Annotated in this window: 23 protein-coding genes and 2 pseudogenes; 8 read left to right on the top strand and 17 right to left on the bottom strand. The window is 64.7% G+C overall.

Annotated elements, in window-relative coordinates:
• From AC1D34_RS01735 to AC1D34_RS01755, 5 genes and pseudogenes are all read right to left on the bottom strand, one after another.
• Positions 1 to 529, bottom strand: a pseudogene (locus AC1D34_RS01735) (preprotein translocase subunit SecA); the annotation flags it as partial.
• A gap of 145 nt (positions 530 to 674) precedes the next feature.
• Complete coding sequence (locus tag AC1D34_RS01740) at positions 675 to 2,822, bottom strand: site-2 protease family protein (protein WP_476823337.1); 2,148 nt, start codon at positions 2,820 to 2,822, stop codon at positions 675 to 677.
• A 19-nt stretch (positions 2,823 to 2,841) separates the two neighbouring features.
• Positions 2,842 to 4,707, bottom strand: coding sequence for a GAF domain-containing protein (locus AC1D34_RS01745; RefSeq protein WP_476823338.1), 1,866 nt, complete (start codon positions 4,705 to 4,707; stop codon positions 2,842 to 2,844).
• Between the two features lie 40 nt (positions 4,708 to 4,747).
• Positions 4,748 to 5,581 (bottom strand): SapC family protein, encoded by an 834-nt coding sequence (locus AC1D34_RS01750; protein WP_476823339.1) that lies wholly within the window; start codon positions 5,579 to 5,581, stop codon positions 4,748 to 4,750.
• Positions 5,582 to 5,620: 39 nt separating this feature from the next.
• Positions 5,621 to 28,972 carry a hypothetical protein gene (locus AC1D34_RS01755; protein ID WP_476823340.1) on the bottom strand — a complete coding sequence of 7,784 codons (23,352 nt, stop codon included), beginning with the start codon at positions 28,970 to 28,972 and terminating at the stop codon, positions 5,621 to 5,623.
• 776 nt (positions 28,973 to 29,748) lie between these two features.
• On the opposite strand from AC1D34_RS01755, the gene AC1D34_RS01760 reads away from it, so the two are divergent.
• Positions 29,749 to 30,609, top strand: coding sequence for an efflux RND transporter periplasmic adaptor subunit (locus AC1D34_RS01760; RefSeq protein WP_476823341.1), 861 nt, complete (start codon positions 29,749 to 29,751; stop codon positions 30,607 to 30,609).
• A 417-nt stretch (positions 30,610 to 31,026) separates the two neighbouring features.
• Here the strand turns inward: AC1D34_RS01760 and AC1D34_RS01765 are convergent, their stop codons facing one another.
• Positions 31,027 to 31,401, bottom strand: a complete 375-nt coding sequence (locus AC1D34_RS01765; protein WP_476823342.1) for a phasin family protein — start codon at positions 31,399 to 31,401, stop codon at positions 31,027 to 31,029.
• Between the two features lie 239 nt (positions 31,402 to 31,640).
• On the opposite strand from AC1D34_RS01765, the pseudogene groEL reads away from it, so the two are divergent.
• The 4 genes and pseudogenes from groEL to AC1D34_RS01785 all read left to right on the top strand — a co-directional run.
• A pseudogene (gene groEL / locus AC1D34_RS01770) lies at positions 31,641 to 31,868 on the top strand (chaperonin GroEL); the annotation flags it as partial.
• 189 nt (positions 31,869 to 32,057) lie between these two features.
• Complete coding sequence (gene phnD / locus AC1D34_RS01775) at positions 32,058 to 32,972, top strand: phosphate/phosphite/phosphonate ABC transporter substrate-binding protein (protein WP_441489047.1); 915 nt, start codon at positions 32,058 to 32,060, stop codon at positions 32,970 to 32,972.
• Between the two features lie 183 nt (positions 32,973 to 33,155).
• Positions 33,156 to 33,542 carry a DoxX family protein gene (locus tag AC1D34_RS01780; RefSeq protein ID WP_476823343.1) on the top strand — a complete coding sequence of 129 codons (387 nt, stop codon included), beginning with the start codon at positions 33,156 to 33,158 and terminating at the stop codon, positions 33,540 to 33,542.
• Positions 33,543 to 33,672: 130 nt separating this feature from the next.
• On the top strand, positions 33,673 to 35,772 hold the full coding sequence (locus AC1D34_RS01785) for an ABC transporter ATP-binding protein/permease (RefSeq protein WP_476823344.1): 2,100 nt from the start codon (positions 33,673 to 33,675) through the stop codon (positions 35,770 to 35,772).
• 105 nt (positions 35,773 to 35,877) lie between these two features.
• Here the strand turns inward: AC1D34_RS01785 and AC1D34_RS01790 are convergent, their stop codons facing one another.
• The 8 genes from AC1D34_RS01790 to AC1D34_RS01825 all read right to left on the bottom strand — a co-directional run bounded on the left by AC1D34_RS01790 (position 35,878) and on the right by AC1D34_RS01825 (position 45,147).
• Positions 35,878 to 36,360, bottom strand: a complete 483-nt coding sequence (locus AC1D34_RS01790) for an META domain-containing protein (protein ID WP_441489044.1) — start codon at positions 36,358 to 36,360, stop codon at positions 35,878 to 35,880.
• Positions 36,361 to 36,555: 195 nt separating this feature from the next.
• Positions 36,556 to 37,530: an ATP phosphoribosyltransferase gene (gene hisG / locus AC1D34_RS01795; protein WP_476823345.1), complete on the bottom strand. Its 975-nt coding sequence runs from the start codon at positions 37,528 to 37,530 to the stop codon at positions 36,556 to 36,558.
• Positions 37,527 to 38,639, bottom strand: a complete 1,113-nt coding sequence (locus AC1D34_RS01800) for an ATP phosphoribosyltransferase regulatory subunit (protein WP_441489042.1) — start codon at positions 38,637 to 38,639, stop codon at positions 37,527 to 37,529. Before AC1D34_RS01800 ends, hisG begins: the two co-directional genes overlap by 4 nt.
• Before the next feature lie 205 nt (positions 38,640 to 38,844).
• Positions 38,845 to 40,368, bottom strand: a complete 1,524-nt coding sequence (gene hisS / locus AC1D34_RS01805) for a histidine--tRNA ligase (RefSeq protein ID WP_476823346.1) — start codon at positions 40,366 to 40,368, stop codon at positions 38,845 to 38,847.
• A gap of 119 nt (positions 40,369 to 40,487) precedes the next feature.
• Positions 40,488 to 41,876, bottom strand: a complete 1,389-nt coding sequence (glcF, locus tag AC1D34_RS01810) for a glycolate oxidase subunit GlcF (RefSeq protein ID WP_476768517.1) — start codon at positions 41,874 to 41,876, stop codon at positions 40,488 to 40,490.
• A 3-nt stretch (positions 41,877 to 41,879) separates the two neighbouring features.
• The gene (locus AC1D34_RS01815; RefSeq protein WP_476823352.1) at positions 41,880 to 42,434 is read right to left on the bottom strand and encodes a DUF2585 domain-containing protein; all 555 of its coding nucleotides are present in this window, start codon (positions 42,432 to 42,434) and stop codon (positions 41,880 to 41,882) included.
• A gap of 92 nt (positions 42,435 to 42,526) precedes the next feature.
• Positions 42,527 to 43,714: a glycolate oxidase subunit GlcE gene (gene glcE / locus AC1D34_RS01820; protein WP_476823347.1), complete on the bottom strand. Its 1,188-nt coding sequence runs from the start codon at positions 43,712 to 43,714 to the stop codon at positions 42,527 to 42,529.
• Entirely contained in the window at positions 43,711 to 45,147 is a 1,437-nt protein-coding gene (locus tag AC1D34_RS01825; protein WP_476823348.1) for an FAD-linked oxidase C-terminal domain-containing protein, read from the bottom strand. Before AC1D34_RS01825 ends, glcE begins: the two co-directional genes overlap by 4 nt.
• Positions 45,148 to 45,283: 136 nt before the next feature.
• Here AC1D34_RS01825 and AC1D34_RS01830 point away from each other — a divergent pair, with 136 nt between their 5' ends.
• Positions 45,284 to 46,189 (top strand): LysR family transcriptional regulator, encoded by a 906-nt coding sequence (locus AC1D34_RS01830; protein WP_441506546.1) that lies wholly within the window; start codon positions 45,284 to 45,286, stop codon positions 46,187 to 46,189.
• A 100-nt stretch (positions 46,190 to 46,289) separates the two neighbouring features.
• Positions 46,290 to 47,225, top strand: a complete 936-nt coding sequence (locus tag AC1D34_RS01835) for an SMP-30/gluconolactonase/LRE family protein (RefSeq protein WP_441489036.1) — start codon at positions 46,290 to 46,292, stop codon at positions 47,223 to 47,225.
• A 7-nt stretch (positions 47,226 to 47,232) separates the two neighbouring features.
• Here AC1D34_RS01835 and AC1D34_RS01840 read toward each other — a convergent pair whose 3' ends face one another.
• The 3 genes from AC1D34_RS01840 to mscL form a co-directional block, all read right to left on the bottom strand.
• Positions 47,233 to 48,297: an AbrB family transcriptional regulator gene (locus AC1D34_RS01840; protein WP_441489035.1), complete on the bottom strand. Its 1,065-nt coding sequence runs from the start codon at positions 48,295 to 48,297 to the stop codon at positions 47,233 to 47,235.
• 119 nt (positions 48,298 to 48,416) lie between these two features.
• Positions 48,417 to 49,607 (bottom strand): pyridoxal phosphate-dependent aminotransferase, encoded by a 1,191-nt coding sequence (locus tag AC1D34_RS01845; protein WP_476823349.1) that lies wholly within the window; start codon positions 49,605 to 49,607, stop codon positions 48,417 to 48,419.
• 121 nt (positions 49,608 to 49,728) lie between these two features.
• Positions 49,729 to 50,148, bottom strand: a complete 420-nt coding sequence (gene mscL, locus AC1D34_RS01850) for a large conductance mechanosensitive channel protein MscL (RefSeq protein WP_476823350.1) — start codon at positions 50,146 to 50,148, stop codon at positions 49,729 to 49,731.
• Between the two features lie 328 nt (positions 50,149 to 50,476).
• On the opposite strand from mscL, the gene AC1D34_RS01855 reads away from it, so the two are divergent.
• Positions 50,477 to 53,400 (top strand): sensor histidine kinase (locus AC1D34_RS01855; RefSeq protein WP_476823351.1); only part of this gene is annotated, 2,924 nt, incomplete at its 3' end.

Below are 53,400 nucleotides of genomic sequence, written 5' to 3' on the forward strand. Positions count from 1 at the left end.
CGCTTAGCCCGAGGAAACTGTAGAGCGGAGCCATTTCGTCAGCATCCCGCTGGGCGAGATAGTCATTGACCGTGATCACGTGCACCGGCACGCCCGCGAGCGCCATTGTGCTGGCCGCCAATGTCGCAGACAGCGTCTTGCCCTCGCCAGTCGCCATTTCGACCAGCTTGCCTTGGATCAGTCCCCACCCCGCGAGCAGCTGGGTATCATAGTGGCGGATGCCCAGCGTGCGCGTCGCCGCTTCACGCACCAGCGCAAAGCACTCGCCAACCATCGGAGCTTCCAACCCATTGCGCCGCAGCCGTCGGCGAAGTCCTGCTGCAAGCGTTCGAAGCTGCGCATCCGAAAGCTGCCGCATCGCCATATCGTGCTTCTCGACTTCCAGCAGGATGGCCCGTAAGGCCGTGCTCGGGCTGCGAACGGCATGCGCCACCGATCTTGTCGAGGTCGTAATGAACTGCCCAATCCGGTCATGCCAGGTGCTCGGCAGCTCTCGCCGTTCCGAGTACGGTGTGCCGGTCGCGAGCACACCCGCATCCGCGAGCAGCTCATTGAGAGTTAGCCTCCCGTTCAAGATCGCCCCCATGATACCGCGACCGCAAGTGCCCTTTCCGTTCGCCCGAAATCGGTCGACAGAGAAGAATTCGCGCTCATTTAAAAGATTGGAGTATGCGCTAGACTCCGAAGCGAGACAAAAACAGCAGCCGTCCGGCGCGGTACCAACGGAAGGCGAGTGGCTCAGGCCGATGCTCGAAGCGCACGAAGGCGCGCTGCCCGAAGTATTGAACCAGGCCTGGATCCTTGAGCTCGATATCGAATTGGAACATGCGCTCGAAAGCCTTGATGTTCTTCTGGTCGCGCGCATCGACCGCAATCTGGCCGCCGCCCTCGGTGGTCAGTGCACGACTGGGGAGAAACTCCTCACCAGCCGGCACCTCGCGCACGATCCGGCCCTCGAGCGTTTTGTCGAGCTGGCCCGCTAGCTTGAGTACCACCCGCTGCGTGTCAAGCCTGGCCTTGTCGACCGCATCCTGTGCGATGATCACACGGATCAGCGGGACTGTTTCACCGATGACGTAGCCGAGCAGTTCGCCGCGTTGATAGAATCGACCGACCATATCTTCGATCTGCGGCCCGATGAACCGGCCCGTGCTCTGGGCGCGGATCGTGAGTTCTGACTCCCGTTCGCGCAAACGCGCGAGAGCGGCCCGCTCCTGCAGCAGCCGTTCCATCGTGATCTGCGCCTTGTTGTGGTCGCTGGCGAGTTCCATCGCATAGGTCGCTACGAGYTCCACGACACGCGCCTCGCCAACGCGCACTTGCGTGGTCAAGGCCGGATCGCGCGAGACCATGACGACATCGCCCGGTTTGACCGTCGTTCCCGGCGACACCAACACGTTTTCCAGAAAGCTGTTGGCGCCGGTCCGCAACAAGAACTCTTCGGGCAGCCAGATCACACCCTCGGTGGATGTGTGGCCCGGGGCCGGCCACAGGAAGATCGAGACGACGGCAAGTCCAAGGATTGCAGTCGTTGCCGCGATGGCGCGTAGGCGCCTGCGTCGTAAACGCGGGTGGCCGACCAGATGCCGGGCGCCTTTGATCGCCGGCAGCAGCACCATGGCACCGAGCGACCACAAAGCGAGCAGAACGCCGACTATGAAGAAATGACTGGCGATGTAGATCGCGATCACGATCGTGACGCCGATCCGGTAGAGCGTCGAGGCGCAACCGTAAAACAGCAGCCAGCATCGTTCGGCCCAATCGGCAGCTGGTGAAGTCGCCTCCTCGACGCCGAACACATAGCGTTCGAACAAGTAGGACCAGTATCTGAGCGAGCGCGACGCCAGATTGGGAATTTCGATGAGGTCGGCCAAGATGTAATATGCATCGTACCGCAACAGCGGATTGCCGTTGAAGACTAGGGTCGAAACCCCGGCGATCACCGTGACATTGAACAGCACGGCACGGACGACCCCCGGTTCCACCATCGTCCACAGCAGAAATGCGATGGCCGCGAAGCAGAGTTCGACCAGCATGCCGGCGGCGCCGACCAATGCGCGCTGATATTTCGATTTGAAGGTGGCTGACGCACTTGCATCGACATAGGGCACGGGAAGAAACACGAGAAACAGCACGCCGAGATCGTGGACCTCACCGCCTCCCGCCTTTGTCGCCGTCGCGTGCCCCATCTCGTGCAGGATTTTCAGCACCGGGAACACCAAGAACGCCACGAACAGATTGTCGACCGACAGCGCCTGATCGCGGAAGCTGTGGCTGAGGTCGGGCCAATGCTGCGGCAGGAGCACCAGCGCCGGTAGCACCACTGCAAGCCACAGAAACGCGCCCCAGACGGTCCACAGCGGCCGGACCAGGCCGTGAATTCGATTGAGGAAGGCATCCGGATCCCAGAGATGCAAGCGAATTGCCATCGGATTGCCGAAGGAATGCCGGTAGCGCATCCGCTCTTCACGCTCGCCGCGCGCCAGCAGCTCGGTCACCCGGGGCGACATGTCACTTTGCAGCAGGTCACGCGCGTGGAGCTGGCCGAGCAACTGTATGACCTGGTCCTGGGTCGGTGCATCTTCGCCCAGTTGGCGATTGGCGATCTCCCAAATGTCCTCGACGGTTCGCCGCCCGTCCATCAGCGCCATAAGTAGCCGCGCCGCCGGGGTGAAGCGATGGGACCTTCCCGAGGCAGCGTCCTGCAAGACGAACCAGACTTCACCGCGATATTGGTGCCGAAAGAGGCGCGCATGCGATCGGAGCCGCGGCCGCAGGGCCGAGACGCGGTACCACAAACTGCTGAGTGTCGGCGTAGTCACGCTCCGGTCCCAAGCTCCTTCACGGCATGAATTTCCAGATCAGCGTCCGCGTCCAATCGATCAAACCGCGCGTATAGATCCAGATCAGGCTACTCTCGACCGTCGAAATCTTGCCGACGCCTTCCATTCCTGGTCGGATCCGATCCGACGCCGAGTCAAGCCGCGCCTCGACGCGGAAGAAATTGCGTCCGTCCTGCCCCTTCGCCACCGGCGTTATCTGCTGCACGGTGAAGTCGAGGCGATCGTCAGGCAGGCCTGTGACGGTCAACTGCCCCTTCTGGCTGATCCGGACCAACGCGATATCGCGCTCGTCGACGTCCAGTACGATGCGGTACGCATCCATCGGCGCGATCTGGAACAGCAACTTGCCCTGCTCGACCGGTGTGCCGAGCAGTTGGCTAAGATCGCCCGTTACCACTACGCCGTCGATCGGCGCCGTCAGTGTGGCCCGTCTCAGCTTGTCGTTCGCCAAGGCCATCTGCGCTTCGGCTTGGGCGATCTGGGCCGACAGCACCACCAAGCTGCCGCGATCCTGTGCCGCGAGCGCTTGCCGCTGCTTGCGCACGAGCTGTTCGCGTTCCGAGGCGAACTTCGCCAGTTCCAGTTTGATTTCGCGATCATCCAGCCGGCTAAGCAGCTGCCCTGCCTTCACCGTATCGCCCGCCCGCGCCTTGCTCTCGGCGATGTGCCCTTCGAACGGCGCGACGACCGCGCGTTGCACAAGCCCCTCAACGACGGTCTTCGCCGGGACTCGATAGGTGTCCTTGACAAAAGCCATGGCCGCAGCCACCGCAAGAAATGCAGCAAGCACAGCCTTGAGGCCGAGGTACCGCGGCCCGAGCACGACCTCCCCGACAGAGCTGAACGAGCGCGCCGTCCGCCGCAGGGTTCCGAGTTCGTTCTCTTGTTTGAGCGCGAAGATCGGGCCGAGAAGGCGGCCGAGCGTTGAACACAGCTCAACAGTCTGAGGCTCGAACGGCATGGAGTTGCTGCGCTCGAGCGTCATCACGCCGACAATATGCCCATCGTCCAATAGCGGGGCGGAGCAGATGCCGGTGTCGTTGAAGGAACTCGCCAGCTCGGCGTGCGCGATCGTCGCCAGATCGCCTGCCTCCGCCGGCGGGTAGATCACCGTGTCGTCGAGATCGAGCGTCTCATCCATCGCCTCATTGATGAAGCGCACAAGGTTCATCCGCGCATCGAAGGTCGCGGTGTTTGAGATGACCGAGACCTCGATGGCACCGCGCTTGAGGAAGCCGATGCTGACGCGCTGGCAATCCAGGCGGGCTGCGAGCTCGTTGCAAACGGCGAGTGCGGCTGCTGTCAGCGTCCGCTCGTGAACTGCCACCGCGAGTACATCCATCGCTTGTGCAGTGCGGCCGAACTGGCTTTCTCGGACGGTGAGGCTTTGTTGCCGGAATCGGTCGACCAACCAGGCACTGGCCCAGTGGACGCGGCGGAGCATGCCTTGCAGCGCAAGTCCCGTGCTCGAAGTGACGTCGAGGATCACGGCGCCGTACAGAACGCCCGACACCTCGATCGGGTACCCGATGAAAGCCGTCTTGCGCAGCTCGGCGACGCTACGATCATCGGAAACGACGATGCCACGGCGCTCCTTGAGCACCTGCTCCGCGACCGGGGCAAGGTACTGCAGGTTCTTCGCCTGCGAGGGCCAGACGGCGGCGGGCGTGTAGGCGCCCTTCTCGTCCGGCCCCAGAACCAGGAATGCCGCTTTGACGCGCTCCAATTGCAGGCACAGTATCGCAAGCCAACTGGCACAGAACTCGCCGCTATCCTTTGCGCTCGAGAATCTCGACCAGTTGAAGGCCTCTTCGCGGGCGAGTTCATCGGCCTCGGTTGAGTAGATCGACGTTGCAGCGTCCATGAGATGCTCTACGCGACCCAGAGGGGTTTACGCCTCACCGCTAGACCGGTGCATCAGCGGGATGGTGCGATGCCTCGTTGGCTTCGACTTTCTCAGGCTCGCCTGCGTCGGGCTCCTCGCCATCGTCGCGCGAAGCAGCAGCCACGGTACCCTGCAATTGCTGGCGCCCCAGGCGATCCTTCAACCGATCGAAGATGCGCATCGAGTTGAGATGCAGATACATCAACTCCAATTCGTCAGTCTTTGCCAAAGCCGAAAGCGTCTCGCCGCTCAGCGCCTTGAGCTTGGCGCGGTCGATCGCCATGAAGCCGCTTAGTGAGAACTGGCTCCCCGGCCCGAACGAGACTTGCGCCTGCATCGGCTCGAACAGGTCGAGTTCCTTGAGCTTGGCGCAGAAAGCCTGAGTCCGCTGGAAGTGTGCCTGGTAATCCTGCAGAAATTTCAGGACGCTCTCTACGTATTGTGTTGGCTTGCCGTCTTGGTCAAACAGCCGCTCGCCGCGGCCCTCGCGGTTGAACCCCTCGAACCGCTCATCGATGCACAGCAAGAACCGGTCTTCATCCTTGGAGAACACGAACGGGTAGCGGCGCACGAAGGCCGGCACATATTTGGCGTCCCAGGCGCCATCCTCGGTGAGGTAAAGATTTTGCTTGTCGCGCAGCCCGAGGATAACGGCGGGCAGCACATCGTTTTCCGACGCCACGAAAACGATCGGGTATTCGCTCGCCGCAAACGGAAACTCGACCGCCATCAGCGGGACCGAATTCACCTCGCCGCTGAAGGCATAGTCCTGCCGCGCCTCGACCGAGCAGTCGAAGTGGCGCGCTCCGGTGACCGGGACGGCGCTGCGATAAATCAACAATTGGGTATTCATGTTTCCCCTCAGTTTCAGCTTTCCGAATTACGTCTTAGCCTATTTCCTCAGCGACGAGCCGGTGATCGGTGGCACGAACACGCGGATCCGCTTGTTGGGATCGTACTTGTCGTCACCACCGTTGACACCGAGGAAGTCGTTCAGCCAATCCTGATCGTTGATATCCGAGACGACCGCTCCTCGCCGCGGCGTGTTCGGCAACGTGTCCCAAATGATCAGCGGGGCATGCTCGCTGCTCTGGCCGCCGATCTCTGCAGAGGCGCTACTGCTATTGGCCGCCGCAAGAGTCTCGGGCGTCATCGCCAGGAACCGGGCGCCGTCGAGTCGCAGGCGGTTCTCCGCCGGCAGCACGCGCACGCCAGCCGTCAGGGATTCAGTCGTGACTGAAAGGTCAGCTTCTCCCGTCGCATGCTCCATGCCCATCGCATGGCTCATCTCGTGCAGCAGCGTCGAGAGCAGGTCCATCCGCCCGTATGCCCCGCTGCCCGGCGTCGCCGCAAAGGCGACGTCCGACAGTGTGCTTGCGAACTCGCCATTGTCGAACGGCGAGGTGTCGACGAACCACCCCCAACCGGCGGCAACCGCATCGACGATGATGGTGTTCGCCGCCGTTTGCCCGAGCACGCCATTGCCCAGATCGCCGAGCTGGACGTTGACGGTCGCCAGGGCGTTGAGCCGTGCGTCGCCGGCGCCGAGCGCAGCCGTCCAGATCTGCTTGGCCGCTGCCGTCGCCCCCGCCAGCTGTTCGCTGGTGATCGGCATGACTGTGCCGCTCGGCGCGGATGCGGCTTCGACCTGCAGCTCCGCCAGCGGCAGATAGGCGCTGTCGTCGGTCTTGATCTGCACGGCATCGAACGATGTCTGGCCGGACCGCAGGCCCTTGAAGCTGATTAGCCCGTAGCCACCGTCCGTGATGACGCTGTTATAAAGCTTGCTCGCCACCACCGCGCCATTGAGCGAGACGTTGATCAGGCCGCCCTTCAGCGTGAAGCTGACCTGATAATCAGTCCCCGAGCCGATGTTGGTGTTGTAGACCGAATCGACCACCCAGGCCGCACCGGTATGATGGCCGATGATGATCTGGCGGCCATCTGCCGACAGCGTCGCATACTTGAATTCCTGCGGCCCATAGTAGTCGAACACGATGCCACCCTGGCCAAACGTCTTCATCGTCGTCTGGATGCTGAGCATCGAGCCCGGTGTCACCGGATAACCGATCAGATTGACAGCCGGGTTAATAGCGTCGGCGGCGGTCGCCAGATAGCGGCCGTCGGCCGTCGTTTGCCAGGTGCCGCTGAGCGGCTGCTGGGTGAAGAGGAGGCTCGCCGGCTTGGTGGCGCCGAAATCCGCCGTCATGTCGAGCGTGATCGCACCGGGCGGCGCCTGGACGACGACATCGTCGATCTGCGACGAGGCGCCGCCGGTGGAGCCGATGCCGACCAAACCGTAGTTGAGCGTGTGCTTTATACCCAGCGAATCGATCCGCACACCGAAGGTGTGGCTCAACGTGGTCTTGCCCTGGACCAGGGTTGCCTTGCTGCCCTCGATCTTGAGCATCACCACAAAGTCGTTGCCGGCCTTGAGTTGCGATGGTGTGGCGACGTCGACGACCCAACCGCTCGCAGTGCGGTGTCCGATCTCCAGCTTGTTCGTCGAGATGTTGATTCCCGCGAACTTAAAGTCTGTCGGGCTCAGGTAGTCGAAGATCAGATAGGCATTAGCCTTGGCCCCGCCGATCGGCTTCACCGGGTTGATTGTTGCCTGCACCTCGAAATAGTCCGGCAGCACGGTGTCGCTTTGGTCGAAGACGCTTACGGCGTCGCCACCGGCGACCGAGGCCGAAATCTGATAGTGGCCATTGACCAATGACGGCGACCCGACCACGGCATTGAAGCCCTGCGTGGTGCCGTTGCTGAAGTCCGCCGAACGCAGGATGTCGCGCTTGCCTCCCGGGATATTGCCGGCTTGCGGATCGGACGGTCCGCCCTGCTGGTCATGCCAGGCCGCATCCTTCTGCAAGACGAGGCCGAGTTCGCCGAACGGCTCGCCGTTGCGCACCGGATCGGCGCCGACGATGTCGGTCGCCCGCGTTGCATCCGCTCCGTCGCTGCGGGACAGCGCGTAGAGGAATTCGTGCAATTGCGGCTGCAGTGTGCGGCTGACGGTCGCCATGCCGAACGGCGCGAACGGAACCAGATAGCTGTTGAACTCGCCGTTCCAATCGATCAGGCGATCGCCACCCGTATTGCCGATCAGCACATCGCGACCGCCGCCGCCAAAGGCACGATCCTCATAGAATGGATGTGTATCCGGCACATTGTTGGCGAGCGCATCCGACGTATTTGCCGTGCTGCCATGATTGTCGTCGGCGTTCATCAGGTCGTTGCCCAGGCCGCCGTAGAGGTCGTCCTTGCCCGTGCCGCCGACGAGCCAATCATTGCCGAGGTCGCCGAAGATGCGGTCCTGCCCATCGTCCCAGGCATTCGGGTAGCTCGAAACCTGCTGCCCAACGGCGCTGGGGATCGTCCCGGACGGGCGCAGGACACCCTCGGTCGGATCGAAGTTGAGCAGGAACTGGTAGGTCTGTGTCGAACCCGACGCCGCGAGCACGATCCGACGCAGCGGGTTGTACTCGTCGTAGAGCGCGAACTCGCCGACGCGCGTGCGGTGCTCACTGTGTTGCCCGTCGGCATCGACCGGCTCGAAGCCGAGAATGTTACCCGGATTGTAGGGCCGGTCGAAGCCCGAGATCACCAGATCCGTCACCGCGACGACGCCCGGGATACCGGCAACGCTCGCTGGCTGGACGGCGTCCGGAATACCAGCCGCCGCGATCGGGAGGGCCTCCGCCCCCGAAATGGCGTCATCGCCGGAGCCGCCATGCAGCCAGTCGCTGCCGAGACCGCCGAAGATGATGTCGTCATAGTGATGCGTCGAGACGCCCACCCCGCGCCCGCCCGCGATGCCGAACTCATCGGTCGAGCCGTCCCATGTCGGGTCGGAGCTGAACGGCGTGATGTCGACCGTCTTCTTCAGCGCGCCGCTGAGATTGATCGTCGCGGTTTGGATATTGCCGGGAGTATAGATGAACTCGTTCAGCACATCCCCGTTGATGTTCTTCAGGTCGGTATCGACCTGGCGCAGCGGCACGATGCCGTAAAGCGACTCGCCGAGGCTGACGAGGTAGCCCGGGTTGGCCGGATCGGCGCTGAGGCTGTTGCGGCTGGTGAAAATGCGGCCGTCGTCGCCGATCACACCATCATCGCCGGCGCCGCCGGAGATCCAGTCATTGCCATAGCCGCCGATGATGTCGTCGTCCTGCCCGTCGCCGTACAAGGCATCGTCACCCACCATGCCGTAGATGAAATCGTCGCCGGACTCGCCGTGCACCTCATCCCGCGCTCCGATGTCGGTGGCAAAGCCGACTGGATTATAGTCGACGCCGCCTGGCGTGTAGTCGATGAGGCGCGCAGCCCGCACGACGATGTGCGTCTGCTGCGCCGCCGGCAGAGCGCTTGTATAGTCGTCGTAGTTGAACGTCAGGAACGTCGGCGTGGCGTGCGGCGTATTGTTGACGCCGACCAGGCGGAAGATGTCGCCGTTGTCGCCGAGGATCATGTCGGAATCGTTGGCGTGGCCGGCCGGCGTCGGCGTGATGAGATTGGTGTTCGCCGCGATTGCCGCGTCGCCGATATCCGAGCGCAGGATGTGGGTTCCCGAGCCGCCGAACAGCAGGTCTGACCCATCCGGGCGCTTGTCCCGATTGGTGTCGCGCACGAGCGTCACGCCGTCCGTCATGCCATAGAGGTTCGAGCTGCCGCCGATGATGTCGTCCTGGCCTTGGTTGCCGAAGACGACGTCGTTGCCGCCGCCCGCTTCGATATAATCGTGACCGTCGCTGGCGCGATCGACCGAGGCAAACCAGGTGAGCGGCCCGACCGGATCGCTGGCGCTCGGCGTCCGGAACGCACCGACGCGACCCAGCGTCGAGACGAAGCCGGTGAGGTCCGAGGCATCGCGCTGGCTGCGCGAGATGTAGTCGATGGAGCCGTCACCCTGCACCACGTCGCTGCCAAGCGCACCGAAGATGGTGTCGTCGTCGGCGCCGCCCGCGATGTAGTCGTTGCCGCGATAGGCCGTGATGTTCGCCTCTGCGCTGGCGCTGTGGCCGACCAGCGTGACGACGTAGTCTCCCCAGACCGGCCCCCACACCGCCTTGACACGCGGCTCCAGATTGCCGCGCGGATCGAGCTGCGCGACGCCGTTGGTCAGATCGCTGCCCGTATTGGCGCCGGTCGTCGCATAGATCTGCGTGCCGCTCAGCGCCTGGAAGCGCGGGCTCGCGAAGTTGTCGAGGTGGCCCCAGCGATCGAGCGAGGCATGATCGCCGAAGATCAAGTCGACGCCGCTGCCGCCGTCGATCGCGTCATCGCCGGTGCCGCCGATCAGGATGTCCTGACCGCCATTGCCGTAGATAATGTCGCTGGCGCCGTTCTGGGTCTCCAGCGATTGCACCAGTCGCGCGGAGAGCGTCGTCTGAATGCCTTGCAGCTTCGCCGGAATCGGCTTCGTCGTATCCCGCGCGCCGCTCACATCCTGATCGATTCGGCCATGATCGCCGAAGATCGCATCGTCGAAATTGCCGTAGATGTCAGTCTGCACCGAACCGCGGGCATCGCCATAGAGCTCATCGGTCGAAGCCGCGAGGTTGTCACGGTTCGGCGTCACGCTCGCATTGATGCTCGGGATCGACAGCAGGCGGGTAATCACGTCGACATTGACGCCGGAGTCGCCATAGATGTGATCGACGCCGCGGTTGCCGATGATCGTGTCGCGACCGGAGCCGCCCGCCAGGTGATCGCCMGTCTGGCTGCCGATGATGAGATCATCGCCGGCGCCGCCATAGGCCGTGAGCCCGACCGACGGCAGGTTGCCGACCGGCGTGCCGGCAAACAGGGCCGACGCGTCGATGATGTCGTTGCCCGACAGCTTGAACGGGTTGGCGAGCGGGAAGATGAAATGATCAGTGCCGTTGCCGATGCGGTTCTTCGCCGCGACGTCGTGCGCGCCATTGGTCATCGCCGTGAAGTCGGCGGTGAGATCGATCAGCGTCAGCGTCGTCGCGGTGACGTTGCGGACCAGGCCGACCAGCTTGCCGTCGACGAGAATCTGCGCGCCGACCGTAAAGCCGGAGCCGACCCAGGAGCCGGAGGTCCGCACGATCTGGCCGATCGTCTGCAGCGTCACGGGATCAATGCTCGCCGCCATCTTGCTGACAGCGATCCCGTCCTCGTGAGGCGTCGGCTTCGGACCGAAGTCGCGCAGCGCGAGCGCATGCGGATTGCCCGCATACCAGACGCCATCCTGCGAGGTGTCGCCATAGACGACCAGCGGAGAGGTCGGACCGGCGCCGCCGGTGACGATGATGGTGTCGCCGCCGACGCGCACGTGATCGATCGCATAGCGATCCGTGACCGCCACCGTGCCGGCGAGGTTGGCGGCCGGCGCCAGTGCCGGCCCGCCGAGCAGCAGTGCGGTGCCGTCACCGAAGGCGGAATTGTCGAAGCCGAGAATGACTCGGGTGCCGGTGACGCCAGTGATCGACACCGATTGTCCGATGGCGAAGCCCGGGCTCTGCCACGACAGGCCATCCTTGCGGATGATCCGGTCGGCCAACAGCTGGAAGTCGCCGGTGGTGCTGAGCCAATCGCGGACCGCGACCGTGAGATTCGCGTTGGTCGCGGCCGTCAAGGCCACGCTACTCGCCGGGCCGCTGAGGAGCAGCGTGCTTCCGGGTCCGTTAGCCGAGTCGGCAAAGCCCGTCACCGTGTAGGAGCCAGCAAAATCGCCTGTCAGGGTGATTTGCTGACCGACCGCGAAACCGGCCTTGATCCAGGACAGGCCATCGACGCGGGTGATCGCGCCCGGCGCGACGTCGAAGGCGCCGCTGCGGGAGATCAGCGCATTGCCGCCGCCATGGACCGTCGTGATGCCGCCATGCGCCGCGACCGAGCCAAGGCTGCCGTCAGCGTTGTGATCCGGTCCCGGCACCAGCGTGCTGAGGATATCGAGCCGGTCATTGCCCTGGCCGAGCAGGACATTGACGACTTCGACGGTGCTCTCGGTATTGCCCTGATTGATTTGCCCCGTCACCGGATCGACGACGATCGAGCCGTAGCTGATGCCGCCCGGGAAGGTCGAGGGCTCGCCGAAGGGCAGGCCGCCCGGAGGAACCGGGAACACGAGGTCCGGTCCCATATTGAAACCGGTCAATGCCGTCGACGTCAGCGTTCCAGACAGATTCTCGGCGCTGCCATCGTTGTAGATGTTCAGCGTGTCGATCTGGAACTTCTCAGGCGGCTGCAGCGCGATCTGGAAAAACGGCGCATTGCCTTCTCMCGGCAACAGCACGGCCGCCTTCAGCGAGCGATCGGCCGCGGTGGTGCCGCCCTCGATCGCCAGTGGGCCGCGAATGCCGCTCAGAAGATGATCGGGCTTGGAGAAGATCTTCAGGTTCTCGCGCCCCGGCGCCAGATCGAAGAACGGATCAGCGACGACATTCACTGTCAGCTGGTCGTCCCAGTTTACAGTGCTGAAATGGGCGACGGCGGCCCATTGCGTGAATGTCGTCACGCCGGCAAGCGCAGCCGGCTTGTCCCTGGCAGTGAGCGTCATGACGTTCAGTACGCCGCCATTGGCGCTGGAGAACGACTCGATCTTATAGAGATCGGGGTCCGCCCCGATCTTGATCAGCTGACCTTCGAAGAAGCCGTTGTCCAACCAGCTGCCGCCATCCGTGCGGGTGACGTTGCCGCTCGCAAAGTCATAGCTGACGTCGCCGGTGAAGATGCCATGCGAGATCAGTCGGCTGATCGAGACGCCGGACAGCGGACCGCTTATGCCGATCGGGCTCGTCAGCGTGATCGTGCTGGCGGTCACCGATCCGGCGCCGGCCGCGATCGTGTAGTCGCCATTGAGCGCGCCGGCACCGCTGATATGGATCAACTGACCCGGCGCGAAGCCCATGGTCAGGAAGTTCATCAGCTCCGAGCCCGGCGCCAGCTGAACCGTGGCACCGTTGATCGAGACGAAGCCGTTGAACAGCTCGGACGGCGTGACGCGGCCGATAGCCTCGTAGGAGATCTGCCCGCCGACCTGGATGTTGGTCTGCCCGTCCGTCAGCAGCGCGATCTTGACCTCGTCGGTCGGCTGCTTGGTCAGGCGGATTGTGTAGGAATCGCCCGGCCCTGGACCGTTGACGGTATCGCCGGCCACGACGAGCGTCTTGCCGGCGCTTTCCTGGAGGAACACGCCCGGATTCTCGTCGTCATAGACGCGGACGTCGATCCGCTTGTCCGACAGCGGGCCGGCGGCCGCGTCGTAGCTTGCATCCGTCGTCGCAACCACGTCGATCGTGTGGATGATCGCAGTGTTGTGCGTATCTTCCGGCTCAGCGTCATAGCGCGCATGCGCCTCGACGATGATCGGCTGGTTCCAGTTGGTGTCGTTGAACGTGGCGGTGTAGATGCCCGGCCCGAAGCCGTTGGCTTCCTGCACGATCTGGAACCGGCTGTCGGAGCTCGACAGGCGAACCTGGCTGTCCGACAGGTTGATCCGGATGGTGACCGTCTCACCGGCCGCCGGCGCGGTCGCAAGCTGGATCGCATAGAGATCGATGACCTCTTGCGCCGCCGTCGCGCCCTCGAGGACCTGGCTATTGAGGTCCGTCGCATAGCCGTAGACCGTGCCCGCCGGCGTCGTCAGATCGAGCTCGGTGACGACGATGTCTGGCTGGTCGTTGTCGTGCACCGTGACTTCCACATTGCGCACGACCGCATGGTCGAAGTTCGCATCGGCACTCAGCACCGAGGTGCTGGCGACGATGACGCGATCGCCTTCGGCGCGATCGTCGTCCAGCGCCGAGACGCTGACCGTCTGCGCGTGGTTCTTGTCCCAGGCGGCTGGGGTGAACACCATCACGATCGAGTGCTTCGGCACATCGATGGGGACGCCATTGAGGATGATGTGCCGATCGTAATCGACCGCCGGGATGATGGGCGGCACTTCGGAAAGAACCACGGTCTCGCCGCTGGTCAGCGGCCGCGACCGACGCGGATCGCCATCCGGGAGCGAGGCCACCTGCTCGTCCTGCGGCGAATCCGTGACCGAGATGGTGACGTAGACGTTCGAGGTCGGCGCCTGCGCGAGATAGACGCGGTAGCTGTCGGCAACGCCGCCTTCGCGGACATCGGTAAAGCCGTCGCTGATGCCGCCGCTCTCGTCGATGATGACCTGGCCTTGATTGCCGCGCGCGACCGTGACGTCGATGCCGGGCACGGACTTGCCGTCATAGTCGCCACCGAGCGAGCGCACGTCATGATTGATGGTGCCGCTGGTTCCCTCGATATCGCGGGAGAACACGTCGCCCGTCACGTCGCCTGCAACGCTGAACGAATCGCTGCCGAGGCCGCCAATGACACGGGTCGCCATGCCAGGGGCGGTGCTGAGGATATCGATCGTGTCGTCGCCCTCGAGCGTATCGATCTCGAGCACTTCGACATTGGCGTAGCTGACCGTCAGACCACCGCCAAAGACGCCCTTTTCTGTCACCACGATATGGTCGGCGAATTCGGTGCCGAGAACGACGACCTTGTCGAAGCCGTTGCCGCCGTCGATCGAGACCGGCGCGTTGATGTTGTACTGGACCTGGTTGTTGCCGGAGCCGGTCCGGATGTCGGTTTCAGCTGCGGTCGAGAAGCCGCTGGTCAGTTTCGGCCGAGCGATCTGCGCAACCGGATCGATCCAGTCGATCTCGCCCGCCGGCGTGGTTTCGGCGAGCGCAAAGGCGCGGACGACGAACAGGTCGTTGCCATCATTGCCCTCCAGGCGCGTCGCCGCCTGGTTGCTGTAGACCGTGAAGGTATCATCGCCCGAGCCGCCGACGGCGACCAGCGCTTCGCTGTTGCCGCGGCTGAGCCAGCCGCGCGTCGTCGCGACGGTGCCGAATACATCGTTCGGCGACAGTGAGCCGCCGAAGGTGTTGCCGACAGGCGCCGAGAGATGCTCGCTCGCATCGCGTTGCAAGCCGTAGAGCTGGCCGATCTGGAACGTGTCGTCGCCCAGGCCGCCGTCGAGCGTGGTGATGGCGGCGTTGTCGTCCGAGGCGAAGTAGTCGTTGCCGCCCAAGCCGAAGACTTGCAGGCGCCCGTTGATGGCCGCGTCGTAGTTGACACGCTGGACGCTTTGCGGCCGCAGGCTCGCATCGCCGGAGGGGTCGCTGGTCTGCGTCTGCGTCAGCGAGCCGTGCAGGAGCGCGACGAACGCCGAGCTGTCCTGATACAGGGCGTTGCGGGCCGCGGTCTCGCTGCCGGGCAGCGCCGTCGTCCGCCGCAGCAAGAAGATGTCGTCCGTCGGATAGGGTGCATTCGGTCCGGACTTGCCGTTGAGCGTGCTATCGGCGCCGTAGACGGAGAGGATGTCGACGCCGTCGTCGGCTGCGCCTGAGTCGAGCACATTGATCACATAGTCGCGCTGGGCGCCCTGTGATCCGGTCGTCCTGATGAAGTAGAAATCGGTCGCCGACTGGCCATCGAGCGTCAGCGTGTCGCCACCGGCGACATTCATCGTCTGCAGCTGGTTGACGTTGAACAGATCCTCGTCGTCGCCGAGCGGCGCGAAGCCACCCGCCGGCGTCGGCGTGTTGCTGCCGAAGGCGCGTGTCAGGCCGCCGAGATAGGTCTGGTCGAAATTGATCGTGTCGGCATCGGCATTGCCGAAGATCCRTGTCAGATAGGTGCTGTTCGGGCCCGAGGTGATCTCGCCGGCAAGATGCATGATCGTGCCGTAGCCCGGATCGCCGAGATCGAAGACCGGCCCGGTCGTGCGCGCGAAGTCGCCATAGATATCGACGTTCCGCCCCGCGGCGATGCGCGCATTCGCATCCGTATTCACATTGTCGCCGACCCGCAGCAGGATCGAACCGTTCTGCGCGTTGATGAAGCCCTGCGATACGGCCTCCGGCTGGTCCTGCAGGAACAGCACCGAGCCGGAATGCAGCAGGTTCAGATCCTCGCCGAGCACGGCCGTTTCGCGGACCGTGACGCGGATATTGCCGCCGCTCGACTGAAGCAGCACGATATCGGCCGCTTCGTCGACCTCCGTGACGTAGATGTCGCCCCTCGCACGCGCGCCGATGGTGCCCGGCGCGTAGAATTGCGTGTCGATCTCGAGGTCGTTGTTGCCGTTCGCCTGCGGATTGTCGATCGGTGCGCCGGCCGAGCTGCCGATGCCGCCGCCCTGCGCGAACAGGTTGATCGTATTGCCGAAGACATCGGCCGCATCGTCGCCGGCGCCATTGTTGCGTGCATCGACGATCGAGCCGTTCTGCGTCGCCAGCGTGACGTCGCCCTTGGTGTCGACCGTATGCACCTTCAGGTCGCCGGCGGTCTCAGTGCCGAGAACCGCCGCGACATCGCCCGCGCGCAGCACCTCGGTCAGGAAGATGCCCTCGGTATTGAAGCCCGACGCCGTGTCGAATGCGCGCAGCACGCCGAAATCTGACCCGGCGCCGTTCAGCACATCGACGTTGATTTCGAGGAAGTTGCTGGGCGTGCCGATGCCGCCCTGGCCTTCCACGTCGCCGATCCCGTTGTCGCCGGCCGTCATCGTGATGTTGCGGCCGGTGACGTCGGCGTCGACGCCAATGCCCTGATCGCCGGTGTTCTGCGTGCCGCTGAGCGCATCGAGAATGCGCCGCGGCGAATGGAGATTGACGTCGCGGCCGATCGAGGCGATGCGCCCGACGCGCAGGTCGCCGGTCACTTCGGTCAGCGTGATGTCGCCATTGGTGATGACGTCGATATTGCCGAGCGCCAGGATGTTGCTGAAGGCGGTGAAATGGGTCAGCGCCCCGCTGGTCGGACCGAGCACATCGATGTCGTTGCCCGCGATGATCCGCTTGGCAGTGTCAGAGGCCTGACCGACCAGGTAGGTGACGTTGGTATCGGCGTTGCCGGTGCCGAACACACCGAGCGGGAACGCTTGCGTCACCGCGCCTGGCTCGTTGGTCGAGCGGAAATGCGTGTGCACGGTATCGATCGCCGACGGGGTCGGAGCGATCACCACGGCGCTCTGGTCGACCTCGATCTGATAGTCGACTGTCGTCAGAGTCGTTTGATCCTTGCCGTGCTGGATGCGGATATTGACGTCGCCGCCAGCCTGCAGCCGGTCGATATCGGTGGTGAAGCCGCTGTCGGCGGTCTCAGCCCCGGCAAGCGCGCGGCGTTGCAGGCCGCGAACGTCGAGATAGATATTTTGCGCGGCATCGACCCGGCGATAGCGGTCATCGCCGGTCGGCCCGTCATTGCTCTCGACGATTTCCAGGCGCAGGCGATGAGCATCGTCGGTGCCGACGCTGCCCGTCGCGGCGAAGATCGCAAAGGTATCGGTGCGGACCACGCCGCCATCGACCGAATAGATATTGCCGAGCTGGTTGGTGATCAGCGTGATGCCGATCGGATTGTCGACTTCGCCGGCGAACTGGATATCCGGCGCGCCGCCCGAGAGCCGCGTATTCTCGACGGTGACGACAGTCGGCTTGAAATCATGCGTGACGTCGAATTCGAAGCCGATATCGGTCGGGATGCGGATGAAGACCTCATGCGCCGGCGTCGTCGCGGTCCGGTTGATGACGTCGATATCATTGACGATCATCGTCCGGTCGGACTCGTTCGTCAGCGTCACGTCGCGATAGGTGTCGAGGAAGGTAAACAGCGGGAATGCGCCGGCCGTCTCGCTAATCGCGCCGCCGCTCGACTTGAACATCGCCTGACCGCGGTCGTCGTTGATGATGTCGTCAACGCTGAAGGAACCCGCATTGGTCTGATAATCGACGCCATGACCGCCGTCGACGGTGACGTTCACAGCCTTGACGATCTTGCCGGCACTGTCGACGACAAGGGTTGGGCTCGGGCCGCTCTGCAGCACCACATCGGCGTTCCAGGTCGTGACCATGCCGCCGCGCGGGCTGTTGATCTCCGACACCAGCGCCAGCGAAGGCAGCGCGCCGAGATCGGTGATGTCGAGCGCCGTGTCGCCCGGAATGCGCGGCGCCGCGATGATCAGCGCGTTGTCGTCGGTGACGATGTTGCTGGCGAGCGTGCCGTCTTCATGGTCGTCATCGACCGGGATGCTGAGGCCATAGAACGAGGCGCTGGCGTCGACCGCCCCGCCCTTGTCGTAGATGTTGAAGTTGAGAACGCGCAGGTCGACGCCCTCGCGCCCGTCCACCTTCGCACCCCCGCCGATGCGGACGGTGGCCGCCAGGCCGCTATTGTCATAGGCATCGGCGACCGAGGTGCCGGTAAAGCCGCCGGCCTCGCTGCGCGCCGTCACGCTCAGGCGCGCCGCGTCATAGCCTGCATTGACCGCGATGCCGCGTCCTTCGACGTTGGCATTGTTGCCGATCACCGCCGCCGCGCCTGCGGCGCCTTGATCGATCGCGCCATGCGAGTCGGAATCCGCAAATGCCAGGAAGCCGCCGCCGACCGAACGTGCGCGCGAGGCGACATCGGCGTCGGTCCGCGCCGTGACGAACACGTCGCCTTGGGCCACGATGTCGACGCCGGTGCCGTCCATGCCGGAATCATTGCCGATGAAGGCGTTGTTCTCGGCATTGTATTTCGCGGTCGCATCGGTGGTGCCGATCTGGATGAAGCCGCCGCCGGCGTTTTCAGTATAGGCCGTGACCTTGCCCTGCGCGTAGCTCGTCACCTCGACATCGTCGCCGGCGATCACGAGATCGGCCCCGATATTCGCGGTGATGCTCGGAGTCGCCACGATCGACGAACTCGGGAAGCCGATCGCCAGGCCGCCGCCGCCGCCGCCCTTAGCGGAGACCGAGGAGGTGCCGTCGCCGGCCGGCGGCGCRATCACGCGCAGCGAGATGTCGCCCGCCCCGTAGAGGATCTGGCTACCCGAGCCGCCGGTCATGTCGATGACCAGCTCATGCGGATTRCTGCCCGAGGCGGCTGCGATGTTGAGGCCGGCCTTCGACAGGCTGAACAAGCCGCTCCTGCCGATATCCGAGAGGTCGAGTGGGGTCGCCGAACCCGGCGCCGACAGTTGGAAGCCGCCCGCTCCCGAATTGATCACCACATAGGTGGTGCCGTCCACCAGTTCGCCGAGGCCGGGCCGCGTCAGCCAATGCTTGACCTTGTTGGCATTGCTTTCGGCGGTGGTGTTGCTGCCCGAGATGGCGATCGGCGTGATCGGAACATCGTCGTCGCCGTCGTCCGGATCGGTCGCATCGAGCGTCAGCGCCAGCTTGATCCGCTGCGGGTCGGCATTGTCCTTGATGATGTAGTAGACGCCATTGTTCGCCAGCCCCGAAATCGGCGCGCCATCGGTACGATAGATGATCTTCTCGCCGTTGTTGAAGCTATTGGGGCCGATGAAGATCGTATTGCCGTCGGCCGTATAGCTGCCGTTCGGCAGGTTGTTCGTGAGATCGGCGTCGACGCCGCTGGCGCGGAACGTCACCGGCTCGGGATCGCGATAGGTGACGCGATCGCCATCCGCGAAGCCGCCGATATCGATGCGGTTGGACGCCACAGATCCCACGCCGAACTGGGCCGGCGCGGCTTGCGCCTCCGCCTTGGTGGCGAAGAGCTGCACCGCATAGTCGTCGACGACGCGGACGTAATACGTCCCCTCGGCGATGCCGATCGTGGTCAGCCCAAGCCCGGTGTCGTAGCGCACCGCGTCGCCGGTGACGAATTTATGTGGCGTCGAGAAGCGGATCATGTCGCGATCGCTGTCGACACCCTCCTGCACATCTCCGCTCAGGTAGAACAGCTGCAGCGCTTCGACCTCGTCGCCGTCGAACTGATTGCCGAGCGTCAGGGTGTTATCGTCGCGCACGAGGACCGTGTATTCGCGGCCATCGGTYAGCGTTCCGCCGCCGGCCGTCGTGATCGCCGGGTTGCCATTCCTGCGGTAGACGACGGAGTCGCCCGTCGCCAGGCCGTGGCTTTTGAAGAAGATGACGTCGTTGCCGTACTCGGTCGGATTGGTACCCGACGTGCCGGCGTTGAACGTGTCGCCGAAAGCCGCGCTGTTGTCGGTCCGGCGCGACGCCGCCGAGACGATGACGCTGCCGCCCGCATCGATATGCGCATTCTTTCCGATCGAAGCGGCCACCGTCGGGTCGATCGTCCCGTTGGCGCTCGAGCCGCCGATCTGAGCCAGGCCGCCGCCATAGACCGCGGCGGTGGCATCGCCCTCGCTTTGCGACAGATCGGCCTTCACCCGCACGAAGCCGCCGACGCCGGTGATCGAGACATTCTCGCCGACCAGCGCGTTAACGGTCGGCTTGACATCGACGCGCGCCTTCGCGCCGCCGGCCGAAACCGCACCGCCGGTCGCGGTCGTCGTCGTCGCAGCGCCCGTGCTCGAGCCATTGCCCTCGACCTTGACGTTGGCCGCTCCCAGCACCTCGGCGCCGGTCACGATGGAAGCCTCGGACTTGCCGCCGACCTCGGCATGGGATTCCAGCAGCGCGCCGCCGATGAAACCGCCCGCCCCGCCTTCGACCTTGGCCTTGGCAAAATCGGTCGTCGCCGTGATCACCGACAGGTCGCCGCYGATGTCGATGCTGGCATTGGCGCCGAGCGTGGCGAGCGTATTGCCGCCGGCAAGCGCTTCGCCGAGCGCTGCAGCGCCGCCAAAGACGCCGCCGAGCGAGATGACGAAGTCGCTGGCCACCGCGCTGCGCTGCGCATTGGCGCTGATCGCCAGCGAATTCTGCCCGTTGCTGTCGCCCGCCGTGCCGTCGAACGAAGCCGTGCTCGCGCCCTGCGCCTTGGCGGTCGAGCTCATGAAGGCGATCGAGCCGCCGAGCGAGCCGGAACCGCCGGAGGCCCGGCCCTCAGCGGAGCCGATGTTAATGGAGAGGAAGCCGCTCGCCCCCACCGCAACGACGTGGGAACCGGTTGCTCCGGTCGCGCTGACCGTCGCCGAATTGATCGCCTCGGCGCGGCCGCCCGCGCCGGCACCGATGCCGATACCGCCGCCGGCCGCGATCGCCGAGGCGTAGGCCTTCTTCTCGCTGTCGTTCTGCGAGGCGTTGTGGCGCGCGCGGAAGTTCACGCCAGCGTTGTTCGAGCGCGCCACCGCGTTGAGGCCGAGCGCGCTCGTCACCGTCGGATCGATGGTGACGCTCGTCCAGCTCAGCGCGACACCGACGCCACCGGCGACCGAAGCGCCGGTCACCGTCGCCGAAGCGTCATGATGCGTATCCGCATCGACATTGATGGCACCCGATGTCGTCACCGCGGCGCCGTCGTCGATCTTCGCCGTCACAACCGGATGAACCTCGACGAAGCCGAAATTGGCGCCCACGGCAATGCCCGCGCCGCCACTGACGCCGACCACCGTGGCTTCGACATCGACGGTCGAATCCGCGGTGATCTGCAGGCTGCCGACCGTGCCCGTCTGCCCGACCTCTGCGTCGACGCCGACTTTCGCGGTGGTGGAGCCGGCGAAGGTGGCATCGACCCACACGGCACCGATGCCGGCGGCGCCGCCGGTGAACTGGCCGCCGAACAGATGCGTTGCCGTCTGCACCGTCGTCGCACTGATCTCGACAGAAGCGGCCTTTACGATGATGCCGCCATCGCTCAGCATGGCGGTGTTGGTGCTCGAATTATTGATCACCGCGACGCCGGCTCCGAGGCCGACGGCGCCCGCACCGACCGCGAAGGCGTCGACCTCGATCGTCTCGCGCATCTCGCTGTGAATGACGATGGTGCCGCCGGCCGACATGATGCCGCCGCCCGCGGCCGTGACGTTCGTCGCCAGGTTGAGGACGCTGATGCCGGCCGCCGCGCCAACCGCGCCGCCGCCGATGCCGCCTGTCGTCGTATCGACGTCGACGGTTTCAGCGGCGCGCACGCCGATATCGCCATCTGCCGTCGTCGCGCTGCCATTGGCGATGATCGCCGAGGTGCCGATGACCGGCGGGGCCGCGCTGATCTGGCTCGAGAAGTCGGTCGTCGCCGCCTTGCTCGTATTGACGAAACCGCTGGCGCTGGTCGTGCCGCCCTGGATGCGCTCGCCGGTCTTGCCGCCCTGCACGTTCTTCAGGGCCGAGACATGGCTCATGCTGCTGTTGCGCGTCTCGGTCGCCTGGGTGTCCGCCTCGTCGCTGACATTGTCCGACCCGCCGGCAAGCGAGTCTTGCGACGGGCTCGACGAGCCATCGTTCTTCTTGTCCTTGTACTCGCTGTCGAGCTGCGTGCCGATCGACCACACCGAGATCGAGCCGGCAACGCCGACGAAGCCGCCGCCGGCGCTGATGACAATGCCGTCGAGGGCCTTATAGGCGACCGAATTGACATTGATGTCGTCGCGCGCGTGGACATCGGCGCCGTTATCGATCAGCGCACTGGTATTGTTGTTCAGCGTGCCGACATCGACCGAACCGCCGATGCCGACGAAGCCGCCGGCGACGCCCAGCGTATAGGTCTCGATCGTCGCCCGATTGGCCGCATTGACGAACACATCCTGAGCCGACGAGGCGAGAGCGTTGTCGTTCTTGTTGATATCGGCATTGCCGATGCGCGCCTTGGTCTGCGAACTGATCAGATCGACGGTGATCGAGCCYGCAKCGCCGRCGAAGCCGCCGCCGCCCGCGATCGCCATATGGAACAGGTCTTCGCTCGAGGCCGCATCGACGATGACGCCATGCGCCTCGGCCGTGTTGAAGGTCGAGCCGCTGATGGTTCCGTTGACGACGCTCTCACCCGTCCCTTGGCCGAGGGCCGTGACATCCGCGCCGTCCGCGATGATCGCCGATGTGTGCTTGTCAACGACCACGACGCCGACACCGAAGCCGACGCCGACATAGCCGACACCGAGACCGCCATCGATCAGCATCAGGCTGGTGTCGTCCTGCGCATGCACGACGACGTCGCCGTCGGCCCGCACCGTACCGCCGACGGTGGCAGCCGTTTCGGCGTTCRAGGACAGAACGTTGACGCCGCCGCCGACGCCCACCGTTCCACCGCCGATGCCGACGCCGACGAGCAGGATGTCTTCAGCCGCTTTCGCGCTGACCCGGACATCATTGCCGGCCGTGACGCTGGCGCCGCGGATTTCGGCTTTGGTATGGTTGTCGCTGGTCGTGACATCGACGCCGGGCGCGATCGCCGCCGTGCCTGCCACCGCCACGGCGGCGGCTGCCGCCGTATGACGGAAATCGTTGCCGGAGACCACGATCACGTCGCTGTTCGCCGAGGAGACCACCGCGCCGTCGTCGATATAGGCTGTCGTCGTCGCGTTGATGACGTTGACCGACGCCGCCACTGCGACCGCGAAGGTTCCGCCTCCGGCGACGCCGAAGGAATAGCTCTCGATGTCGTCATTGCTGGTCGCRGCGACGATGACGCCCTGCGCCGTGCCCTTCGTCGGCGTCAGGCGCACGTTCTGCCCGAGATTCGGGTTGCTGATGCTGCCCGGTGCCCCGTTCACCGAAGTCGTGCCATCGCCGCTGCCGACCGGCGTCGGCGGCGAAACTTCGCCAGCGCTCGCAAGATCCCCGGCGCTCGCATTCGCCGAGCCCTGCGCCTCGATGCCGGCGGCGCCGCTGTTGTCGGCCGCGTCGGGATCGTAGGCTTGCTCGGGGCCTGCGACGGTCGCGTTGAGATCGAAGGCCCCGGTCGGTGTCGCAACGGCCGAATTGCCGTCGCCGGAAACCTTGGCGCCCTTGCCGATATAGGCCTCGGTCGTCTTGTTCGAGACGGTGACGCCGGCCGCGGCGGTGATGCCGCCGGTCCCGGCGAAGGCCGCCGAGGCGATGACCTTGTCGACCTCGGTGGAATCATTCGCGATGATGGCGATCGAGCCGCTCGCGTGCACGTCACCGGCGCCGAGGCTGCCGATGCCGTCCTCATCGCCGATGAAGGCGCGGGTCGTATTGCTGAACACCTGGACGCTGCCATCGGCCGAGACGCCGATATTGCCGGTCGCCGAGACGCCGAAGGCCACCGAGGTCACATCCTCGACGGCATTCGCATCGACGATGATATCGCCGTCGATCGAGGTGACGACGCCGGAATCGATATAAGCCTTGGTGGTCTTGCCGAAGGTCGCGACGTCGACGCCAACGCCGACCGCGACGGAACCCGACGCTGCGAGCGAGCCCGCAACCGAAACCAGCGTCGTGACGTCCTCCGCCTTCACCGTAAGATCCGGTGAACCCGACGGGTTGGAGGTCGTGATATGCGCGCCCCTGCCGACGCGCGCGGTCGTCGTCTCATCGAACAGATTGACGGTCGCCGACCCCGAGACGGCAACGTTCGACGCTGCTCCGCCAGCCGCCGAGATTCCGATGACGGTCTCGTTGGAATCGGCCGAGACCTCGACGCCGGTCGTGGCGCCGCTGCCGGAGGAGCTCACGCGCGCATAATCGCCGATCGCCGCCTCGACAGTGTCCGTGTGGACGAAGGTCTGGTTCGACCCGCCGATGCCGGCCGAGCTGCCGACAGCGATCGAACCGCCAATGCCCTTCAAGGTCAGGTCGCCCTGGGCGTGGATGGTGACGTTGCCGCCGGCCGTCAGTGCGGCATAGTCGCCCGACGTTCCGTCGTTCACGCCGGCGAAGGTCTTGGTGTCCACCACCACGACGGTCGCCGACACTGCCATGCCGACCGAGCTCGCGCTGACGCCGCCATTGGCGGCGACCGAGGTGATGGTCTCGGTCGAATTCGCCGTGATCGAAAGATCGCCGTCGCTGTGGAGATCGGCTCCAGCGCCGATATAGGCGCGCGTGTTCTTGTTGATGACCGCGAGATCGAGCCCCGCGCCGATGCCGACGCCGTCGGCGCTGATGCTAACCGAGCCGGCCAGCGAAAACAGGTTCAGGGTGTCGACAGCCGCGACCGAAATCGAGCCGGAATCCGGCACCGACACATCGTCATCGATATAGGCGCGCGTGTTCGACGTGATGACGTTGATCGAGGCCGAGCCTGCCACCGCCGCATTGCCGGAGCTGGCGCCCGCGGCAACGGCCAGTGAAGTCAGCCCGAAGCCGGGATCATCAACGCCGTTGTCGTTGATCGCCGTCGGCAGATCGAGCACGTCGAGATGGGTGATCGTCGTGGTCGCCGAAACGGAGATGGCGCCGATTGCCTGTGCCGAAGCTCCGGACACGGCGGTCTCGCCATTGCCGATGCTCGCGAAGGTGCCGGTGTCGAAGGCATTGTTGCTGTCGTCGCCGACATTGATCAGATTCATCGCGGCGGYGGCGCCGAAGGCGACGCCGTCGAGCGAGACGCCGCCCGAAGCCGCGACCGCGCCGACGGCCATGCTGTGGCGCGCCGTGACGCTGATGTCGCCGCCCGTCGCGTTGAGGTCGGTATTGTCGTCGCTGCGCGCAACCGTTGTCGCCGTGACGACGTTCAGCGCCAGCACGGCCGAGCCTGCGACGCTGCCGCTCTTGTTGCCGCCGGCCGCATAGGCGCTGGCGCTGTAGTCGTTGCGCTGGCCGAGCGGCGTGACCGCCTCGATCGTGATGCCGCTGCCGGTGACGGCCGAGCCCGCGCCGATCAGGGCGCGGTTGTTCAAGGTCGCGATATTGAGGCCGACCGCGGCGCCGATATTGACGTTGCCCTTGGAGAAGTCGACCGCGGTGGCGACCGCCTGCGCATTTTCGTCGACGCTCGCCAGCGAACGCACCACCACCGGACCGGACGCGGTGACATCCGCGCCATTGCTGATCTGCGCCGTCACATTCACCGTCGCGGCATTGACCGCTGCGGCAGCCGCAATCCCGACGCCGCTGGCGCCGGTCCCGGATTGCCCTTGCGCCTGGCTGTTGCCAGAACTCTGGCTGTCGGCCCCCTTGGGAACCGTTCGATCCTGGCCCTTATTGGCGTTCTGATTGACCGCGTCGTCGCTCTTCTTGTCGGAATCCTCGCCGTCGTTCTTGCCGCCGCCGGCCGAGGCCGTGGCCTCGGCCTTGCCGGCCACCGTCGCATGGGCCGCCACCGTCGCCGAGCCGGCGGTCGTCGTGAGCGAGCGGCCGAGCTTCGCCTCGACGGTCTCGTTGACCACGTTCACGGTGACTGCGATGCCGATGCCGACGCTGTCGGATTCGACGTCGGCCTTGACGAGCGAATTGGTCGTGCTGGTGTGGTTGGCGTCGATCAAGATCGAGCCGGTCAGCGCGCCATACGCCCCGCCGCTCTCGATGCGCGCCGTTGTGCTGTTGGTGACGATGGCGACCGCCACCGCGCCGCCAATCGCGAGGTTGTCGCCGGCCGCGCCGTGGGTCGCGTTGGTCTCGTTGAGATGGCTCGCCGTCGCCGTGACCGTCAGGTCATTGGCCTGGCCGACCATCGAGCCGCCGCTCATGATTTCGGCGAGCGTGGTGGTGTCGATCACCTGGAACGCCACCGACGCGCCGATGCCGGCGTCGGAGCCGGACGCCTTGGCTTCCGGCAGAACGTCGGCCTTGTTCTTGGTGGTCGAGACGGCCTGAACCACGACATCCCCGTTATGCGGGGTCAGCGTCGCGTTGGCGCCGATCCGCGCCGTGGTGTCGACATCGACCAGATTGATGCCGACGCCGCCGGCAACACCGACTTTCTTGGCGCCTGCGCCCGATTTGGCCTCGACCAGCGAGGTATGGGTGTCGGTCGCTTCCGCCGGCAGGTCCAGCATCTCGGCCTTCACCGAGATGCCGGTCGTGTCGATGCTGGCGCCAACCTGAATCTCGGCGATGTTGTCGATGTCGACGGTGTTGAGCGCCACTGCGACCCCAACGCCCGCGCTGCCGGCCTTCGTCGCTTCGCCGGTCGCCTTGGCCTCGGTGTCGGTGTTGTTCTGCGAGAACAGGGCCAGTCCGGCCCCGGTGCTCGTGATCTGACGGCCGGCGCCGATCGTTGCGCCGCTATCAGAATCGACGACGTTGACCGTAACCGCCGCCGCTACGGCGACAGGCCCCTCCGACGTGCTGGCCTTGCCATTGCTGCCCGCCCCGGAAGTTCCGCTGCCGCCGCGAGACGTGCCTTGCGAATCGCCGCTGCTGCGCTGAGTGGACGCCTGGCTGTCGACATTGCCGCCGCCCTTGTCCTCGGAGCCAGAGGCTGAGGCACTTGACGAGGTCTTGGTATTGGCGCGATTGCGCCCGGTCAGCGACACCGCGCCGCCGGCAATCACATTGCGATCGACCGAGGCGAGGCCGGCCGAGGTGTTGACCGCCAATCCGAAGGACGCGCCAATCGCCGCGCTGCCGGAGCTCTCGGTCGAACCGGTCGCCGTCGTCTGCACGTCGGTCGTATTCGACGCCGTCAACGACAAGGCGCCGTCCAGCAGCAGCGGGCCGCCGGCGTCCGATTCGATTTTGGCCTCGGTCCTGTAAGTTGCAAACGACAGGGCGGCCACCGGCGTGATCGCGGTGCCGCCCTCGGCGCCGCCGGTCGCGGCCGTCGTCATTTTATGCGTCGCCGTCGCATCCAGCGTGAGGGTGTTGACGTTATCGAGCTGTGCGTTTGTCGCGACGACCGCGTTGGTGCCGTTCTCCGCATAATTGATGGCAATCGATGCGCCGATGCCGGTGCTCCCGCCGCCGCCCACATTCGCGGTCGCGGTCGCGGCCGTGTGGGTTTCCGATGTCGCAGTCAGTGTCAGATTGCCGCCATGCAGATCGATCGTCGCACCCGGAGCAATGCGCGCCGACGCGTCGACTATCGTCACGTTGATCGCAAGCCCGCCTGCAGCGGCGAGGCCGGAGCTTCCCCCGCTCGCGCCGGATTTTGCCGTGACGTCGAAATGGCTCTCCGGCACGGTGGCCGAAACGGCCAGTCCGCCCGGAGCGGTAATCGAATTGGATCCCAGGATCTCCGCCTTGGCATCGGCGATATGCACACCGACGGCCACGCCGACGCCGACGCCAGGCGCCGAATCCTCGGTGAAGGAGCCGTCTGCCGTGGTCGAAACCATTGCCTTGGCGCTGCTCGAAACCATGACCACCGTGTCGGACGTCAAGGTCGCCGCGTTGATGGTCGCCGTCGTGTCGCCGGTCAGCACGCTGACCGCGACGGTCGCCGCGAAGTCGACACTGCTGCCGTCGCCGGTCTTGGCGCTATCTGAGGTGTTGCCGTCCTTGTTTGGATCCTTGAGCCGCGCCTCGGATTCGTTGTTGTTTCCGGCGCCGCCCTTGGTCGAGCCGTCTGCCGCCGCTTTCGCCAGCGTAGTGGCTCGGCGATCGCTCGTCGCGCTCACCGCGATGGAGGCGCCGTCAAGCGTGCTGTGGTCGACCAAAGCTCCAGTCGAGCCGCTGATCGTCGTGACCGCGACCATCGCCCCAGCCGAACTCGCAAGCGTGCCGTCCGCCGTCGTCGTCGCATTGACCGTATTGGAGGCCGAGACGCTGACGTCGCCCTGCGCCGTGACCGAGGTATTGTTTGTGATCTCGACACTGACGTCACTGAGGATAACGGCCACCGCGACACCGGCATCCGTGCTGGTATCGGGATCGCTATCGCCGCCGCGCGTCAGTACGGTCGTCACGGCGGAGTTCGCACGCAGTTGCACATCACCCTTGGCGGGGTCTGCGTCGGGGTCGGTCGCATTCAGCGTCGCCCCGTCCAGCTTCACGGCGCTGTTTAGGATGGGAAGCACCTCGCTGAAACTCAGCGAGTCACCGAAAGCCGAGGCCGCGCTGATCGTAACGTCTAGATCGATGTGAGCGTAAAGATCGATCGTGCCCGCCGTGATGGCAGCATCCGTGACGCTGATCTGAGCCGAATGAATCTGCAGGAAATCAAACGAGTCGGCGTCGCCCGTCACTGTCTTGATCAGGGACGCGTCGAGCGTAACATGCCCGCCGACATCCGCCGTGATCGCCGCACCAGAGAGGACTGCAATGGAGGCGCCGTCTTTCGCATTGACTTCGRGACCCGTGTGCGTCGCGATCTGCCCCGAAATACTGACGGCGTCGGCATTGGTTAAATCGACCCGGAGCAGATCGGGAGTGTAGACACTCGTGCTCGATGGCGCGATCGCAACCGTATTGTCGAACAGCAACGGCACCGTCTCGTCGAAACCGTCGAACAGCACCGTGATGTTCTGCGCACCGGGACTGACGCCGGCCGGCAGAGACAGATCGATCGTGAGCTTGTCGTCGAGTTCGCCGCCTGTGAGATTAACCGTAACAGCACCATCGAGAACGCTCGATCCGACGACACTACTCGACTCATTGTTATAAAGTTCCAGTTTGGCCTGGCCGCCATCGTTGACGACGCGCAACGTCAAGTCGAAACCATCGACCGCATCGGCGGCATTGCCAACATCGAGTGGATTGAACATATAGCTGATGTCGGATGACATCAGAACACGAGGTTCAACTGCCTCTATATTGAAATTCTGACTTCGCGGCGCTGTAATACGACCTTTATGAGCGGCGCGAGAAGGCTGTCTTGCCACCCTCCACTTGCGTCCTTGCGATGCGATCGCGCCGAATACTGTAGCCAACGCAGAACTATTGAATAGATTTTTCTCGAAAAAAGGCCTCTTTGTCATAGTGAGCGCTCCAGCCCCGGACAATTCTTTTAACCGTAGAACGTCTCTCGGAAATGCGAAAGCCGATTCGTAGAGGACTTCGCATTTATTTTCGGGCGATCTTCCAGGCATGACGGTCATAAGATTAGCCAGCATACCACCAGATCTATTACCTAGACATGCTCAACCGCTTATCATTGAGTTAGCGCAAACGCTTGTCATTGATTTAGCGCAAACGCTTGTCACTCGGCCGGTTCCGGTCGATCGGAAAGCGCGCGGATGGCCGCGCGGTATCGGAACAGCGATGGGAGGGAGGGGCCGCCAGCGCCGCTTGATCAAGCAATTGCGAATACCTGTGAACCGCTGGCCCCGCCGCCCACCTCACCAAATTCGATGAATGTGYTACCGAAGAGGATATCGGCCGTGCTGCTTGCTGACGGCAAAAAAAGTGATCAGTGTTGGATTCTTGTGGTTGGTTCCCTAAGCGATAGGATGCTTGTCAAAGATCGTCGGCATAACGATCGCTCCGAACCCCTTATTCGGTTCGCGTGCGATCAAGAGACCAGGCGCTTGCGGCAGCCACGCGCGGACGGCATGGGGGAGTGATGCGACGTCATTTGATATTAGCCTTCGGCTGCTTGGGTGCGGCGTGCGGATCGTTGGCATCGCTTAGTCAGAGCGCCATTGCTTCAGATGAATCGAGTGCGTGCCTTCTCAGACCAAAGAAAACGATTCAACTCGGCAGCTCGGTGTTTGGCGTCATCGACGCCATGTTTATTGACCGCGGCACTTTGGTTAGGACGGGCGACGTCGTTGCCAAGTTAAACACCAGGGTGGAGGAGGCTCAGGTCGAACTTGACCGGCACCGCGCACAGAACGCGATGCCGATCGAGTCCGCGCAGATCAACTTGGCATGGAATGAACGTGAGCTTGCTCGAAAGAAAAAGCTTCGCGAAAACATGTGGTCCAAAATAAACGATGTCGACGAATTCGAGACAAAGATCGCGCAGGACCTCCTGTCCATACGCAAGGGCACGTTCGATCAAAAAAGCGCTCAACTGGAGTTACTGCGCTCGGAAGCTCAGCTGCAATTAAAGATGATCAAGAGCCMGGTCGACGGCGTTGTGACTGACATAAAACTCAATCCCGGAGAATTCGTCCGCGATACGACGCCCATAATGACAATTGCCGAAATTGGCATCTTACATGCCGACATCTTCGTTCCTGCTGAATACTATACGCGCCTCAAATCCGGAATGTCGCTGGATCTCTCGCTCGATGCCCCGCTGAATCAGACCGTCGCAGCGGAAATCGACGTAGTCGACCCAGTGATCGACGCTGCGAGCGACACCTTCCGCATTAGGCTCGTTGTCGACAATTCTGCCAATCGCCTACTTGCCGGCGTTCGCTGCAACGTCAGACTGCCGAATCGCGACGAGGCCGCCAAGGGATCGATCATCCGCTAGACTGATCCGCCGCCGGCGGAACCTTCCTGGAACGACGGCGTATCGAAGCCGCTTTGCGGGCTGCCTGCCCTACCCGCGCGCGATCCCTGTTCGCTGTGTGCCCGTCGACGTGACGCTGTTATATTATAGCATCGGACGATTAATTGGACGCATATCCGGCGTAGCTGAAGAGGTTTCGGCATTCTGCAGGGATGACGAGATCGCAGATGTTGCCGACGGCGCGCCAGAGTGCGTCGAATGTTCTTGCTGCGGCCTTTCGCAGATCGTGACCCGACCTCAAGTGGTACCGCAAAATGAAAAGAGGCTCCGGTCAAACCGAAGAGCCTCCAATCGGTTTCCATAGAGCCTGCCGCAGCCGGGCTTCCTACGTAACTCTACTCACTGGGAGCGCGGCCGCCTTGCGGCGGCTGGCCGAAATCAGGCGGCCTGCTTCGTAGCGGCAGCGACCGCAGCGGCGGCGGCCGGAGCGGCCTTCGCGACGATGCCTTCGACCGGCTTGTAGGCGTCCTTAGCGAGAGCGGCGTAGAGCTCGCCCATCTTTGTAAGTTGAGCGACCGCGCCCTCAAATGAGGTCTTGACGTACTCGGCCTGGATCTCGAGAGCCTTGTCGAAGGTCTTCACGCCAGCGAGCTTCTCGATCACGGCGGTGCCGGCCTCGAAGGACTTCTTGGCATAGTCGGTGGCCTCGACGGTAATGGTCTGCACGCCCTTGGAGGTGGCGACGAAAGCCTTCAAAGCTGCGTCGACGTTATCTTTGGAAGCCTTCTGAAGGGTCTCGAACTTCTGGATCATGGTCTTCTCCCGTGCACCTTATATTAGGTGGCGCTTTAGTGATGGGCCGGAACGGCCGGACGTGTCGCCCCAAGATCGTGTGAAAGAGACCACCACCGGGGACTGGTCGCCGTATTTTGCATCGCAACATTAATGTCAAGAGTATGTTGCATTGCGGCAAACGTCGGCCGTCCCGATCGCGACAGGCCGGCCGACACTATTGGGGTCAGAACAAGAATTATTCTCACCGACACGCTAGAGAGTCGAAGGACTACGTCTACGGCTACAATGCCCAGACCGGCGAGTATGGCGATCTGGTCAAGGCCGGCATCATCGACTCGACCAAGGTCGTGCGCACGGCGATTCAGGACGCGCTTTCGGTCGCCGGCCTGCTGATCACCACCGAGGCGATGATCGCCGGGCTGCCCAAGAAGGACGCCATGCCGGCTATGCCGGGCGGCGGCGGCATGGGCGGTATGGACTACTGATCGAAGTCYATCGCTTCAYGCGAATACGACGGAGGCCCGGCGCAAGCCGGGCCTTTTTCATGTCTGCCAGCCCCTGGCTCGGCCTCGGTGCGCGACAGCGGCCCGACGCGTCACGCAACCGCCATCCCGCCGTAATCGCGCCGTCGCGTCCCGCTGAGCAAATGACGCTCACTGTTTCAGGGGCCAGATATGCTCACACGTCGCACCATGATTGCCGGCCTTGGCGCCCTCACCTGCCTTCCCGCGCTGGCCCAGAGCGACTGGCGCCAGAGCATCAAGGAAATCCGCTTCGGCGTCTCGTCGGCAGAACATGAGGCGGGCGCGATCGCCCGCAACCAGCCAGTGATCGACTATCTCACAGGCAAGCTCGGCGTTCCCGTGAAACTCTATCGGGTCAGCGACTATGCCGGCCTCGTCGAGGCACTGCGGGCCGACCAGCTCGAGTTCGCCCGCTTCGGGCCCGCGGTCTACTCGCTTGGCCGGCGTGTCCTCGGCGACAAGCTGCAGCCTCTGTTCCGCGACATCGATAACAACGGCCAGGAAGGCTATTACTCGGTCATCGTCGTTCGTGCCGACAGCCCCTACAAGTCGGTTGCGGATCTGAAGGGCAAGAACTTCGCCTTCGCCGATCCGAACTCGACGTCGGGCTTCGCCTTCCCGTCCTATTTCCTGCGCAAACAGGGCTTTGATCCGCAGAACCATTTCGGCGGCACCGTCTTCTCCGGCGGCCACGACAACTCAGTCCTGGCGCTGGTGCGCGGCCAGTTCGACGGGGTGGCGACCTATCAGGTCAACGAGACCTCCGGCGTCGTCCAGCGCCTCACCGCGCGCAACATGATTCCGGCAGGCGCGACACGCGTGATCTGGACCTCGCCCCTGATCCCCTCCAGCCCGTTCTCGACACGGGCCAACCTGCCCCAGGGACTGAAGGATGCCTTCGTCGCTGCGATGATGGCGATGAAGGCGGAGGCACCCGAGGTCTGGAAGGTCTACACCGACGGTCAGGTTTCCGCTTACGCCCCGGCGAAGCACGAGGACTATCTCGATGTCATCGCGGTGACGGAGGAGCTTGAAGCCCGGCGCAAGCAGAAGCCCGCAGGCTGAGCGGCGATCTGCCGCCGCAAGGCGGCACGACAGGCGTTTTCAACAATGAAGTCGCCGATGGAAGCCGGGAATTGGTTCCGCGGGCCGCACCGGCTCTTGCATCGACTTTGGTTGTAAGCCCTATTCCCGCAAGCTGCGGCATTCCGCCGCGCTCTGTGGCACTCTCTTGCGAAAGTCTGCTCCATGCTGAACTCGCCCGCCCTTGCCGACGGCGCCAAGCTCGTCGGCCGCATCCTGCTTGCCCTGATGTTCGTGCTCGCTGGCTACTCCAAGATCAGCGGCTATGCCGGTACACAGCAGTACATGGCCTCGGCTGGCGTGCCCGCCATTCTGCTGCCTCTCGTGATCGCGGTCGAGCTTCTGGGCGGCCTGATGGTCGTTCTCGGCTGGAAGACGCGTCTTGCAGCACTTGCCCTTGCCGGTTTCACGCTGGCTGCGACGCTGCTGTTCCACCTGAACTGGGCCCAGCCGATGCAGCAGCTCCTCTTCATGAAGAACCTCTCCGTCGTCGGCGGCCTCATTGTGCTGTTCGCCGCGGGGCCCGGCCGGCTGTCGCTCGATCGCGGCTGACGTCGCATCACAAATCGCTGAAATCGACACGCCCGGCCTTGAGCCGGGCTTTTTTGTCTGATCCGGTCGGCTAGAAGATATTATCCGCATGCGCCGACGCTGGCGCGAGTTCCCCGGTAAGGAAGACCTGATGCGTCTTTTGAGTTTCTTTGTCGCTGCTCTCGCCGCCATCGCGCTCGTGGCGGGGCAGCAGAGCGGCAGCGGCGGCATCCTCGGTATGGGCGCCGTGGGTGTGCTGCTCGCACTCGCCACCTATCGCTCGACCGAGACCAGCTTCTTCCTGAAGATCTTTTCCGGGATTTTCGGTGTTGAGTACGTCGTCTTCGGGGCCGGCTCGGTGCTCGCGCAGCTTGGCTACTGGCCTGCCGATTGGGCCGCGATCGCTCCCCCTGCCAGCCTCGCCACGACAGTCGCCGTCTTCGGCATCCTGATCTATGCGATCTCCTTCATTCCGATGATCCAGCGCATCTCGCGCCTGGCATCGCCCTATTTTTCCTCGACCGAGACGACGACGGCGTACCTTTGGCCGTTCGGCACCTATCAGATCCAGCTCGGGCGCCTCGGCGTCATCCTGCTGATCTTTCTGGTAATCCTGAATCAAGCGCAGGTCGGCATCTCGCTTCGTCTCAGCTTCTTCAATCGCGATTTCTACAACGCGATCCAGGAGAAGGATGCGCCGTCATTCTGGTATCAGCTGATCTATGTCTTCAGCGTCTGGGCCGCCATCTCGGTGGTCTCGAACCTGATCGAGATGTTCGCCAACTACACGCTGCTGATCCGCTGGCGGCGCTGGATGGCGGAAAAATACAGCAAGAGCTGGCTCGGCAACGCCACTCATTACCGGATCTCGCTGGCGGGCACTGCCGACAACCCTGACCAGCGTATCGCGGAAGATACCCGCGCCTTCGTCAATCAGACCTACAACTTCGCCCTGCCGCTGCTGTCGCAGATTTCGACACTCGTCTCGTTCTCGATCATCCTCTGGTCGATTCCCGTTCCGATCACCATTCCGGGCACCGAGATCATCATCCCGGGCTTCCTGCTGTGGATGGCGCTGATCTACGCGATCGCGGCGACCTGGATCACGCATCTCATCGGCAAGCCCCTGATCGGGCTCGAATTCGAGCAGGAACGCCGGGAGGCGAACTTCCGCTTCTCGCTGGCGCGTCTGCGTGAATATTCCGAGCAGATCGCGCTGATGCGCGGCGAAGCCTCCGAACAGCGGCATCTGAGCCAGCGCTTCGGCGACATCGTCTCGAACTTCTATCGACTGGTCTGGAGCCGGGTGAAGCTGACCAGCTTCACCCTGTCCTATAATCAGGCGAATGTGGTCGTGCCCTATGTGCTGCTCGCACCGCATTACTTCACGGGCATCATCACGCTCGGCATCATGACGCAGGTTGCCTCGGCCTTCGATCGTGTCCAGACGGCGATGTCGTTCTTCATCAACAGCTATCAGGCCATCGCCTCCTATCTGGCCTCGATCAACCGCCTGACCACTTTCGAGGCGGCGATCGGGCAGGCGCAAGCCGCCACGGCCGGCGAGAAGGGCATCCACCAGACCGAACTCCCCGGGAACGAGGTCCATATCGACGGCGCGACACTGACGCTGCCGAACGGCACGCCGATCGTGCGGATCGACGGGCTCGATCTCGGCACTGCGCGCTCGACACTGGTGATCGGACCGTCAGGATCGGGAAAATCGACGCTGTTCCGCGCCATAGCCGGCATCTGGCCCTTCGGGGAAGGCAAGGTCGGGGTTCCCGCCAGTGCGCGGATCATGCTGCTGCCGCAGCGCCCCTACCTGCCGCAGGGGACCTTGCGCGCGGCCATGTCCTACCCGGCGCTCGACGACACCTATACCGATGCCGACATCGCGACGGCGATGACCCAGGTCAAGCTCGCCCACCTGATCGACCGGCTCGACGATGTCGACCTCTGGGCACAGCGCTTGTCAGGCGGTGAGCAGCAGCGCCTCGCCGTCGCGCGCGCCTTGCTGGCCAAGCCCGACTGGCTCTTCCTTGACGAGGCCACCGCCTCGCTCGACGAGAAGCTGGAAGGAGAGATCTACGACCTCATCGACCGGACACTGCCGCAGACGAAGATTGTCTCGATTGGGCATCGCTCGACATTGCGGGAGATGCACGACGAAATCGTCGTCATGCAGCCGAACGCGGATGGAACGCACAGTCCCCGCGCGATGGTTCGTGAGCCAGTCGTTCAGTCGTGAGTCAATGAGCGCCCGTAGCCGGGCGCTCGTCTGCCTTTCCCGCATCACGCTTCGTGTCGGGAAAGGCGGATCGTCAGGAGAACTGAAGCCGGCGGCTGACCGTCGTCAGATGCCGCGGTCGAAGCGCAACTCGCCCGAGGCGGTCTTGATCACCAGCCTGCCCTCGACGAGGTCCCAGTTGCGAGCTCCGCGCAAGGCGACCAGATAGGCCCGCTCGAATTCGGCAGCGCCCTTGTCGCAGGAGCGCTTGGTGATGGCCATGGGGCCGACCGCGATCCCCTGCTGGCGCAGCGGGTATGCCGCAGCGGAAAACGTGTTGCAGCCGCTGTAACCGGTGCCACGCAGGTTCGAGTCGATCTGCAGTGTGGCCTTGCGATCGGCGATCGACTTGCCGTTCATCGAAATCGCCGTCCAGGAGGCGCCCAGGGGGAAGGTTTTTTCCTGTTTCGGCGCTGCAGGCGCCTGCTCCGGCTGGTTCTGCATATCACGCGGCGACATCGCCTTTCGCTGGGCGGAAGCCGGCGACGCGATCAGCAGGGGTGCGAGGCTCAGGGCGAAGACAGCGGCGTAGCCAAGGCGTCGATTCATCATTTCTCTACCTATGCGGGGCCGGGACGATAGCCCACGCCCCGCTCTCATGGAAACGCCTAGAACCGTATCGCGTTGGGATCAACTGCGATCATTGCGACAACGTTGCTTTGCCGAGTGGCAGCGCCAGCAACGTCACGCGGCATCGCGTCGGAAATGGGGCCGGCTTCAGCCCAAGGCGGCGCCAGATGTCGCTCAGATTCGCGCCAGCAGGCGCTCCAGCAGGGGATTGGCCTTGCGGAAGACATAGGCTGGGGCGTTGACGGTGATCTCGTCAGCGCCGGAGCCGGCCAGATCGTCGACCAGTGCGAAGACCGCCTTCTCCGGGCAATGGATGGCCAGGATACCGCTCTCGGCATGCGCACCGAAGGGCAGCCGAGCGCCATGTCGCACCACCATCTCCTCGATGGCCGCAGGCTTCGCATCGGTGAGCCGCGCGCGGATCTCCCGGACGGAACGCCCCTCCTCCTCGGCCGCGATGCGCGAGAGAATGGCATTGGCGGCGGCACGTGCGCGCGGGCTCCACGGCGCCCGCACCGAGGCGACGAGGTTGGCCTCGGAGGCCAGCATGACGCCATCGTCCAGAATCTTCAGGGCGTTGGCGGCCAGCGTCGCGCCGGTCGTGGTGATGTCGACGATGATTTCCGCGGAACCGGCCGCTGGCGCCCCTTCCGTCGCGCCCAGGCTTTCGACGATGCGGTAGTCGCCAAGCCCGTGCTCGGCGAAGAAGCGGCGTGTCAGGTTCACATATTTGGTGGCGACGCGCAGTTTGCGGCCATGGCGTGCGCGCATATGGCTCGCGACATCGTCGAGATCGGCCATGCAGCGGACATCGATCCAGGCCTGCGGCACGGCGACCACGACATTGGCGTGGCCGAAGCCGAGCGGCGTCAGCATCTCGACGGCGGCATCGGCATCGGCCACCTGCTCGCGCACGAGGTCCTCGCCCGTGATCCCGAGATGGGCCGCGCCGGAGGCCAGTTGCGAGACGATCTCCGAGGCCGAGAGGAACGCGACTTCCGCGCCATCCAATCCCGCGATCGTGCCGCGATAGTCGCGCGAGCCACGCGACTGCACGAATTTCAGTCCGGCACGGCCGAAAAAGGCAGTGGCGTTTTCCTGGAGCCGCCCCTTGGAGGGGACCGCGAGAACCAGCGGAGCGTCGCTCATGATGTTTGTCCCGTCAGCCGGTCGAGCCAAAGCGAGGCGCCGACTGCCGGGGCCGGCTGAGGCGCACCGAGGCGACCGAGCACGTTGTCGTAGCGGCCACCTCCGGCAACGGGCCGGCCGTCGCTGCGGCCCAGGTCATGCAGCTCGAAGATGAAGCCGGTGTAATAATCGAGATTGCGGGCGAAGCCGGTCGAGAAGGAGATCTGGCCGACATCGACACCGCGCGCCGCAAGGAAGCCGGTGCGCTCGTCGAAGGCGTCGAGTTGCTGCCCCAGGTCGAGCGAAGCCTGGTCGGAAAGGGCCCGCAATGCGGCCGACGCCGCATCGGGATCACCCGTGACGGCAAGTGCCTGGCCGAGCACGGCCTTCACATCCTCATTGACCGGGTTCTCGCGCTCAGCGGCACGGGCCAGGAAGCGTTCGGCGATATCGCCGGCGGAGCGGCCTCCGACCGTCGAGATCCCCGCGATCGACAATACATCCTCGACAAAGGCCTTGGCCGCCTTGGGATCCTGCCCCTCCAGCGCCTTGAGCAGTCCCGCATGAGCCGTTTCGCCAGTGGCTGCCGGTGGATCGAGCGCCTCGACCGCCTCGGCCGCCTTGCCCTGCACGACCGCGCGCATCAGCCGGCGGCGCGCCCCCTGCGGCACGGCCAGACCATCGAGCAATGCGCCGAGCAGTGCGACGTCGCCCATCAGAACACGCGGCTGCGTCAAGCCAAGCGCCGCCGCCGCCTCGATCGTCAGTGCCATGATCTCGGCATCGGCTGCGGCAAAATCCTCGCGGCCAAAGGACTCGAGCCCGGCCTGTGCGAATTCACCCGGCTCACGCGAGCGCATGCGGAAGACCGGGCCGGCATAGGCATAGGCCATCGGCGCACTCACGCCCGCCGCGATGTGATCCAGCGCCACCGGAATCGTATATTCCGGGCGAAGGCACCAATCGCGGCCATCGGCGTCCTGCGTCATGAAGATGCGCCGGCGGATATCTTCGCCTGAGAGATCGAGAAAGACATCGGCCGGCTGCAGAATCGCCGGCTCGGCGCGCTGATAGCCCTCAGCGGCGAGGAGCGCGATCACGGTGTCGATGCTGGCGCGTGTGGCGGACAAGGGCAGCTTCCTGTTGCGCGGCTGTCCTAGCAGCCGCGTCATGGATTTTCGATGGTTTTTAGGGAATTGGGTTAGCGGGATTTGGCGACCGACTCGTTGCCGACGGTTTCCGTCATGGTCGGGCTAGTCCCGACCATCCACGTCTTTGCCTACGATGAACGCTCAAGACGTGGATGCTCGCCACAAGGGCGAGCATGACTTTCAATCAGCCGTGTCGCTTCAGCACCCGCTTCACCCCCTCGACCAGCTCGGTCACCGGCACGGCGAACTGGGCCTCGGCCTGCCTCGCTTTGTGCTCGGCCGAATCCTTGACGTCGCGGCTGGCGGCGGCGAGTTCCGCGCCGAGGATCAGGTCCTTGATCACGATCGTGCCGGCCTCGCGCTCGGAGGAGCCCTGGATCACCGCACAGACCGCGCCGCGCTTATCGGCATATTTCATCTGGGCGTTGAAGCCGGAGCCGCCGAGATAGAGATCGGCACGCAGCAAGGGCTTGCCGTCCCCGTCCCGGGCCTGGCGGAGCTGAGACACGAATGCCTGATAGGCCGGCATATGCTCGGGCGTCTTGTTGTCCATGGCGGTGACGACGACGAGCGGCAGTTCGTTCTTCGTGTCGACCAATGGCGACTTCACCGCCTTCAGTGCCGAATAGAGCCGCGAGACGCCGATCGAGAAACCCGTCGCCGGCACCGGTTCCGGCCGGAAGCGGCCGACCAGCCCGTCATAACGTCCGCCGCCGGCGACCGAGCCAAAGCGCACGACCTGGCCGTCGTCATTGGTGACCGGGAAGGTCAGCTCCACCTCGTAGACCGGGCCGGTGTAATATTCGAGGCCGCGCACCACGGAAGGATCGATGACGACGCGGTCGGCATAGCCAGCCGCTGCGATCAGATCCGCCATCATGCGCAGTTCCTCGGCCCCTTCATGGCCAACGGGCGTCGACGCGAAGCCATCTGCGAGACGCTGCGCGGTCGCGGCATTGTCCGCAGCCCTGGCATCAAGAATGGACAGGACGCGCGTGGCCTGTTCGGCGCCCAGCCCCGCACCCTTCGTAAAATCGCCGCTCTCGTCCTTGCGCCCGTCACCCAGCAGCAGCCGCACGCCGTCGGGGCCKAACTTGTCGAGCTTGTCGATCGCGCGCAGCACGGTCAGCCGGCGCCCGGCATTCTCCTCGCCGCCAAGCCCGATCGCCTCCATCACGCCATCGAGCACCTTTCGGTTGTTGACCTTGACGACATAGTCGCCGCGCTTGATGCCGAGACGCTCCATCGTGTCGGCGGCGAGCATGCAGATCTCTGCATCGGCCGCGACCGAGCCCGAACCGACGATATCGGCATCGAACTGCATGAACTGACGGAAGCGCCCGGGCCCCGGCTTTTCGTTACGGAACACGTAACCAGCGCGATAGCTGCGATAAGGTTTTGGCAGCGCATCGAAATTCTCGGCGACATAGCGCGCGAGCGGCGCCGTCAGGTCGTAGCGCAGCGAGAGCCACTGCTCATCATCGTCCTGGAAGGAGAAGACGCCCTCGTTCGGCCGGTCCTGGTCCGGCAGGAATTTTCCGAGCGCATCGGTATATTCGACGAAGGGTGTCTCGACCGGGTCGAAGCCATAAAGCGAAAAGCTCTCGCGAATGACGGACAGCATGCGCTCGGTCGCCGCCACATCGGCAGGACCACGGTCGATGAAACCACGCGGCTGGCGGGCTTTCAGCTTGTCGGGTTTCGACATGGTTCAGGCTTCACTTCTTGAACGAGATGCGGAACAGCCCGCAGGATAGGGTCCCGCGTTCGGTAACTTGACCGGGCAACGGGGGCAAGCACGCTTGCCCCTCCCCGAGCGGGAAGCGCCTATTCGGCCGCGAACAGCATGTCCTTCTGCTGACGTGGATCACCGAGGGGGGCATCCTTGATCCCCGCCCTTGCCAGCTTCTCCGGCAGCGGCCCGCCGGTGGCCCAGTCGAGCAGCTCGGCGGTATGGACGACCGGCGTCGTCGCACCGCGGTCGGCAAAGCCCTTCGCCAGCTGTGTCATGCAGCCGATATTGCCGGTGGCGACGATCTGCGGCTTCGTCTTCTCGATATGGCCGATCTTGCGTTCGCGCAGCTGCCCCGCGATCTCGGGTTGGAGGATATTGTAGACACCGGCCGAGCCGCAGCAGATATGGCCCTCCGGCACCTCCTTCACCTTGAAGCCGGCTCCGCTCAGAAGGCGCTTCGGCCCGTCCTTGAGCTGCTGCCCGTGCTGCATCGAGCAGGCCGAGTGATAGGTCACCGGCAGCGCGACCTCACGGACATGGCGCAGCTCGAGCGTCTCGAGGAACTCGGTGACATCCTTCGCGAGGCTCGAAATCGTCGCCGCCTTCTCCGCATAGGCCGGCTCGTTGCGGAACATGAAGCCGTAATCCTTGATCGTGGTGCCGCAGCCTGAGGCGGTGATCAAGATGGCATCCAGCCCCTCGCCGTCGACCTCGGCCATCCAGGCGTCGATGTTGCGCCGGGCAAAGACGTGACTGTCCTGTTCGCGCCCCATGTGATGGACGAGCGCGCCGCAGCAGCCCTCGCCCTTCGACAGCACGACCTCGACGCCATGGCGCGTCAAAAGGCGGATCGTCGCTTCGTTGATGGCGGGGTCGAGCACCGGCTGGGCGCAGCCTGAAAGCAGCGCCACGCGCTTGCGGCGCACGGCCGTGACGGGGAAAACCTGCGGCCCCTCCATGGTCGAGCGCGCCGGCAGGCGTGCAGGCGCCAGCGCCAGCATCGCCTTCAGCCGCCCGCCGACCTGCGGCAGCAGGCCGAGAAGGCTCCCGAACGGCTTGCCGAGCATCGCCGCCAGCATCGCGGCGCGGAACCGACCGGGATAGGGCAGGATCGCAGCGAGCACCCGGCGCAACGCCTCGTCATGCCAGGAACGCTGATAGGTCTCCTCGATATGGGCCCGGGCATGATCGACAAGGTGCATGTAATGCACGCCGGAAGGGCACGTCGTCATGCAGGAGAGGCAGGAGAGGCAGCGGTCGACATGCTTCACCACCTGCTCGGTCGCCGGCTTGCCGTTCTCCAGCATGTCCTTGATCAGGTAGATTCGCCCGCGCGGGGAATCGAGTTCGTCGCCCAGCAGCAGATAGGTCGGGCAGGTTGCCGTGCAGAACCCGCAATGCACGCAGGTGCGCAGGATCTTCTCCGACGCCGGCAGGCGCGGATCGGAGGCCAGATGTTCGGGCGTGAAGTTGGTCTGCATCGCTCAGGCCCCTCCCTGCCAGATTTTGATCCAGTCGGCGGGGTAGATCAGCATGATGATATTCAGGGTCAGGTTGTCACGGATGAGGTAGCCGACCACCAGCTCCATGCCGAGCGCAAGCGAAATGGTGAGCCAGACGGGCAGGACACGGGCGAGAAGGAAGCCGACGATCATCGCCGCGATATCGGAGACCGAATTGATGATGCTGTCGCCGGTATAGCCGAGCGAGATCGTCATTTCCCGGTAGCGATCGATGATCGCCGGGCTGTTCTCGGCAATTTCCCAGGCGTTCTCGATCAGGATCGCCAGAAGAAGCGCMTGCCCGAACGAGATCGGCAGGCCGGTCAGCCGGCGCACCGACCAGAACAGGCCATAGAAGAGGAAGCCATGGATGATGTGGGAGAAGGTGTACCAGTCGGCAATATGCTGGGAGTTCTCCGACGAATTGACGTCGCCGTGCCACGGCTTGACAAAGCCGCATTTGCAGATCGGCTCGCGGCCCATGACAAACAGGATCAAGGCGGCTGCGGCAATCATCAGAGCCGCGACGAGGGCAATCGTGCCCGGCTTGAACCGCCCCGGCGCCCAGGCTTGGCGGCGCCCCCCTTCAGTGCGGATCTCACGCGCGGCGGCTATCTGGTCGAACACCATCAAATCCCCGCATACATTCGGCCAGGCTCGAAGATTCCGGCCGGGTCGAAGCTGTTCTTGATTCCGGCCGTGACCCGCATCAGCGGCTCGGCCAGTGGTTCGAAGACCGGTACAACAGCGCGAACCGCGTGGGGTGCGCGCACCAGGGTCGCGTGACCCCCAAGCGACCTGATCGCAGCACGGATCGCGGCGGCTCCAGCGTCCTCGTCAGGCGGCACGGCGAGCCAGACCAGGCCGCCGCCCCAGTCATAGAACCAGCGCGCTTGCGGCAAGGCTTGCATGATCGCCGCCGTAGCACGCGGGGCCCTCGTCGGAGCAAGCGAGAGCCGCCAGACGGCTTCATGGCTGCCGGCGAAGAACCTCGCATCCCGTACGGAATGCCACAGCTCCTGCGAGGCGGCCCCCTCGATCAGTTCGGGCCTGCCGTACTGGCTCAGCAATTCGCCCAGCGCATCGGCGCGATAGGCGATCGAGCTCGCGAAATTCTCCAGCCTGAGCAGCGTGCGGGCCTGGTCGGCTCCGATGCCGGCCGGCAGATGCGCCGCCGCCATCGGTTCGAAGGGCGAGCCGAGCGCGGCCGAAAGCAGAGCGACCGCCGCCTCGTCGGCAAGGCCGGGCCAGGCCAGCGTGGCCACGCATTCCGGCGCCGGCAATACGCGGAAGGTGACTTCGGTCAGGAAGCCAAGCGTGCCGTGGGCACCGCTCACCAGCTTGACCAGATCGAGCCCGGTGACGTTCTTCATGACCCGGCCGCCGGACTTGATCGCCTCGCCCCGGCCGTTGATCAGCCGGATGCCGATCAGCGAGTCGCGGGCTGCACCAGCGTTGATCCGGCGCGGACCGGAGATATTTCCGGCTGCGACGGCACCGATCGTCGGCTCGCCCTCCGTGCCCAGCAATGCGCGATGATCCATCGGCTCGAAGGGCAGCATCTGGCCGCGGTCGGCCAGCGTCCTCTGGATCTCCGCCAGCGCCGTGCCGGCCCTGGCGCCAATCACCATCTCGGACGGCTCGTAGAGCGTGATGCCAGTCAGACCAGCGCTGGAGATGGTGCTCACGACCTGGGTCGGGCGCCCCAAACCGGTCCGCGTACCGCCGCCGCGAATGGTCACAGGCGTGCCGTTGGCAGCGACGGAGGCAACGACGGCGCAGGCCTGGGCTTCCGTGGTGGGGGTGTGAATGGTCACGCGGCGACCCTGCCATCGAGCGGAAAGACCTTGGCCGGATTCAGCAGCCACTCGCTGTCGAAGACCGCCCGCACCCGCATCTGCTGGTTGAGATCGGCTTCGTTGAACTGCACGCGCATCAGATCGCGCTTCTCGATGCCGACGCCGTGTTCGCCGGTGAGGCAACCGCCCACCTCGACGCAGAGCTTGAGGATGTCGTTTCCGGCATCCTCGGCTTTGCGCGCCTCGACGGGGTCGTTGCAGTTATAGAGGATCAGCGGGTGGAGATTGCCGTCGCCCGCATGGAAGACATTGGCGACGCGCAGTCCATAGCCTTTGACGATCTCTGCCATGCGCTGCAGCACAAACGGCAGTTGCCCGGTCGGGATCGTACCGTCCATGCAGATGTAATCGGCGATCCGGCCCGTCGCACCGAAGGCCGATTTGCGGCCCTTCCAGATCGCGGCGGTCTCCATCGCCGACTTGCTTTCCTTGACCGTCTTGACGCCATGCTCGCGCGCGATCGCGACGATGCGCGCAAGCTGGGCGTCCATTTCCGCGTCCGAGCCCTCGACCTCGATGATCAGCAGCGCCTCGACATCCATCGGGTAGCCGGCCTTGGCGAAGGCTTCGCAGATCTCGATCGCCGGCTTGTCCATGAACTCCATGGCGACGGGGATGATGCCGGCGCCGATGATGGCCGCCACCGCAGCCCCTGCCTGCTCGCTGCTCGGGAAGCCGAACAGCACCGGGCGCGCGCCCTCGGCCGAGCGCAGGATTCGCACCGYCGCTTCGGTGACGATGCCGAGCTGGCCTTCCGAGCCGACGATCAAGCCGAGCAGGTCAAGACCGGGGGCATCTAGATGGGTGCCGCCGATCTCGACGATCGAGCCATCGAGCATCACCAGGGTCACGCCCAGCACATTGTTGGTGGTGACGCCGTATTTCAGGCAATGCGCACCGCCGGAATTCATGCCGATATTGCCGCCGATCGAGCAGGCAAGCTGGGAGGACGGGTCGGGCGCATAGAAAAAGCCCTCGGACATCACAGCCCCGGTGACGGCGAGATTGGTGACGCCGGCCTGCACCCTGGCGGCGCGGTTGGCATAGTCGATCTCGAGGATGCGATTCATCTTCGAGACACCGATGACGACGGCATCCTCCTGCGGGATCGCGCCACCGGCAAGCGAGGTGCCAGCCCCCCGCGGGACGACGGGAACGCCCTGCTCGCCGCAATAGCGCAGCACCGCCGCGACCTCCTGCGTCGTCGAGGGCAGCACGACCGCCAGCGGCATGCGGCGATAGGCGGTGAGCGCATCGGTCTCATAGGGCCTGCGCTCGTCATCGGAGGTGATCAGGGCCTCGCGCGCCACCAGTCCGGCAAGCCCGGCGATGATCGCATCGCGGCGCGCCAGGATGTCCGCGCGCGGCGCGGGAAAGGCAATGGCGCTCATGGTCTCCTCCTCCGGATGTCAGCTCTCGCGATATCACCCACACCCGGTTTCATACAAACAGGTTAGACCAATTCGAACCCGCTTGCAGCGCGACCAAAAGCCATGATTATTTCCAAAATGGAAAAGGTGGGCGAGCATGGACCGGTTCGGCGATCTGGATGTCTTCGCGCATGTGGTGACGGCCAAGAGCATGTCCGCCGCGGGGCGCGAATTGAAACTCTCGCCGGCGGTGATCTCGAAGCGCATCCGCCGGCTCGAGGAGCGCCTTGGCGTGCGGCTGCTGCAGCGCACCACGCGGCAGTTATCGCTGACCGAAGCGGGACAGGGCTTCTATGAGCGCGTGGTCTCGATCCTGTCCTCGATCGAGGATGCCGAGGCCTGGGTCGCAAGCGGCGCGGGCCAAGCGCGCGGGACCTTGCGCGTCTCCGCTCCCACCTCCTTCGGCCGGTTGCATATCGCGCCGCATCTGAAGCCCTTTCTCGACGCCAACCCGATGGTGACCGTCGACCTGATCCTGAGCGATTCCTTCGTCGACATCATCGCGGAAGGATTCGACCTCGCGGTGCGGATCGCCGACCTTCAGGATTCGAGCCTCGTCGCCAAGCGGCTCGCGCCCAATCATCGCGTGCTCTGTGCCGCGCCGGACTATGTCGCCACTCGCGGAATACCGGCCAGCATCGAGGAGCTCTCTCACCACACGCTGATTGCCCATAACGCCGACCAGTGGCGGCTGGACGGACCGTCCGGTCCGGTCGGCGTGCGCGTCAACGGGCCGCTTCGGACCAATTCCAGCGAGGTCGTGCGCGAGGCGCTGCTCGCCGGCGTCGGCATCGCATTGCGCTCGACCTGGGATGTCGGGCCGGAACTGAAGACCGGGCAGCTCGTCAGGGTCCTGCCGGATTACTCGGTCGGCAAGCGTGTCGCCGTCTACGCGGTCTATCCCAGCCGCCGGCACATGGAGCAGAAGGTGCGCGTCTTCGTCGATTATCTCGCGGAGCTCTATGGCGCGACGCCGTACTGGGATGCGGGGCTTGATCTATGATGCGGCTCCCGCCCGCCCGTCATGGGGCATCTGCGCAGCGCCGGATTGCCCGGACACGTGGCTTGCTCGATCTTCGACACATCACTGGAGAAACCCGTTCATGTTCGGCTTGATCGAAGGCACCGGCGTCGAGGTTCTGGACCCGCGCTTCCACCGGGTCGTGCCGGGCTCGGCGCGGGTCGAGAGGCTGTGGACCGGAGCCCGCTGGTCCGAGGGGCCGGCCTGGTTTCCAGCCCATCGCAGCCTGGTCTGGTCCGACATCCCGAACAACCGCATGCTGCGCTATGACGAGATGAACGGCCAGGTCGGCATCTTCCGCCAGCCGGCACGGAACTCGAACGGCAATACCGTGGATCCGCAGGGCCGGCTCGTCACCTGCGAGCATGGCGGGCGGCAGGTGACCCGGACGGAGCATGACGGCTCGATTACCGTGCTTGCCGACAACTGGCAGGGCAAGCGGCTGAACTCCCCCAATGACGTCGTGGTGAAGTCCGACGGCTCGATCTGGTTCACCGACCCGGATTACGGCATCGGCAGCGACTATGAGGGCGACAAGGCGGATGGCGAGATCGGCCACTGCAACGTCTACCGCATCGATCCGGTCAGCGGCGCGCTCTCGATCGTCGCCGACGACTTCGTCAAGCCGAACGGCCTCGCCTTCTCGCTGGACGAGAGCGAGCTCTATATCGCCGATACGGGGGCGAGCCATGACCCGGATGGGCCGCGCCACATCCGCAAATGCGCCGTGACGGGGGACGGCGCGTCGCTGGGCCGCTCGGAGATCTTCGCAACCTGCTCGGCCGGCCTGTTCGACGGCTTCCGGCTCGATGCCACCGGCCGCATCTGGACCAGCGCGGCGGACGGCGTGCATGTCTATCACCCCGACGGCACCTTGATCGGCAAGGTGCTGATTCCCGAGATCGTCGCCAATGTCTGCTGGGGCGGCGCGAAGCTGAACCGCCTTTTCATCTGCGGCACGACATCACTCTACTCAGTGATGACCCACGCCAACGGGGCGACCTGGCCGAAGCGCTGAACCGCGCTCAACTCTGCGGCGGCTCCGACTTCATCCGGACCACCAGCAACGGCATGGCGAGGCCGAGCAGCATGAAGCGCGCAAGATGGTGCGCGCCGACATAGAGCGGATCGAGCCCCATGGCGAAGGCAAGCATCGCCATCGCCTCCAGCCCTCCCGGCGCAAAAGCGGCCATTGCGCTGGCATAGGGCACGCCCGCAAGCCAGGCGGCCGGCCAGGCGAAGGCGAAGGCGACCACCATCGAGACGAAGAAGCCGCCAATGGCGAGCGGGAACAGCCCGGCGATTTCGCCGCGCTTGAGGTTGGAGACGCGCCCGCCCATCGCCGCGCCCAGCATGACCATCACCACGGTCGCGATCTCGGGCGGGAGCGTGCCATGGACCACTCCGGTGCCATGCAGCACGGCACTGGCCATGGTTGCGCCCAGGATGAAGGGCGCGGTGACGCCGATGCGCTCGAAGACGAGCCCGGTGACCAGGGCCACACCAAGAACCAGCGCCATATCCGGCGCGCTGGCGACGATCACCGCCGGCATCTGACCGACGCTGCCATCGCTCAAGGCCCGCATCAGACTGGGCAGGATCGCGACCAGGACAAGGATGCGGAAGAGCTGGATCACCGCGATGCGGCCAAGATTGGCCCCCTTGGCATGGGCAACGGCGATGACCGCCGAGAGCGCGCCAGGCGCGGCGGCCAGCAGGGAATCAATCCAGGACCAGCGCGCGACGTAACGCAGATAGGCGCCGGTGGTGAGCATGATGGCCGCGAGCGCGACGAACAGGACCGCCAGCGAACCGGGATAGCGCGCCGTTGCCGCAAGCGCCTCGGGCGTCGCGGAGGAGCCGATCAGCACCCCCGACATCAGCATGGTCGCATCGAACCAGGGCTTGCGCAGATCGGGCAGGCGCTTGGCGACGCCGACGATCGAGACGATCAGCATCGAACCCGAGAGCCAGGCGGCCGGCACGTCGAACAGCGCGAAAATGGCGCCGCCGAGGGCGGCGCAGGCAATCACGGCCGCTTCACGCGACAATGTCTTGAGCCTGTAGGGGATGTAAGCCGGGCCGGTCATGTCACTCGGAGCAAGCGCCGAGGAGACACGACGCAGGGCCGATCAATGAACGCGGCGCGCAATCCGGTCAAACAAGGAGATGCTATCGCCGCGCAAGGCTGGGCTGCGCCCAGCGGGGCCTATGACGTCAGCGCCCTTTGCAGCCGCGCCACCGCCTCGACGAGGTCAGAGGATTTGCGCGCGAAGCAAAGCCGCAGGCCCGTCTCGCCTCCGGGGCCGAAAGCGGTGCCCGGCGCCAGGCCGACATTGGCCTCATCGACCAGTTCGATCGCCAGCGCGCGCGAATCCTCGCGGCCGTCGACACTGAAGAACTGGTAGAAGGCGCCATCCGGCGCGGTCAGCGAAACCCGGTTCGTCGCCTTCAGGCCTTCGAAGATGATCTTCCGGCCTTCGGTCGCACGCGCGATCTGCTCGGCGACGAAGGGCTCGCCCTCGGTGAGAGCGGCGATCGCGGCGCGCTGGACGAAGACCGGCGACCCCGAGGTCGAATACTGGATCAGGTTCTCGACCACCTGGCCGAAGGCGGCCGGCACCTCGATCCAGCCGATGCGCCAACCCGTCATGGCCCAGTTCTTCGAGAAGGTCTGGACGAAGAGGACGCGATCCTCCGCCTCCATCACGTCGTGGAAGGAGGCTGCGCGCGGCGCCCCGCCATAGACGAAGCGGCCATAGATCTCGTCGGCGATGATCCAGATACCGTGCTTGCGAGCCAGGGCAAGCAGCGCGGCCATCTCGTCCTTGGTCGCGGTCCAGCCGGTCGGGTTCGCCGGGGAGTTGATGACGAGCGCGCGCGTCTTCGGCGTGATCGCCGCGGCGAGCTTGTCGAGATCGAGCGTGAAGCGGCCGTGCTCCAGATCCATCGGCACGCAGACGGCCTTGGCTCCCGCCACGCCGATGGCCGCAGCGAAATTGGGCCAGGCCGGCGTCGGAATCACGAGTTCATCGCCAGGTCCGGCAATCATCCTGACGGCGATCTGAACGGACTGCATGCCCGAGCCCGTGACGAAGAAGCGGTCGGCGGAAAGCGGCTGACCGTAGAGCGCCGTGTGGTAACGCGCGAGCGCCTCGCGCAGCTCCGGAATACCGCGCTGCCAGGTGTAGAAGGTCTCGCCATCAGCCAACGACTTGTTGGCGGCACGGACGATGAAATCGGGCGTCGAGAGATCGCCCTCGCCGACCCAGAGTGGGATCAGGCCAGGCTTCAGCCGGCCGTGATTGACCACCTCGACGATGCCGCTTTCGGGTGCATTACGGGCCTCCGGCCTCAACTCGGCAATCAGGCTGGCGCCCGGCAGCGTGCTCGTCGTCATCGGCTTCGACCTCGCAAGTTCAATGCCTCACCTTTAGCCGAAGCGGCGAGCGGGAGGCATGAAATCGCGAGATCGGGTTGATCGCTCGCGGTGATGAATTGCCCGCGAGCGGTGAGCGAAATCAGGCGTTCTTCTGCTTCAGCAGATCGCGGATTTCGCCGAGCAGCACAACGTCCTGCGGCGGGGCCGCCGGCTCGGCCGGAGCGGCCTTCTGGTCCCGCTTCACCCGGTTGATGCCCTTCACGACCAGGAACAAGGCAACGGCGATGATCAGGAAATTGATGGCTGCAGTGACGAAGCTGCCATAGGCGAACACGGCGCCCTGCTTCCTGGCCTMGGACAGGATCGGGCTGGTGACCGCGCTATTGAGGCCGAAGAAGTAATTGGAGAAATCGAGACCGCCCAGCGCGCCGAAGATCGGCATGATGATGTCGCTGACGAGAGAGTCGACGATCCTGCCAAAGGCCGCGCCGATGACCACGCCGATGGCGAGGTCCATGACGTTGCCCTTCATTGCAAATTCTTTGAATTCCTTCAGCATTGCCCTGCCCCTTCACCTCGGGATGATCGGCTTCACGCCTACCGGACGGCGTGCACGGATGTCGCAGGCTAATTGAGAGTTGCAGCGGTTAGAAGCCCGTCACGGCGCCGACCTTTCGTCGGTGCACAGTCTTGGCCGGGGTTGAACGGACGATAGCACGCTGCCGCAGCGCAACGGCTGGGCAATAGCAGCCCGCGCCCAGCGGGAAATCTCCGGTCCAAGGCCTCGCGAGATCAACAGCTTAGGCGGTGCCTCGGCCGAAAGCCGCATCGCGCTGGGCGCGCACATGCACTAGGCTGCGCTGCTGCCGCTCTGGCATGGAGGCAAGATGATCCCGGCCTGGTCCGTCGTTCTGGTCGCGCTCGGCTATCTCTGCGTGCTGTTCGCCATCGCGCACGCTGCCGATACCTTCGGCCGCAAGCTGATGGGCGGGCCGGCGCGCACGACGATCTATGCGCTGGCGCTCGGCGTCTACTGCACCTCCTGGACCTTCTACGGCTCCGTCGGCTTCGCCAATCGCGCCGGTTTCGATTTCCTCGGCATCTATGTCGGGCCGATCCTGGTCATCGGCTTCGGCTATCGCTTCGTCACGCGCATCGTCGAGATCGCCAAGTCGCAGAACATCACCTCGATCGCGGATTTCGTCGGCGCGCGCTACGGCAAGAGCGAGCGGGTGGCTGCTCTCGTCTGTCTCGTCGCCGTGATCGGCGCACTGCCCTACATCGCCTTGCAGCTCAAGGCCGTCGCGAATTCGCTCTCGGTGTTCCTGACCGCAACCGGTGGCCAGGCGCTGACGCCGGATGTCCCGGTCCTCAGCGACCTCGCCTTCCTCGTCGCCATGGTGCTCGCCGGCTTCGCCTGTGCCTTCGGCACACGCCATATCGATGCAACCGAGCACCAGGACGGGCTGGTGCTGGCGATTGCGGCCGAGTCGCTGGTCAAGCTCGTGGCGTTTCTCGCGCTCGGGATCTTCGTCGCCTATGGCCTGTTCGATGGCTTCGGAGACCTCCTCGCCCGGGCGGCGAAGATGCCGGACGGGGCGCCTCCGATCTGGGAGCGGACCTCGAGCTGGCCGACCTTCCTGACGCTGACGCTGCTCTCGTCCTTCGCCGCGCTGCTGCTGGCGCGGCAATTTCACATGACGATCGTCGAGAACCGGGACCCGGGCGACGTCCGCCGCGCCGCCTGGATGTTTCCCCTCTATCTCGTCCTGATCAATCTCTTCGTGCTGCCGCTGGCGGCGGCGGGCGAATTGCTGATGCCGGGAAGCGGCATCGATCGCGACATGACCGTGCTGTTGCTGCCGCTGGAGCGGGGTGCAGGCTGGCTCGCGCTGTTCGTCTTCATCGGCGGGCTCTCCGCCGCGACCGCGATGGTGATCGTCGCCTCGGTCGCGCTCGCCATCATGATCTCGAACCATCTCGTCATGCCGCTGCTGGTGCGCGGCCGTGGCCTGCTGAGCGACCCGGACCGGGCCATCCCGAGATCGCTGCGTTCCGGCCCGACCGGCGGCGACCTCGGTTCGCAGGTCGTGATCATCCGGCGCTTCGCCATCCTCGCCGTGATCCTGATGGGCTACGCCTATTACCGTGCGGCAGGTGAAGCGGCGCTGGTCTCGATCGGGCTCCTGTCCTTTGCGGCAACCGCACAGATCGCGCCGGCATTCTTCGGCGGATTGCTCTGGCGGCGCGGCACCGCGCTCGGCGCCGTCGCAGGCTTGACGGCGGGCACGCTGACCTGGGCCTACACGCTGCTGGTCCCCAGCCTCGCATACCCCACCAGCGTCTGGAGCGAGATCGTGGCCAAGGGGCCGCTGGGCATCACCTCATTGCGGCCGGAAGCCCTGCTCGGCCTCGATCTGCCGGCCCTGCCGCACGGCGTGCTGTGGAGCCTCGGCCTCAACCTTCTCTGTTATGTCGGCTTCTCCCTGCTGCGACCGGCCAATGCCATGGAGCGCCTGCAGGCCAACTCCTTCGTCACCTCCGACCGCGCAACGATGGCCCAGTCCTTCTCGCTCTGGCGGTCCAGCGTCACGGAGGCCGAGCTGCAATCGACCATCGGTCGCTATCTCGGCCAGGAGCGGACGCAGCGCGCATTCGAGGGCTTCTCCATCGGGCGTGGCGAGGTTGCCAGCAGCAGCAATCGCGAGGCCGACATCCACATGCTGCGCTTCGGCGAGCATCTGCTCTCGTCGGCCATCGGCGCGGCATCCTCACGGCTTGTGCTCTCCCTGCTGCTGCGCCGCCGGAACCTGTCGACGGAAGCCGCCTTCAAGCTGCTCGATGATGCTTCGGCAGCCCTGCAATATAATCGCGACATTCTGCAGCACGGGCTCGACCATGCCGGCCAGGGCATTACCGTGCTCGACCGGGACCTGCGGCTGCTCGCCTGGAACCAGGCCTTCATAGAGCTCTATGACCTGCCGCAGTCGCTGGTGCGGTTCGGCACCGGGCTCGACGAGWTCGTCCGTTTCAATGCTGCCCGCGGCGCCTATGGCGATGGCGAGCAGGATGAGTTGATGGCCGCGCGGCTCGAGAGCTTTGTCAATGACCGCGAGCCAGTCCGGCTCAAGCTCTTTCCCTCGACCAAGGTCATCGAGATCCGCTCCAATCCGCTTCCCGATGGCGGCCTGGTGACGACCTATACCGACATCACCGAGACCGTCGCCGCGCATGAAGAGCTCGAGCGGACCAATGAAAGTCTCGAGCGACGCGTCGCCGAACGCACCGAGGAAATTCTCCACGTCAACGCCGAGCTTCAGCGCGCCAAGGCCGAAGCCGAGGAGGCGAATGCGTCCAAGACGCGCTTCTTGGCCGCCGCCAGCCACGACCTGCTGCAACCCCTCAATGCCGCGAGGCTCTATGCGACGGCACTGGTCGAGCGTGACCGGATCGCCACCAGCCCCGAACTCGCCGAGAATATCGATGCGTCGCTGGACGCGGTCGAGGAAATCCTGACGGCACTGCTGGAGATCTCGCGTCTCGACGGAGGCGCACTCAAGCCGGAACTGACCAGTTTCAGGCTCGACGAACTGATGCGCCAACTCCAGCGCGAATTTGAGCCCAGCGCTCAGGAACGAGGCCTGCAACTGGTGTTTTCGCCCAGTTCCGTCGCCCTGCGCTCGGACCGGCGCCTGCTGCGCCGGCTGCTGCAGAACCTGATATCGAACGCGATCAAATACACGCCGAACGGCAAGGTCCTGGTCGGCTGCCGCCGCCGCGGCAATCAGGTTTCGATCGAGGTGCTCGATAC

The organism is Allobosea sp. P1_A7 (assembly GCF_056406775.1).

What these genes read in the sequence shown, in the direction of transcription:
- glcF (WP_476768517.1), bottom strand. Translation starts at nt 41,876, where the DNA reads ATGCAGACCAACTTCACGCCCGAACATCTGGCCTCCGATCCGCGCCTG.
- AC1D34_RS01750 (WP_476823339.1), bottom strand. Translation starts at nt 5,581, where the DNA reads ATGAATACCCAATTGTTGATTTATCGCAGCGCCGTCCCGGTCACCGGA.
- AC1D34_RS01745 (WP_476823338.1), bottom strand. Translation starts at nt 4,707, where the DNA reads ATGGACGCTGCAACGTCGATCTACTCAACCGAGGCCGATGAACTCGCC.
- AC1D34_RS01790 (WP_441489044.1), bottom strand. Translation starts at nt 36,360, where the DNA reads ATGAATCGACGCCTTGGCTACGCCGCTGTCTTCGCCCTGAGCCTCGCA.
- phnD (WP_441489047.1), top strand. Translation starts at nt 32,058, where the DNA reads ATGCTCACACGTCGCACCATGATTGCCGGCCTTGGCGCCCTCACCTGC.
- AC1D34_RS01780 (WP_476823343.1), top strand. Translation starts at nt 33,156, where the DNA reads ATGCTGAACTCGCCCGCCCTTGCCGACGGCGCCAAGCTCGTCGGCCGC.
- AC1D34_RS01835 (WP_441489036.1), top strand. Translation starts at nt 46,290, where the DNA reads ATGTTCGGCTTGATCGAAGGCACCGGCGTCGAGGTTCTGGACCCGCGC.
- AC1D34_RS01840 (WP_441489035.1), bottom strand. Translation starts at nt 48,297, where the DNA reads ATGACCGGCCCGGCTTACATCCCCTACAGGCTCAAGACATTGTCGCGT.
- AC1D34_RS01765 (WP_476823342.1), bottom strand. Translation starts at nt 31,401, where the DNA reads ATGATCCAGAAGTTCGAGACCCTTCAGAAGGCTTCCAAAGATAACGTC.
- AC1D34_RS01845 (WP_476823349.1), bottom strand. Translation starts at nt 49,607, where the DNA reads ATGACGACGAGCACGCTGCCGGGCGCCAGCCTGATTGCCGAGTTGAGG.
- AC1D34_RS01830 (WP_441506546.1), top strand. Translation starts at nt 45,284, where the DNA reads ATGGACCGGTTCGGCGATCTGGATGTCTTCGCGCATGTGGTGACGGCC.
- AC1D34_RS01785 (WP_476823344.1), top strand. Translation starts at nt 33,673, where the DNA reads ATGCGTCTTTTGAGTTTCTTTGTCGCTGCTCTCGCCGCCATCGCGCTC.
- hisG (WP_476823345.1), bottom strand. Translation starts at nt 37,530, where the DNA reads ATGAGCGACGCTCCGCTGGTTCTCGCGGTCCCCTCCAAGGGGCGGCTC.